At 70.2% G+C, this 55,738-nt stretch carries 47 protein-coding genes (1 of these 47 cut by a window edge); 22 read left to right on the top strand and 25 right to left on the bottom strand.

Annotated elements, in window-relative coordinates; all coding sequences use genetic code 11:
- Together AC3WQY_RS19685 and AC3WQY_RS19680 are read left to right on the top strand one after the other, a co-directional pair.
- Window positions 1-1,540: part of a DUF2339 domain-containing protein coding region (locus AC3WQY_RS19685; RefSeq protein WP_492710244.1), annotated on the top strand (this coding region is incomplete at its 5' end). Its footprint begins 939 nt before the window's first position; the window shows 1,540 of its 2,479 annotated nt.
- On the top strand, window positions 1,537-2,955 hold the full coding sequence (locus AC3WQY_RS19680; protein WP_492710243.1) for a DUF3999 family protein: 1,419 nt from the start codon (window positions 1,537-1,539) through the stop codon (window positions 2,953-2,955). The genes AC3WQY_RS19685 and AC3WQY_RS19680, both read left to right, overlap by 4 nt.
- A gap of 74 nt (window positions 2,956-3,029) precedes the next feature.
- Here AC3WQY_RS19680 and AC3WQY_RS19675 read toward each other — a convergent pair whose 3' ends face one another.
- The 3 genes from AC3WQY_RS19675 to AC3WQY_RS19665 form a co-directional block, all read right to left on the bottom strand.
- Complete coding sequence (locus AC3WQY_RS19675; protein WP_492710241.1) at window positions 3,030-3,329, bottom strand: type II toxin-antitoxin system RelE/ParE family toxin; 300 nt, start codon at window positions 3,327-3,329, stop codon at window positions 3,030-3,032.
- Window positions 3,326-3,559 (bottom strand): addiction module protein, encoded by a 234-nt coding sequence (locus AC3WQY_RS19670; protein WP_492710239.1) that lies wholly within the window; start codon window positions 3,557-3,559, stop codon window positions 3,326-3,328. The genes AC3WQY_RS19675 and AC3WQY_RS19670 overlap by 4 nt, the downstream gene beginning before the upstream one ends.
- A gap of 220 nt (window positions 3,560-3,779) precedes the next feature.
- Window positions 3,780-4,358, bottom strand: coding sequence for a GNAT family N-acetyltransferase (locus AC3WQY_RS19665; protein WP_285233411.1), 579 nt, complete (start codon window positions 4,356-4,358; stop codon window positions 3,780-3,782).
- Between the two features lie 190 nt (window positions 4,359-4,548).
- Here AC3WQY_RS19665 and AC3WQY_RS19660 point away from each other — a divergent pair, with 190 nt between their 5' ends.
- The 3 genes from AC3WQY_RS19660 to AC3WQY_RS19650 are packed head-to-tail and all read left to right on the top strand — an operon-like array spanning window position 4,549 to window position 9,912.
- Entirely contained in the window at window positions 4,549-5,406 is an 858-nt protein-coding gene (locus AC3WQY_RS19660; RefSeq protein ID WP_492710237.1) for a translesion DNA synthesis-associated protein ImuA, read from the top strand.
- Window positions 5,339-6,703, top strand: coding sequence for a Y-family DNA polymerase (locus tag AC3WQY_RS19655; RefSeq protein ID WP_492710235.1), 1,365 nt, complete (start codon window positions 5,339-5,341; stop codon window positions 6,701-6,703). The genes AC3WQY_RS19660 and AC3WQY_RS19655 overlap by 68 nt, the downstream gene beginning before the upstream one ends.
- Entirely contained in the window at window positions 6,700-9,912 is a 3,213-nt protein-coding gene (locus tag AC3WQY_RS19650) for an error-prone DNA polymerase (RefSeq protein ID WP_492710234.1), read from the top strand. Before AC3WQY_RS19655 ends, AC3WQY_RS19650 begins: the two co-directional genes overlap by 4 nt.
- Before the next feature lie 681 nt (window positions 9,913-10,593).
- On the opposite strand, the gene AC3WQY_RS19645 is transcribed toward AC3WQY_RS19650, so the two are convergent.
- A complete protein-coding gene (locus AC3WQY_RS19645; RefSeq protein ID WP_492710232.1) occupies window positions 10,594-11,262 on the bottom strand; it encodes a hypothetical protein in 669 nt (222 codons plus the stop codon).
- Window positions 11,263-11,348: 86 nt separating this feature from the next.
- Between AC3WQY_RS19645 and AC3WQY_RS19640 the strand changes: the two genes are divergently transcribed.
- The 5 genes from AC3WQY_RS19640 (at window position 11,349) to AC3WQY_RS19620 (ending at window position 16,924) form a co-directional block, all read left to right on the top strand.
- Window positions 11,349-12,644, top strand: a complete 1,296-nt coding sequence (locus AC3WQY_RS19640) for an acetyl-CoA hydrolase/transferase family protein (RefSeq protein WP_492710230.1) — start codon at window positions 11,349-11,351, stop codon at window positions 12,642-12,644.
- 208 nt (window positions 12,645-12,852) lie between these two features.
- Window positions 12,853-13,737: an EamA family transporter gene (locus tag AC3WQY_RS19635; protein ID WP_492710228.1), complete on the top strand. Its 885-nt coding sequence runs from the start codon at window positions 12,853-12,855 to the stop codon at window positions 13,735-13,737.
- A 150-nt stretch (window positions 13,738-13,887) separates the two neighbouring features.
- Complete coding sequence (locus AC3WQY_RS19630) at window positions 13,888-14,862, top strand: hypothetical protein (RefSeq protein WP_492710227.1); 975 nt, start codon at window positions 13,888-13,890, stop codon at window positions 14,860-14,862.
- 167 nt (window positions 14,863-15,029) lie between these two features.
- Window positions 15,030-15,761, top strand: a complete 732-nt coding sequence (locus tag AC3WQY_RS19625; protein WP_492710226.1) for a PEP-CTERM sorting domain-containing protein — start codon at window positions 15,030-15,032, stop codon at window positions 15,759-15,761.
- A 143-nt stretch (window positions 15,762-15,904) separates the two neighbouring features.
- Window positions 15,905-16,924, top strand: a complete 1,020-nt coding sequence (locus tag AC3WQY_RS19620; protein WP_492710224.1) for a helix-turn-helix transcriptional regulator — start codon at window positions 15,905-15,907, stop codon at window positions 16,922-16,924.
- 33 nt (window positions 16,925-16,957) lie between these two features.
- Here AC3WQY_RS19620 and AC3WQY_RS19615 read toward each other — a convergent pair whose 3' ends face one another.
- Complete coding sequence (locus AC3WQY_RS19615) at window positions 16,958-18,319, bottom strand: alpha/beta hydrolase family protein (RefSeq protein WP_492710222.1); 1,362 nt, start codon at window positions 18,317-18,319, stop codon at window positions 16,958-16,960.
- Window positions 18,320-18,378: 59 nt separating this feature from the next.
- Here AC3WQY_RS19615 and AC3WQY_RS19610 point away from each other — a divergent pair, with 59 nt between their 5' ends.
- The 3 genes from AC3WQY_RS19610 to AC3WQY_RS19600 all read left to right on the top strand — a co-directional run bounded on the left by AC3WQY_RS19610 (window position 18,379) and on the right by AC3WQY_RS19600 (window position 22,729).
- Complete coding sequence (locus AC3WQY_RS19610) at window positions 18,379-18,876, top strand: hypothetical protein (RefSeq protein WP_492710220.1); 498 nt, start codon at window positions 18,379-18,381, stop codon at window positions 18,874-18,876.
- A 64-nt stretch (window positions 18,877-18,940) separates the two neighbouring features.
- Entirely contained in the window at window positions 18,941-20,671 is a 1,731-nt protein-coding gene (locus tag AC3WQY_RS19605) for a PHA/PHB synthase family protein (protein ID WP_492710218.1), read from the top strand.
- A 33-nt stretch (window positions 20,672-20,704) separates the two neighbouring features.
- Window positions 20,705-22,729, top strand: a complete 2,025-nt coding sequence (locus AC3WQY_RS19600) for a S9 family peptidase (RefSeq protein ID WP_492710217.1) — start codon at window positions 20,705-20,707, stop codon at window positions 22,727-22,729.
- Here AC3WQY_RS19600 and AC3WQY_RS19595 read toward each other — a convergent pair.
- A complete protein-coding gene (locus tag AC3WQY_RS19595) occupies window positions 22,719-23,501 on the bottom strand; it encodes a methyltransferase domain-containing protein (protein WP_285233426.1) in 783 nt (260 codons plus the stop codon). The two genes, AC3WQY_RS19600 and AC3WQY_RS19595, sit on opposite strands and share 11 nt — an antisense overlap.
- A gap of 163 nt (window positions 23,502-23,664) precedes the next feature.
- Here AC3WQY_RS19595 and AC3WQY_RS19590 point away from each other — a divergent pair, with 163 nt between their 5' ends.
- The 3 genes from AC3WQY_RS19590 (at window position 23,665) to AC3WQY_RS19580 (ending at window position 25,681) form a co-directional block, all read left to right on the top strand.
- A complete protein-coding gene (locus AC3WQY_RS19590) occupies window positions 23,665-24,192 on the top strand; it encodes a TlpA family protein disulfide reductase (RefSeq protein ID WP_285233427.1) in 528 nt (175 codons plus the stop codon).
- An 81-nt stretch (window positions 24,193-24,273) separates the two neighbouring features.
- On the top strand, window positions 24,274-24,810 hold the full coding sequence (locus tag AC3WQY_RS19585) for a hemerythrin domain-containing protein (RefSeq protein ID WP_492710215.1): 537 nt from the start codon (window positions 24,274-24,276) through the stop codon (window positions 24,808-24,810).
- Between the two features lie 22 nt (window positions 24,811-24,832).
- Entirely contained in the window at window positions 24,833-25,681 is an 849-nt protein-coding gene (locus tag AC3WQY_RS19580; RefSeq protein WP_492710213.1) for a PA4780 family RIO1-like protein kinase, read from the top strand.
- Between the two features lie 702 nt (window positions 25,682-26,383).
- Here the strand turns inward: AC3WQY_RS19580 and gtfA are convergent.
- From gtfA to AC3WQY_RS19545, 7 genes are all read right to left on the bottom strand, one after another.
- Entirely contained in the window at window positions 26,384-27,853 is a 1,470-nt protein-coding gene (gtfA, locus tag AC3WQY_RS19575) for a sucrose phosphorylase (RefSeq protein ID WP_492710212.1), read from the bottom strand.
- Complete coding sequence (locus AC3WQY_RS19570) at window positions 27,850-29,157, bottom strand: MFS transporter (protein WP_492710210.1); 1,308 nt, start codon at window positions 29,155-29,157, stop codon at window positions 27,850-27,852. Before AC3WQY_RS19570 ends, gtfA begins: the two co-directional genes overlap by 4 nt.
- Entirely contained in the window at window positions 29,154-30,095 is a 942-nt protein-coding gene (locus AC3WQY_RS19565; RefSeq protein ID WP_492710208.1) for a PfkB family carbohydrate kinase, read from the bottom strand. The genes AC3WQY_RS19570 and AC3WQY_RS19565 overlap by 4 nt, the downstream gene beginning before the upstream one ends.
- Before the next feature lie 2 nt (window positions 30,096-30,097).
- Entirely contained in the window at window positions 30,098-32,371 is a 2,274-nt protein-coding gene (locus tag AC3WQY_RS19560) for a TonB-dependent receptor (protein WP_492710206.1), read from the bottom strand.
- Between the two features lie 266 nt (window positions 32,372-32,637).
- The gene (locus AC3WQY_RS19555) at window positions 32,638-33,681 is read right to left on the bottom strand and encodes a LacI family DNA-binding transcriptional regulator (protein ID WP_492710204.1); all 1,044 of its coding nucleotides are present in this window, start codon (window positions 33,679-33,681) and stop codon (window positions 32,638-32,640) included.
- A 34-nt stretch (window positions 33,682-33,715) separates the two neighbouring features.
- Window positions 33,716-34,714, bottom strand: a complete 999-nt coding sequence (locus AC3WQY_RS19550) for an MBL fold metallo-hydrolase (RefSeq protein WP_285233435.1) — start codon at window positions 34,712-34,714, stop codon at window positions 33,716-33,718.
- Window positions 34,715-34,759: 45 nt separating this feature from the next.
- Window positions 34,760-36,697, bottom strand: coding sequence for a sigma-54-dependent Fis family transcriptional regulator (locus AC3WQY_RS19545; RefSeq protein WP_492710203.1), 1,938 nt, complete (start codon window positions 36,695-36,697; stop codon window positions 34,760-34,762).
- 295 nt (window positions 36,698-36,992) lie between these two features.
- Between AC3WQY_RS19545 and adh the strand changes: the two genes are divergently transcribed.
- Window positions 36,993-38,513 carry an aldehyde dehydrogenase gene (gene adh, locus AC3WQY_RS19540; RefSeq protein WP_492710201.1) on the top strand — a complete coding sequence of 507 codons (1,521 nt, stop codon included), beginning with the start codon at window positions 36,993-36,995 and terminating at the stop codon, window positions 38,511-38,513.
- A gap of 685 nt (window positions 38,514-39,198) precedes the next feature.
- On the opposite strand, the gene AC3WQY_RS19535 is transcribed toward adh, so the two are convergent.
- The 4 genes from AC3WQY_RS19535 to AC3WQY_RS19520 are packed head-to-tail and all read right to left on the bottom strand — an operon-like array spanning window position 39,199 to window position 41,934.
- Window positions 39,199-39,705, bottom strand: a complete 507-nt coding sequence (locus AC3WQY_RS19535) for a hypothetical protein (RefSeq protein ID WP_492710200.1) — start codon at window positions 39,703-39,705, stop codon at window positions 39,199-39,201.
- Window positions 39,706-39,715: 10 nt separating this feature from the next.
- Window positions 39,716-40,939 carry a saccharopine dehydrogenase family protein gene (locus AC3WQY_RS19530; protein WP_492710199.1) on the bottom strand — a complete coding sequence of 408 codons (1,224 nt, stop codon included), beginning with the start codon at window positions 40,937-40,939 and terminating at the stop codon, window positions 39,716-39,718.
- Window positions 40,940-40,942: 3 nt separating this feature from the next.
- Window positions 40,943-41,473: a DUF1697 domain-containing protein gene (locus AC3WQY_RS19525; protein WP_492710197.1), complete on the bottom strand. Its 531-nt coding sequence runs from the start codon at window positions 41,471-41,473 to the stop codon at window positions 40,943-40,945.
- Complete coding sequence (locus tag AC3WQY_RS19520) at window positions 41,470-41,934, bottom strand: RDD family protein (RefSeq protein WP_285233443.1); 465 nt, start codon at window positions 41,932-41,934, stop codon at window positions 41,470-41,472. The genes AC3WQY_RS19525 and AC3WQY_RS19520 overlap by 4 nt, the downstream gene beginning before the upstream one ends.
- Before the next feature lie 76 nt (window positions 41,935-42,010).
- On the opposite strand from AC3WQY_RS19520, the gene blaOXA reads away from it, so the two are divergent.
- The gene (gene blaOXA / locus AC3WQY_RS19515) at window positions 42,011-42,835 is read left to right on the top strand and encodes a class D beta-lactamase (protein ID WP_492710196.1); all 825 of its coding nucleotides are present in this window, start codon (window positions 42,011-42,013) and stop codon (window positions 42,833-42,835) included.
- Here blaOXA and nudC read toward each other — a convergent pair.
- The gene (nudC, locus tag AC3WQY_RS19510; RefSeq protein WP_492710194.1) at window positions 42,810-43,646 is read right to left on the bottom strand and encodes an NAD(+) diphosphatase; all 837 of its coding nucleotides are present in this window, start codon (window positions 43,644-43,646) and stop codon (window positions 42,810-42,812) included. The two genes, blaOXA and nudC, sit on opposite strands and share 26 nt — an antisense overlap.
- A gap of 17 nt (window positions 43,647-43,663) precedes the next feature.
- Window positions 43,664-44,635 carry a LysR family transcriptional regulator gene (locus AC3WQY_RS19505; RefSeq protein WP_492710192.1) on the bottom strand — a complete coding sequence of 324 codons (972 nt, stop codon included), beginning with the start codon at window positions 44,633-44,635 and terminating at the stop codon, window positions 43,664-43,666.
- A gap of 99 nt (window positions 44,636-44,734) precedes the next feature.
- On the opposite strand from AC3WQY_RS19505, the gene AC3WQY_RS19500 reads away from it, so the two are divergent.
- Window positions 44,735-45,757 (top strand): zinc-binding alcohol dehydrogenase family protein, encoded by a 1,023-nt coding sequence (locus tag AC3WQY_RS19500; RefSeq protein ID WP_492710191.1) that lies wholly within the window; start codon window positions 44,735-44,737, stop codon window positions 45,755-45,757.
- Here AC3WQY_RS19500 and AC3WQY_RS19495 read toward each other — a convergent pair.
- From AC3WQY_RS19495 to AC3WQY_RS19480, 4 genes are all read right to left on the bottom strand, one after another.
- Complete coding sequence (locus AC3WQY_RS19495; protein WP_492710189.1) at window positions 45,754-46,605, bottom strand: DMT family transporter; 852 nt, start codon at window positions 46,603-46,605, stop codon at window positions 45,754-45,756. The two genes, AC3WQY_RS19500 and AC3WQY_RS19495, sit on opposite strands and share 4 nt — an antisense overlap.
- Before the next feature lie 7 nt (window positions 46,606-46,612).
- Window positions 46,613-47,401 carry a DUF2182 domain-containing protein gene (locus AC3WQY_RS19490; protein WP_492710188.1) on the bottom strand — a complete coding sequence of 263 codons (789 nt, stop codon included), beginning with the start codon at window positions 47,399-47,401 and terminating at the stop codon, window positions 46,613-46,615.
- Window positions 47,394-47,996: a DUF1326 domain-containing protein gene (locus AC3WQY_RS19485; RefSeq protein WP_492710186.1), complete on the bottom strand. Its 603-nt coding sequence runs from the start codon at window positions 47,994-47,996 to the stop codon at window positions 47,394-47,396. Before AC3WQY_RS19485 ends, AC3WQY_RS19490 begins: the two co-directional genes overlap by 8 nt.
- Before the next feature lie 122 nt (window positions 47,997-48,118).
- Complete coding sequence (locus AC3WQY_RS19480) at window positions 48,119-50,113, bottom strand: SDR family oxidoreductase (protein ID WP_285233451.1); 1,995 nt, start codon at window positions 50,111-50,113, stop codon at window positions 48,119-48,121.
- Window positions 50,114-50,330: 217 nt separating this feature from the next.
- Here AC3WQY_RS19480 and AC3WQY_RS19475 point away from each other — a divergent pair, with 217 nt between their 5' ends.
- Window positions 50,331-51,005 (top strand): phasin family protein, encoded by a 675-nt coding sequence (locus AC3WQY_RS19475; protein WP_492710184.1) that lies wholly within the window; start codon window positions 50,331-50,333, stop codon window positions 51,003-51,005.
- Between the two features lie 31 nt (window positions 51,006-51,036).
- Window positions 51,037-52,296, top strand: coding sequence for a patatin-like phospholipase family protein (locus AC3WQY_RS19470; protein WP_492710182.1), 1,260 nt, complete (start codon window positions 51,037-51,039; stop codon window positions 52,294-52,296).
- Window positions 52,297-52,497: 201 nt separating this feature from the next.
- On the opposite strand, the gene AC3WQY_RS19465 is transcribed toward AC3WQY_RS19470, so the two are convergent.
- The gene (locus tag AC3WQY_RS19465; protein ID WP_492710180.1) at window positions 52,498-53,985 is read right to left on the bottom strand and encodes a carboxypeptidase M32; all 1,488 of its coding nucleotides are present in this window, start codon (window positions 53,983-53,985) and stop codon (window positions 52,498-52,500) included.
- 80 nt (window positions 53,986-54,065) lie between these two features.
- Window positions 54,066-54,563 (bottom strand): YqaA family protein, encoded by a 498-nt coding sequence (locus tag AC3WQY_RS19460; protein ID WP_285233455.1) that lies wholly within the window; start codon window positions 54,561-54,563, stop codon window positions 54,066-54,068.
- Window positions 54,564-54,734: 171 nt separating this feature from the next.
- On the opposite strand from AC3WQY_RS19460, the gene AC3WQY_RS19455 reads away from it, so the two are divergent.
- Window positions 54,735-55,565 (top strand): substrate-binding periplasmic protein, encoded by an 831-nt coding sequence (locus AC3WQY_RS19455; RefSeq protein WP_285233456.1) that lies wholly within the window; start codon window positions 54,735-54,737, stop codon window positions 55,563-55,565.
- Window positions 55,566-55,738 lie beyond the last annotated feature (173 nt).

Below are 55,738 nucleotides of genomic sequence, written 5' to 3'. Positions count from 1 at the left end.
GCTGGGCCACTGGCTGTGGCGCCAGGCCGGCCAGCGCCTGCTGATCCTGGTGGAGGGCATGGCCGCGCTGGGCCTGGCCTTCCTGGCCCTGGTGATGCCGCTGGCCCTGGACGCACGCTGGACCAGCGCCGCCTGGGCCCTGCAAGGCCTGGGCGTGCTGTGGATCGCGCTGCGCCAGGGCCGCTGGTGGGCGGCGGTGCCCGGCATCCTGCTGCAGCTGGCGGCGGCCCTGAGCTACTGGAGTTCGCCCGGCGCGCAGGGTATGGAAGGCCGCTGGCTCTTCCTCAACAGCGCCTTCCTGGCCCTGGCGCTGCTGGTGGCGGCCGGCCTGGGCAGCGCGGCATTGTTGCGCCGGCCGCGGCCCCAGGCCCCGGCCTGGCTGCAGCCGCCCCTGCCCGAGGCCCTGATGCTGGGCCTGGCGCTGCTGCAGCTCTGGGTGGGTGGCCTGAACGAGTTGCAGGCCTGGGACCAGCGCTGGCTGGACGGCGCCGCGCTCGGCGCCGGCTGGGGCGCGCTGCTGGCACTGGCGGCCGAGCTGCGCCGCCCGGCCTGGCCCACGCTGCGCTGGCCGGCACGCATCTTCATGAGCTTGGCCCTGCTGAGTTCGACCCTGGGCCTGCTGGACGCGTCCAGCGCGGCCAGCCTCTGGTCGCGCTACAGCCAGGGCCCTGGCCTGCCCGAAGCCTTCGCCCTGCTGGCCCTGGGCCTGTGGCGCCTGCTGCGCCAGCGCCGCGCCCCGCTGCCCGAGCCCTGGGCGCAGGCGGCCGAGCATCTGCTGCTGGCCTGGTACGCCATGCTGCAGGGCGGGCTGTGGCTCTACACCGCCGGCGCCCATCTGGTGGCCCGCCACGAGGGCTGGACACCGGCCGCCGCCATCCTGCTGCCCAGCCTGCTGGGCCTCGCCCTGCTGGCGCGCCACCAATCGCAGCGCTGGCCCATGGATGTGCAGGGTCAGGTCTTGCGCCAAGGCCTGCTCAAACCCTGGATGGCGCTGCTGATGCTGTGGGTGTTGGCCGTCAATCTGTTCTGCGATGCATCGATGGCGCCGCTGCCCACCCTGCCCCTGCTCAACCCGCTGGACCTGGCCCATGGCCTGGTGCTGATCTATGCGCTGCGCCTGCGCCAGGCCGGCCCAGGCACCGGGCGCGCGGCACGCGTGGCGCTGCTGGCCGGCGCTGGCCTGGCCTTCTGGTGGCTCAACAGCCTGCTGGTGCGCAGCCTGCACCATGGCCTGGGCACGCCGATGTGGCTGGACGGCGCGCTCGGCAGCGCGGCGGTGCAGACCGGGCTTTCGCTGCTATGGACGCTGGCCGCCCTGGCCGCCATGCTGTGGGCCACACGGCGCGCCGCACCGGCGCTGGCGCGACCCTTGTGGATGGCCGGCGCGGTGCTGCTGGGCGCGGTGGTGCTGAAGCTGTTCCTGGTGGATCTCTCGCAGCTGGGCAGCCTGGCGCGCATCGTCTCCTTCCTGGCGGTGGGTGCGCTGATGCTGGTGATCGGCTATGTGGCCCCGCTGCCCCCCGAGGAGCGCACGACATGATGACAAAGAAAGCCCTCGTCACCGGACTGGCCTGCTCGCTGCTGCTGGGCAGCGCCCTGGCCGCGCCCGAAGCCGTTCGCGCCTACAGCCACCAGGCCGCCGTGCAGCCGGCGCCGCAAGAGGGCCTGCAAAGCCTGGCCCTGCCCTGGCCCGTGCTGCAGGCCTCGCGCAGCCCCGGCCTGGCCGATGTGCGCCTGTTCAATGGCCAGGGTCAGGTCTTGCCGATGGCCTGGGCGCGGGAGTTGCCGGCCCGCGAGCAGGAGCGCCGCGTCAGCGTGCCGCGCTTCGCCTGGCCCGAGCCCGCCAGCGCCGCGCCCGGCGCCGGCCTGCAGCTCCAGCTCGATGCCCAGGGCATGGTGCTGCAGCTGCAAACCTCGGACGGCCGCCAACCAGCCGTGCCCGGCGCAGCCCGGCGCTGGCTGCTGGACCTGAGTGCGCTGCCGGCGGACGTGGAGACGCTGCGCCAGATCCGCCTCGACTGGCCACATCGCCCCGCGGGCCTGAGCAGCTCGGTGCTGATCGAGACCAGCATGGATGGCCGGGCCTGGCAGGCGCTGCAGGACCAGCCAAGGGCCGCACAACGCTTGCTGCAGCTGCCCGCCAGCGAACCCACGGCCCCCAGCCTCAAGACGCTGGACTGGCCCGCCGGCATGGCGCTGCCGCGCTATCTGCGCCTGCAGTTCGAGCAGCCGCTGGCGCTGCAGGCCAGCGAGCTGCTGCTGGTGCGGCGTCAGGCCCCGGCCGATCTGCAGCAGGCCCTGCAGTTCCAGCCCGAGCCGGCCACCCAAACAACGGCGCCAGCGGCCTGGCAGCTCGACCTGCAAGCCCGCATCGCGCCGCGCGCGCTGGCCCTGCAGCTGCCCGCCGGCAACCATCTGCTGCCGCTGCGCCTGGAGCAGCGCGACGCGCCCGAGCAACCCTGGCGGACGGTGAGCCGCTTCGTGGCCTGGCGCATGCAGCGCGACGGCCTGGACGCGAGTTCGCCCACGCAAGCCCTGCCGCAAGCCCCCGCCGCACGCTACTGGCGCCTGGCCGCCGAGGGGCCGGCCGCGGCACTGCAGGGTCAGGTCTTGAACGTGCAATGGCATTGGCAGGCGCCAAGGCTGGTGTTCCTGGCACCAACGCAGCAGGACCAGCTGCAGCTGGCCGTCGGGCGCGCCAAGGCCCAAGCCGGCAGCCTGCCGCTGGCCAGCCTGATGCCGGGCTACCGCGAGGGCGACGAATTCAAGCTGGCACAGGCCCAGCTGGGCCCGCTGAGCGCGCAGCCCGAGCCCGGCTGGCAGGAACAGCTGCTGAGCGCGCCCGACCCCGAAACGCGCCAGCGCTGGCTGCTCTGGGCGGTGCTGATCGCGGCGGTGGCGGGGCTGGGGGTGCTGGCCTGGCGGCTGGTGAGGCAGCTGCCGGCGGCCGACTGAGTGCAAGCCCCGGGGCCTGCCCAGCAATCAGATCAGATCGCGGCGGGGCGTGATCCAACCTTACTCGTCAGCCCTCACTCGATGCGTGACGCCCAGTAGTAGGGGCGCTTACGGTGGGGGGCAATGGCGACCACCAAGACTTCGTGCGCCGCGGGCCGGTAGACAACGCTGAACGGGAAGCCCCTGACAAGGGCGCTGCGGGTTTCCTTGAACGATGGAGCACCGCCGAGAGGGTGTGAGGCTGCCCTGGCAACGGCAGCCTCAACTGCAGCCTGGAACCGCACACCGGCGCCTGAGCGAGCTTTGGAGTAGTAAGCCAGCTCTCGCAGCAACTCGATCTCGGCTGCGGGTAGAAAGCGGACTTGCTTGATCACTGCGCCAGGCGGCGTGCCTTCGCAAACACCTCTTCGGCATCGATGGCGACGACTTCGCCACGGTCGTACTCCGCGAGGCGCCGTTGAATTTCGGCCTCCCAGGCCGCGTCAAGCTGTGTCGCTGCGGGCTCGTTGAGAGACTCCAGCAGCTGATCAACGAGGCGCTCGCGATCCTGCGGGTTGAGCGCTCGACCGCGCTCTACGAGCTCAGCGACTTGATCATCAGGCATGCTTGACTCCCAAGGTGTAGCGGGGAGTTTACTTCGCTCACTCCCAGGATCAGGACGGCCCACCGCCGAGGCCTTTGACGACCAAGGTCAGCGTTTATCCGACGCCGCACGGTGTGAGCCCGGAGCGAACGGCCTCGGTCCGGCTCACGCTTGGGCGCTGGCAGGCGCCCAATCCGCTCGCCGGCGTCGGACAGCACGCAGGTGCTGTCCTCGGTCCGGCTCACGCCCCAAACGGTGTCGGTTCGGGCTTTTGGCGGGGGCTGCTGGCGTATTGCGCCGCCGTCAGCTCATAGAGCAGGCTGGGCGCCTGCCCCGGCACATCGGCGAGCGAGCCCTTGAGGCGCATGCCGATGCGCTCCAGGGTCTTGCGCGAGGGCGTGTTGGCCGGGCGCACCACCGCCAGCACGGCAGGGGCCTGCAGCTGCGTGAAGGCCAGGCCCAGGGCGGTGAGCGCCATCTCGGAGGCATAGCCCTGGCCCCAGGCCTGGGGGCGGAAGCGGAAGTAGAGGTTCAAGCCCTCCTGGCCATCGATGGGCTTGGCCATGATGCCGCCGAAGCCCAGCACCTGCTCGGGCAGTTCGCGCAGGGCAATCACCCAGTAGCCAAAGCCGCGCTGCTGCCAATGGGCCTGCCATTGCTGCAACAGCTCCTGCGCTTCCGCGCGCGCGTGCAGGGGCCCGTGCGGGCTGTGATGGTTGGTGACCGGGTCGGCATGCACCTCGAACAGCGTGTCCAGGTCGGCATCGGCGGGCGCGCGCAGCAGCAGGCGCTCGGTCTCCAGCAGCAGCGGTGCTGCCATGGGATGCGCGTTCGCAACGGGACCTATTTGCCAACTCATGCCTTGCCAAAGCCTTTGGGTTCGGGGTTTTCCCTGATTATGACGGCAGCCCGGGCGGGCCGAGCCCCCTGGGCTTGGGGGCCTGTGCGCGCAGCGGATTCCGCTGTGACATGCTGCCGATTTGCATATACTGTGTTTTTGTACAGCTATCATGCCAACCGCCGTTCTCGCCGCCGATCCCAGCCACGCCGCCCTGCTGGCCGATGCACGGCTGTGGCGCGCCACCAGCCTGGGCGCCAGCGCCAGCCCCTGCATCGCCAGCGGCTTCGGCGCCCTGGATGCCCAGCTGCCCGGTGGCGGCTGGCCCACGCGCATGCTCAGCGAGATCCTGCAGGCCCAGGCCGGGCTGTGCGAATGGCGTTTGCTGGGGCCGGCGCTGGGCCGGCTGCTGCAACAACAAGCCCCGCAGCCTCAGCCCATGCGCCGCAAGCCCGCCACGCCGGCGCCCGCAGCGCGCCCCCCGCTCTTGTTGGTGAACCCGCCGCAGCAACCCCATCTGCCGGGCTTGCGTGCGCATGGCATCGCGCCGCAGCAGCTGGTCTGGGTCGCGCCCGCCAATGCCTTGCAGGCGCTCTGGGCCACCGAGCAGGCCATCAAGGCGAATGCTGCCGGCGCCGTGCTGGCCTGGCTGCCCGAGGCAAGGCCGGCGCAGATACGCCGCCTGCAGGCCGCGGCCCTGGGCTCGGCGGCGCCGGTGTTCCTGTTCCGGCCGCTGGCGGTGCAAACCCAATCCTCGGCCGCGCCGCTGCGCCTGATCCTGAGCCCCGGCGCCGACTGGCAGCTGCAGGTGCACATCCTCAAGCGCCGCGGCCCCGCCCATGCCCAGGCGCTGCGGCTGGAGGCGCTGCCGGCCGAGCTGGCCGCGCTGCTGGCGCCGCGGCAGCTGCGCCCCGCCACGGTCATCGCGCCGAGCATCCCCGCCGTACCCAAGGAGCTCAGCCATGAGCCCAAACCCGCCCCATCCGCTGTATTGGCTCGCCCTGCTGCTCGCGCCACCAGCCTGCAGTGATCCGGCCGCGCGGCAGACCCTGGCCTGGTGGAGCCTGCAGTTCACGCCGCGCGTGGCCCTGCTGGAAGATGAGCAAGCAGAAAGCCCGGCCGTGCTGCTGGAGCTGGGCGCCAGCCTGCGCCTGTTCGGCGGCCTGCGCGCCCTGCACCGGCGCGTGCTGCGGGAGGGCCCGGCCTATGGCGTGCAGGGCCTGGCCTGGGCCCCCACCAGCCTGGGCGCCTTGGCTCTCGCCAGAGCGGGCATCGTGGATGGCCTCACGCAAGACCTGACCCCGCTGCTGGACAGCCTGACCCTGCACAGCCTCAGCGCGGTGGCCGCGCACGCGCCCATGCTGGCGCGGCTGGGCTGCCAGCGCCTGGGCCAGCTGCGCGCGCTGCCGCGCGGGCCCACGGCGCGGCGCTTTGGCCCGGCCCTGCTGCAGGCGCTGGACCAGGCCTATGGCCAGGCCCCCGAGGCCCATGCCTGGGTGGTGGCGCCCGAGCAGTTCCGGGCGCGCCTGGAGCTGCCCTACCGCATCGAGAACGCGCCGGCGCTGAGCCATTACGTCGAGCAGCTCCTGCGCCAGCTCTGCGCCTGGCTGGCGGCGCGGCATGCCGGCATCAAGCGGCTCACGCTCGCCTGGCAGCACGACGCGATGCGCGCGCGCGAGGCCGGCAGCGGCGGGCAGCTGAGCCTGGGCACGGCCGATACCACGCGCGATTTCGGCCATCTCGCACGCCTCATGCGCGAGCACCTGGCCCAGCTGACGCTGCAGGCGCCGGTGGGCGAGCTAAGCCTGTGCGCCGACGAGGTGCTGGCCCTGCAGGAACACAGCGCCTCGCTGCTGCCCCCAAATGGTGCAGGATCCCCCGAACAGCCCAGGGAGCCGCTCAACCAGCTGCTGGAGCGCATGGCGGTGCGCCTGGGCCCCGAGCGCGTGCGCCGCGCCCGCCTGCGCGAGGACCACCGGCCCGAATGCATGCAGGACTGGCTGGCCTGGGGCCAGGTCTTGCCCCCGGCCGGCATGCGCCCGGCCCTGCAGCCCCAGCCCAGCTGGCTGCTGGAGCCGCCGCTGGCGCTCAAGACGCGCCGCGACCAACCCGTTCACCAGGGCCAGGTCTTGCAGCTGCTGGCAGGGCCGCAGCGCATCGAGGGTGGTTGGTGGGGCGGCAAGGCCGTGGATCCGCAGGTGCAGCGCGACTATTTCCTCGCCCGCAGCAGCAGCGCCAGCAACGGCCTGAGCGGCCTGCTGTGGATCTACCAGGAGCGCCTCTCCACCGCGGAGCAGCGCTGGTTTCTGCATGGGGTGTTCGCATGAACAGCCCGACGCGCGGACCGGGGGGATACGCGGAACTCCACTGCTTGAGCAATTTCAGCTTTCTGCGTGGCGCCTCCGACCCCGAGGAGCTGGTGCGGCGCGCCCACGACCAGGGCTATGCGGCCCTGGCCATCACCGACGAATGCTCGCTGGCCGGGGTGGTGCGCGCGCATGTGGGCCTGAAGCGCCTGATGGGCGAGCGGCCCGAACTGGACCCCGAGCTGGAGCTGCCCCAGCTCATCATCGGCAGCGAGTTCCTGGTGCGCGCGGCGGAGGACGACGAGGCGCCGCTCTTCAAGCTGGTGCTGCTGGCGCCGCAGCGCGAGGCCTATGGCAATCTGAGCCAGTTCATTACCGATCTGCGCCGCGCCTCACCCACCAAGGGCCAGTACCGGCTCAGCTGGCCGCAGCTGCATACCGCCAGCCAACAGGCCCATTTGGACGGCCTGCTGCTGATCCTGCTGCCGCTGCGCATGAGCAGCGATGCGGCGCTGCTGGAACAGGCGCGCTGGCTGCTGGGCGCCTTCGCGGGCCGCGCCTGGATCGGCGTGGAGCTGCTCAGCGAACTCTCCGACGAGCTCTGGCTGCAGCGCCTGCGCGCGCTCTCGGAGGCCACGGAGATCCCGCTCGTAGCCTGTGGCGATGTGCACATGCATGTGCGCTCGCGCAAGCCCCTGCAGGACGTGATGACGGCCACCCGCCTCAACAAGCCCATCCATGCCTGCGGCCTGGACCTGCAGCCCAATGCCGAGCGCCATCTGCGCAGCCGCCTGCGCCTGGCCCAGGTCTACCCGCCCGAGTTGCTGGCCGAGACGCTGAAGATCGCCGAGCGCTGCCACTTCACGCTCGACGAGCTGCGCTACCAATACCCCAGCGAGGTCATCCCCGCCGGCGAGACCCCCTCCAGCTATCTGCGCCGCCTCACCTACGAGGGCATGGCCAGGCGCTGGCCCGCGGACGGCGGCGGCGCCTGGGTGGCGCGGGTCGAGCATGAGCTGGCGCTGATCGCCGAGCTGCGCTACGAGCATTACTTCCTCACCGTGGCCGACATCGTGCGCTTCGCGCGCTCGCAGGGCATCCTCTGCCAGGGGCGCGGCTCGGCCGCCAACTCGGTGGTCTGCTACTGCCTGGAAATCACCGCGGTGGACCCGGCCGAGAGCACCCTGCTGTTCGAGCGCTTCATCAGCAAGGAGCGCAACGAGCCGCCCGATATCGATGTGGACTTCGAGCACGAACGCCGCGAGCTGGTGATCCAGTACCTCTACCAGCGCTACGGCCGCCACCGTGCCGCCCTCACCGCGGTGGTGATCGCCTACCGTGCGCGCAGCGCGCTGCGCGACGTGGGCCGCGCGCTGGACTTCGACGCGGCCTTGCTGGAAAAGCTCGCCAAGGACCATTCGGGCTGGAGCGAGGACATCCTGCCCCCCGAGCGCTTCGCGCAGCTGCAGCAGGAGCTTGGCTTCGATGCCCAGGACACGAAGCTGCAGCAGCTCATCACGCTGGCGCGCCAGCTGATGGGCATGCCACGCCACCTCAGCCAGCATGTGGGCGGCTTCGTGCTCACCGAGGGGCCGCTGTCGCGCCTGGTGCCGATCGAGAACGCCAGCATGAAGGACCGCAGCGTGATCGAGTGGGACAAGGACGATCTCGACGCGCTCAATCTGCTCAAGGTCGACGTGCTGGCCCTGGGCATGCTCAGCGCCCTGCGGCGCTGCTACGCGATGGTGAACCGGCTGCGCGGCAGCACGCTGGATCTCGCCACCACGCCGCAGGGCGACGATCCCACCTACGACATGATCTGCGCCGCCGACACCATCGGCACCTTCCAGATCGAGAGCCGCGCGCAGATGTCGATGCTGCCGCGCCTCAAGCCGCGCAAGTTCTACGACCTGGTGATCGAGGTGGCGATCGTGCGCCCCGGCCCCATCGAGGGCGGCATGGTGCATCCCTATCTGGAGAACCGCGCCAAGCACCCGGACGATGTCGTCTACCCCAGCGAGGACCTGAAGGCGGCGCTCGCGCGCACCTGCGGCATCCCGATCTTCCAGGAGCAGGTGATGCAGGTGGCGATGATCGCGGCCGGCTTCACGCCCGGCGAGGCCGACCAGCTGCGCCGCGCCATGGCGGCCTGGAAGCGGCCCGGCGACCTGGGCAAGTTCCACGAAAAAATCCTCGACGGCATGCGCGCGCGCGGCTACCAGGACGCGTTTGCCGAATCCATCTTCAAGCAGATCAAGGGCTTTGCCTCCTACGGCTTCCCCGAATCGCATGCCGCCAGCTTTGCCCTGCTCACCTATGTGAGCTGCTGGCTCAAGAGGCACGAGCCGGCGGCCTTTCTGTGCGCGCTGCTGAACTCGCAGCCGCTGGGCTTCTACACCCCGGCCCAGCTGGTGCAGGACGCACGCCGCCATGGCGTCGAGGTGCTGCCCGCCGATGTGAGCTACAGCGATCTGGACAGCCGGCTCACCCCCGAGGTGCTGGGCGACGATGCCGCACTGGCCCAGCCCGCCGTGCGCCTGGGCCTGCGCCTGGTGCATGGGCTGGCGGATGCGGCGGCCGAGCGCATCGTGGCGGCGCGCAGCGCAGCCCTCTTCAGCGATGCGCAAGACCTGGCCCTGCGCGCCGCGCTGGACCAGCGCGAGATGCAGCTGCTGGCCGCCGCCGATGCCCTCGCCTCGCTCAGCGGGCATCGCCGCCAGCAGGTCTGGCAGGCCTCGGCGCTGCGCAGCCTGCCGCCGCTGTTGCGCGGCAGCATGCCGGCCGAGGATGAGCTGGCCTTGCCCGCCGCGCCCGAGGGCGAGGAGGTGCTGTGGGACTATGTCTCGCTGGGCCTGACCCTGCGCAGCCATCCGCTCGCGCTGCTGCGCGCACGCCTGGCCAGGCGCGGGCTGCAGAGCTCGGCCGAGCTGCGCGACTGGCCCAGCGGCCGCATGGCGCACAGCTGCGGCCTGGTGACGGTGCGCCAGCGCCCGCAGACCGCCAAGGGCACGCTCTTCATCAGCCTGGAAGACGAGGCCGGCAGCGTGCAGGTGATCGTCTGGCCCGACATCTACAAGGCGCACCGCTCCACCATCCTGGCCGCGCGCCTGCTGGTGGTGCACGGCCGCTGGCAGCACGAGAACGGCGTGCGCCATCTGCTCGGCCAGCGCTTCGAGGACCTGACGCCCTGGCTGGGGCGGCTGGGGGTGGGGAGCCGGGATTTCCGCTGAGGCTTTCCTTTCTTAAGGTTCTTCGCCGATGTGCGGGGAAGCTTCCAGAAGTACTGGCAGCGAGTGAGTTCGCGCCGCTGCCCAGGCCGGCAGGCACTCGGCCCCAGAGGCGGAGGCCTTCACTGCGTTCAGGCTCCCCTCGCTGCTCACCAAACCGGGACTCGCGCAGAACTCGCCCTCGCACCCCTGCGGGCCGTTGTCCGCCTGCGGCGGCCAACTGTGCTCGGTGCTCAGACAGGCTGCGCTCGACGCATCGCCTGGAGCGATGCGCAACCCGGTTTGGCTGCGCGGCTCGGCACCACCAATGGGGCCTCGCACCTGCCGGCCTGGGCCGCTCGGAGCACGCCCGTGGCAAGAGGGGCGCGTACGAACAGCGGTGTTGGCAAAGCCCTGGGCGGGTGGTTGCGAAGGCCCTTTGCGCTGCCGAGCAGCGCAGCGCCTTGTGGCCGCGCGCGTATTCGCGCGCTTCAAGCTCTGGATTGGCGCAGCCTGTCTGAGCGCAATGAGCGCAGCGAATGCAGCGAGTTCTGCGCCAGGCCGCAAGGCGCGAGCAGCGCAGGGGAGCCCGAGCGTAGCGAGGGCCTGCGCAGCCGGGCCGCAGCGGCCACACGCCCAGGGCTTTGCCGTCCGCCCCACCTTGATAGAGGCTTCCCCGCGCATCGGCGAAGAAGCTTTCCTTTCTTAAGGCCGCGGCCCCGCATTTGCCGCGCGGCAGCGCTGCACATCGCAGGCGGTGGGCAGCAGCGCCCGGTACTCCACCCCCTTGGCCAGGCGCGAGCCATCGCGGATGCTGCAGACCTCGCCCTTGGCGCCGGTGTAATAGGACATCACGTCCACGCAGCGTTTCGAATGCGCCATCACGCCGAACAGATGGCCCATCTCGTGCGAGATCACCATCTGCAGGGTCTGCTCGGCCGGGTGGCCGGGGTTGCGCTCGTGCAGCAGCTCGAAGGCCGCCGGCCCCAGCGAGAGCGTGCGCCGGCCCAGATCGGCCAGGCCGAAGTTGCGCGCCGCCCCCTGCTCGTTCCACTGCACCAACACCGCGCCCTGGCGCCAGGCGTTCTGCGCATGCTCGCCCCGCAGCAGGCGCGCCGGCACGCCGCAGCCGGCCCAGCCCTGCAAGGCCTTGTCGAGCGCCTGCTCCACCTGCGCCGCGCCGAACCAGTAGGGCGCGCCGCGGTGGCTGTAGACGAACAGCAGCGGCGCGGCGATGGCGGGGCGGTCCCGGCCATCGCCCCAGGTGCTGGTCTCGCCGGGGCGGCATTCGGCGATTTCCTGCTCGCGCAGGCTGGCCGGCGCGGCCCAAAGCAAGAGCGGGCACAGCAGGGCAAGGCAGAGCATCAGGCGCATGACCGCATTGGAGCAGAGCCGGGTCAAGCCCTTGTCAGCTGCAGCCCGCAGACTGGGGTTCAATTTTCATCAGCAGTACCCAGCCCATGACCGTTCAGGACCTCTACCGCAGCAAGCGCCTCGGCGCCAACGACGCCCTCGGCCACTTGCGCGACGGCGATTTCATCATCGTGCCCACCGGCGTCGGCGAGCCCCCCGCGCTGCTGACGGCGCTCTCCGAACAGCGCCGGCGCTTCCGCGACATCAAGGTGGGCCAGATCCTGGCGGTGCGCAAGTTCGGCTATTTCGACCCCGAGACCGTCGAGCATGTGCGCCACGTGTCCTTCTTCTACGGCGCCGCCTCGCGCCCCGGCGGCCAGGCCGGCTGGGTGGACTTCATTCCCAGCTATTTCTCCGAGATGCCGGCCCTGATCGCACGCGGCCAGATGGCCGCCGACGTGGTGTTCGCGCTCGCCTCGCCGATGGACGCGCATGGCTATTTCTCGCTCAGCCTGGGCGCCGACTACACCATGGCCGCGGTGGCCAAGGCGCGCGCCGTGGTGCTCGAGGTCAACCCCCATGTGCCCTATGCCTATGGCAACTGCCGCGTGCACATCTCGCAGGTGGCGGCCCTGGTGGAGGACGAGACCCCGGTGATGGAGGTGGGCCTGCCCAGCATCGGCCCGGTGCAGCAGGCGATCGGCAAATACGTGGCCGACATGATCGACGACGGCTCCACCCTGCAGATCGGCTATGGCGGCATTCCCGACGCGGTGGTGATGCAGCTCACCGCCAAGCGCGACCTGGGCGTGCACACCGAGATGATCGGCGACGGCATCCTCACCCTCATCGAGGCCGGCGCCGTCACCAACCGGCGCAAGACCCACCACGCGGGCAAGAGCATCGCCACCTTCGCGCTCGGCTCCAAAAAGCTCTACCAGTACATGGAGCGCAACCCGGCGCTGGAAATGCATCCGGTGGATGTGACCAACGACCCCTACGAGGCGGCGAAGAACGACAAGCTCTGCGCCATCAACGCCACCCTGCAGATCGACCTGCTGGGCCAATGCGGTTCGGAGAGCCTGGGGCCCCTGCCCTACTCCGGCACCGGCGGCCAGAGCGACTTCGTGCGCGCCGCGAATCGCTCGCGCGAGGGCAAGGCCTTCATCGTGCTGCCCTCCACCGCCAAGGGCGACAGCATCAGCCGCATCGTGCCCACGCTCACGCCCGGCACGCACATGAGCACCAGCAAGAACGACATCAACTACGTCGTCACCGAGTTCGGCGTGGCCCAGCTGCGCGGCAAGTCGGCCAAGCAGCGCGCCCAGGAGCTGATCGCCATCGCGCATCCGGACTTCCGCGGCGAGCTGCGCGAGCAGGCGAAACGGCTGCAGCTGCTCTAAGAGCGTATTTACGATCCCCTCATGGCGTCCGTTGCCCCGCAAAGGCAGGGGATGCAAGGCGCAAACCGCAGCCGGGTTGGACACCCGGCGAGGATTTGCAACGCCGCAGACGCTGTCTTTGCGGGGCAACCCGAAGGGCAAGGCAGCCCAGGGCACCATGATGGGATCGTAAACACGCTCTAAGACCCAGCGGCGAGAATGCGCGGCCATGAGCCCGCTCGCCCTCGCCCTCGTCCTCGTCGCCGCGCTCTGCCACGCCGCCTGGAACCTGATCGCCAAGCAAGCCGGCGGCGGCCAGGCCCTCGTGCTGCTGATCGCCCTGCTGGTGCTGCTGGTCTGGGCGCCGCTGCTGCCCTGGCTGGGGCTGGAACAGGTCTTGCACTGGGGCTGGAAGGAGCTGCTGGTGTTGGCCGGCAGCGCCGGGCTGCACGTCGTCTACTACCACTGCCTGATGCAGGGCTACGCGGTGGCCGACCTCAGCGTGGTCTATCCGGTGGCGCGCGGCAGCGGCCCGCTGCTGAGCTCGGCCGGCGCTTTGCTGCTGCTCGCCGAGCCGCTCAGCCTGCTGGGCGCCCTGGGCGCGCTGGGCGTGGTGGGCGGGGTGTTCCTGATCGCCGGCGGGCCGGGCCTGTTCAAGCGGGCACAGCAGCCCGAGCAGCGCCAGCGCGTGCACCGGGGCCTGCTGTGGGGCGGGCTCACCGGCGCCTGCATCGCCGGCTACACCCTGGTGGATGGCTATGCGGTCAAGGTGCTGGCGATCGCGCCGGCGCTGGCCTACTACGCCAACAACCTGCTGCGCGTGCCGCTGCAACTGCCCCTGCTGGCCGGCCACCGGCGCGCCGCCACGCTCGAGGTCTGGCGCACGCGCTGGAAGGCGGCGCTGGCGATCGCGCTGCTCAGCCCCATCAGCTATGTGCTGGTGCTCCACGCCATGCGCCTGGCGCCGCTGAGCCATGTGGCGCCGGCGCGCGAGGTCTCGATGCTGTTCGCGGCGCTGGCCGGCGGCAGCCTGCTGGGCGAGGGCGACCGCCTGCTGCGCCTGCTGGGCGCCCTGTGCATCGGCCTGGGCGTGGCCGCCCTTGCGCTGGGATGAACGTGGCGGATTCGTGACACCTTACCGCCGCGCGCGCACTCAAACCCCAGCTCCAGGGTAAACGGCGATTGCCGCTGGCCGAAGTCCGGGCGATACACCCGCTCGGGCGACATCCGCACCGCCCGCCGATCGACCGAGGAGCACGAGACGATGACGGAATTCAAGCGCGCAGCCCTGTTCAGCCTCGGCCTGCTGGCCATGGCCTCGTCCATGAGCGCCCAGGCCAGCGGCGGCAGCATCGGTGTCATCCTGCCCGAGAGCTGGCCCAGCAAGGCGCAGGCCGAGGAGATCCGCAACGGCATGCAGCTGGCCCTCAAGACCTGGCCCTCGCAGCCCGTGCCCACCCTGATCGTGAAGGACAGCGGCTGCGACCCCAAGAAGGCCGAGGCCGCCACCAAGGCGCTGATCGAGGCCAGGGTGGACGTGGTGCTGGGCAACTGGTGCGAGATCGGCGGCGGCGCCGAGCTGCTCAGGAATGCCGGCATCGGCTTCGTCTCCAGCAATGCCGAACGCGTCAAGGGCCTGGAAGGCAGCCAGCTGCAGCTGGGCCGGGTGGAGCTCTACGCGGGCGAGAAGCTGGCGGCCAAGCTGCGCAGCGAGACCGGCTTGCGCGTCAGCGCCCGCACCAGCTGCTGGATGGATTTCGAGCCCAGCATCTCCGACAAATACGACGCCGTGCTGTGCCCGGTGCTGGCGATCGACAAGGCGCGCTGGGACCAGGTGGCCGCCACCTACAGCGCCGGCTTCCTCAAGCCCTTCACCGTCTCGGTGGCGCGCGGCTATGCGGCCATGGAAGTGGCGCTGTCCTATGTGCGGCGCCTGCGCGGCGGCGCCAAGTCCGGCGCGGCGCTGAAGGACACGCAGAGCATCAACACCTTGTTCGGCCCCCTGCCCGCGCCCGACGGCGCCACGCCGGCCGAGGCCATGCAGCTGGTGTTCGCCGCCAAGCTGCCCAAGCTGGCGCCCAAGCAGGCCGCCGCGGTGGACGAGATCGTCAAGAGCAAGGGCTGCGGCGGCAAGGCGGCCGGCGCCCACAGCGGCCCCTGGGCCGAGCAGCCCTTCGTGGTGCGCGGCACCGGCGCCGCGGCCGACTGCGCCGCCCCCATCGTCACGGCGCAGCGCTGATTTGCCCCCACGCGTGGGGCTGGAAAGCCCCCACGCCCCTTTCTAGCATGGCGGTTCGCCGGCGCTGGCCAGGCCAGCCATCCCGCCGGGACGGCGGGCGCGGCCGCGCCCGTCTCTCCGCGCCCAGCCGTTCGGCCCCGGGCGCTCAACCACGCTGGATCAAGGGAATGAGAACAAGCAATCTATGGGCCTCCATCGGCCTCGTGGCCGCCATAAGCGGCCTCATGGGCGGCCAGGCACGGGCCGCCGTGTTGGTGCACGACTACCAGTTCGACGGCAATCTGCAGGACGCGCTGGGCGGCCCCGCGCTCCAGTCCATGGGCGGCGAACTGGCCAGCCAGCCCGGGCGTTATCACTTCGGCGCCAACCAGGGCCTGCAGCTCAACCAGGGCCTGGTCGACACGCGCGTCTGGTCGCTGGAGTTCCGCGCCAGCTACGACTCGCTGGTGGGCACCTGGAAGAAGCTGATCGACTTCCAGGACCTCAGCGTCGACGAGGGCCTGTACTTCGAGACCGCGCGCCTGCAGTACTACCCCGCCAAGTCGGGCACCGACAACGCCGCGGCGGGCAGCGACTTCACCGTGGTGCTGACGCGCGACGAGCACGACGTGCTGCGCGGCTACCTGAACGGCGTCAAGCAATGGACCCTCAGCGATGCCGCCGGCCACAACGCCGACAGCGTCAGCGCCAACAACCGGCTGTACTTCTTCGTCGACGACTACCAGCGCGCCCAGCGCGAGGCGCAGGCCGGCTCGGTCGACTATCTGCGCGTCTACGACGGCGTGCTGACGGATGCCCAGATCGCCGGCGTACCCACCAGCCCGGTGCCCGAACCCGGCAGCTTTGCGCTGCTGGGCGCCGGCCTGCTGGCCCTGGCGATCGCACGACGGCGCGCCTGACGTCTTGGCGACGTGGCCCGCGGCTGGCTAAACTCCTGGCGCCCGCATCGCCCGCCCCCAGCCCACGCGTGTCCTCGTCAAGCCGAAAGAACAGCCGCCTCTGGGCCCAGCTGCGCATCCTGTGCTGCTGCGGCCTGGATCTGATGAGCATCGCCCCGGATGCCTTCGCGATCGCGCACGAGCTGCTGCCCCATGCCGCCACGGCGCTGTTCCTGACCGGGCCGGACGGCACCCTGCATGCCGCCATCCACGAGGACTGCCCGGACGCAGTGCGCGCGCTGTGCCTGAGCGAAAGCACGCTGTTCGACGGCCCCGGCGAGTTCAACACCAGGCAGCTGGTGAGCGCGCCAGGCCAGCCCAAACTGGGCCAGCTGCTGGCGCCGCCGGCGGCCTATTACGCCAGCAACACCTACCAGCTGCTGATACGCGGCTGCGGCCATCACCACACGCTGGATGCCCGCCTCGAGGCCGACGGGCGGCCCTTCGGCGTGCTGGCCCTGATGCGCGAGCCGGGCCGGGGCTATGCCGACGGCGACCTGCCCTGCCTGGCGCGCATCGCCCAGCACCTCGAGCATGCACAGCGCGGCGCCACCGAGGCACCCGCCACCGAGGCCGCCAGCCTCGCCGAGCCGGCCATGCTGGTGGCGCGCGCCAGCGGCGAGCTGCTGTTCGCCAGCCCGGCGGCGCTGGCCCTGCTGGACGAGATCCCCTTCGCCGCCGCGCTCTGGCCCGACCGGCGCGTGCTGCCGCCGGCCGGCCTGCGCCTGCTGCAGGCGCTGCAGGGCGAGGGCAAGCCGCCCTGGGAAATGCCGGCCTGCAGCCTCGCCATACCGGGCGGCGCGCTGGAGCTGCGCGCGCAATGGCTGGGCGCCGCCACGGGCGGCCTGGAGGCCGCCCGTGCGGCCGCCGACGCCGGCCTGGTGGGCATCAGCCTGGCGCGCCGCACGCCCCTGCCCCTGCAGGTCTGGCGCCGGCTCGCCGAGGTGCAGCTCTCGCCCCGCCAGCGCGAGGTGGCGTTCTGGATGGCGCTGGGCGGCGGCCGCGAGGCCGCGCGCCAGCGCCTGCACATCAGCGAGGCCGTGCTGCGCGACTGCGTCAAGGCGGTGTACGAGCGGCTCGGCTGCGGCTCGCAGGCCGAGCTGACGGCGTTGTTGCGCGGCTAGGCGTGCGGGCCGCTTAGGGTCGCCTAAGGCCGCCTAGGGCCGCGCCGCCGCCAGCCGCTCGGCGAAGAAGGCCGCGATGTCGGCCTGCATCTGCGGCGTGACGCTGTGCGCCGCGCCCGGATAGAGCACGAAGCGCGCATCCAGGCCCTGCTCGGCATAGAGGCGCTGGCTCAGCTGCCAGCGCGCCAGCGGCGTGCTGCCGAAGCGGGCGAAGATCAGCCGCTCGTCGGCGGCCGAGAAGCTGTCGCGGTGCACCACCGCGTCGTTGGCGTCCTGGTCGCCCATATAGATGAAGGCGGCCACCGCCTTCAGCGCGGCCGGGCGCCAGGCCTCGCCGCTCAGCGCGGCCAGGTCGGCCACGCCCACCGGGTAGTTGAGCGCCACGCCACCCTCCAGCACCGCCTGCGGCGCCAGCGGCCAGCCGCCCGGCGAGCCGCTGGCCAGGGCCAGCACGCGCTCTGGATGCAGGAAGGCAAAGCGGTTGACGAAGGAGCCCGAGGCCGAGAAGCCCGACATCAGCAGCCGCGCCGACAAGACCTGACCCTGCTGCGCCAGGCGCTGGCGGGCATCGTCCACCATCGCCAGCAGCTGGCGGTCGACGCGCTGCCAGGCCGGCTGCGTGGCCAGCAGGGCGGCGCGGCTGAGCGCATGCAGATAGAGGTCATCGGCCTGCGGATCGGCCGGGCGCGGAAACATCGGCACCAGCAGTGGCACGCCCAGGCCCTCGGCCAGCGCCGCCTGGCGATTCAGCTCGCCGGCGGCGGCGGCGCGCAGCAGCTCCAGCTCGGTGCTCACGAAACCGCTGTTGTTGGGCACCACCAGCAGATGCGGCGACTTGATCTGCTGGGGCAGGTAGAGGAAATAGGGCCAGTGGAAGCCGCGCTCGGGGGCCGCGGCGCGCTCCTGCACCCGCGCTGCGTCGAGCTGCGGCAACACCAGCGCCGGCCCCTTCACCCCCAGCAGGGCGAAGCCGCCCTCGCTGGCGCCGGCGTCGAACTCCAGCTCGTAGCGGCCCGGCGGCAGGCGCCGCTGCAAGCTGGTCTCGCCCTGGCGCGCCGCCCAGCTCAGCAGCGGCGCCTGGCCGGCCGGCCCGCGCAGCGTCAGCTGCGCCTCGCCGCCCTGCACCGCCAGCCACAGGTGCAGGCGGTGGTCTTCGTCGGAGGGCGGCAGCACCAGGCTGATGCGCGCGGGCGTGCCGCCGCGCCCCTGCAACCGCAGGCCGTGGGTCAGGTTGAAGCCCTGCTGCACCAGGGCCGCATTGCGCTCGTTGACCTCCTTGCGCAAGGCCTCCAGGGCCGGCGGCGGCGCGGCCGCGGGCGTGGTTTCGGCCGCCCTTGCGTTGCCCAGCGCCAGCCCGGCACAGGCCAGCAAGACCCTGCAGATGGTTGTTCGCATCCTCTCCCCTTCGTCTTGGTGTGCAGGCGCGCATGCTAGGGCCTGCCTACACTCTAGGCATGAGTGAATCCGATACCCAGCAAGATCCCGACGCCGCCATCAACGAGCCCCGCCTCTGGCGCGACCGCGGCTGGACCGCCCAGGTCATCAAGAACGAGGACGACGAGGGCTGGGCCGTGGCCATGTACAAGGCCGGCGAGGCCGAGCCGGCCCTGGTGGGCCCCTGGACCATGGGCCGCGACAAGAAGAACCCCAAGCCCCTGGACGTGAATGCCTTCAACACCCTGGTGAAGACCGCCAGCGAGGTGATACGCCGCCACGAGCAGGCCCTGCATGCCCAGCTGCACCGCGAGCTCAAGCTGGACAGCGAGGCAGGCCGCCTGCTCGTCACCCTGGACATCGTGCCCGACGAGGAGGCGCCGCATGCGCTGCTGGCGGCCTTCGACGCCGCCGGCGAGCGCCTCGCCCAGGTGCGCGTGGCGCCGGGCTTCAAGCTCAGCCAGGCGAGTGCCGCGGCCTGGGTGGAGGGCGGCTTCGAGCGCCCGCGCTCGTCTTGATGGAACTCAAGCCCGGCTGAGGCGCGGCGTTCCAGAATGGGTCGTTGTCACTTGGTGAACATCCATGACCGAGACCCCCACCCAACGCCTGGACCGCGTGCTGCATGCGGCCGCCGCCCCGCTCACCGGCGGGCTTTCGCCGGTCTCGTTGGCGCTGGCCATGGCGGACTGGGGCTGGCATCTGGGCGTCTCGCCGGGCCGCCAGCTGGAGCTGGCCGCGCTGGCCGCGCAGCTGGGCGCCGACACCCTGCGCCAGCACGATGGCGCGGCCGAGGGCGGCGCCGGCGCGCGTGACGACGACCCGCGCTTTCGCCACGAGGCCTGGGCCGCCTGGCCCTACAGCCAGCTGCGCGCCGGCTTTCGCAATGCCGAGGCCTTCTGGCGCGAGGCCGCCCGCGTGCCGGGCATGAGCGCCCACCATGCCGAGATGACGCAGTTCTTCGCCAAGCAATGGCTCGCCATGCTGGCGCCGGCCAACTGGCTGCTCAGCAACCCGGTGGTGCTGAACGATGCGGTGGCGTCGCAGGGCGCGCACTTGGCCCAGGGCCTGCGGCATTGGCTGGCGGATGCCAGCGGCACGGCCGTGCCGCCGCCCAGCGTCCGGGTCGGCCAGGACGTGGCCGTCACGCCCGGCAAGGTGGTGCACCGCAACCGGCTGATCGAGCTGATCCGCTACGAGGCGCAGAGCGACAAGGTGCATGCCGCGCCGCTCTTCATCCTGCCCTCGTGGATCATGAAGTACTACATCCTCGACCTCTCGCCGCACAACTCGCTGGTGCGCTACCTGGTCGAGCAGGGCCACACCGTGTACATGGTGTCCTGGCGCAATCCGGACGCCAGCGACCACGAACTCGGCATGGACGACTACCTGAGCCTGGGCGTGCTGGACGCGCTGCGGGCGATCGGCACGCTCAGCCCCAAGGGCGTCGGCGTGCAGGCGATGGGCTATTGCCTGGGCGGCACCCTGCTGGCGATCGCCGCGGCGGCGCTGGCGCGCGCCGGCAGCGCGCCCCTGCTCGGCTATCAAGACCTGCCCCCGCTCAAGACCCTCAGCCTGCTGGCGGCGCAGACCGATTTCTCCGAGCCCGGCGAGCTGGGCCTCTTCATCGACGAGAGCCAGATCGGCCTGCTGGACAACCTGACGCGCGGCAAGGGCTATCTGAGCGGCAAGCAGATGGCGGGCTCCTTCCAGTTCCTGCATTCGCGCGACCTGGTCTGGACGCGGCGCATGCGCGAGTACCTGATGGGCGAGCGCGAACAGCAGAGCGATCTGATGGCCTGGAACGCCGATGCCACCCGCATGCCGGCGCGCATGCACCACGAGTACCTCACCTCGCTCTACCTGCACAACGCACTGGCCGCCAGCAGCTACCGCGTCAACAGCCATGCGGTCTCGCTGAGCGAGCTGCGCATGCCCGTCTTCATGGTGGGCACCGAGCGCGACCATGTCTCGCCCTGGCGCTCGGTCTACAAGCTGCACCACCTCTGCGAGGCCGAGATCACCTTCGCGCTCGCCAGCGGCGGCCACAACGCCGGCATCGTCTCTCCGCCCGGCCCGCACGACCAACATCCGCACCGCGGCTACCGCATCGCCAGCCGGCCCGCCCATGGCGCCTGGCTGGATGCCGACGACTGGCTGGCGCAGGCGCACCCGCACGAGGGCTCCTGGTGGCCCGCCTGGGCGCAATGGCTGGGCCGGCATGGCGGGCGCAAGCAGGCCGCCACGCCCATCCCGGCGCGCGCGGTGCTGGCCGACGCGCCCGGCAGCTATGTGATGCAGCGCTACAGCGACTGAGAGGCACATCACCGGCTGGCTTAGCATGCGGGCATGATCCAACGCCTGCTCCTCGCCGCCTGCCTCCTGCTCCCCCAGCTGCCCGCCCGGGCCGAGCCCCACGCCCTGGGGCCGGCCGACATCGCGCAGCTGCGCGAGATCGGCGATGCCCAGATCTCGCCCGACGGCGCCTGGGTGGCCTACACGCTGCGCCGGCAGGACCTCGACAAGGACCAGCAGCTCACCGATCTGTGGATCAGCCGCAGCGACGGCAGCCGCAGCCTGCAGCTGACGCAGGGCGGCGATGTCGAGGGCAAGCCGCGCTGGAGCCCGGACGCGCGCCGCATCGCCTTCCTGGCCAAGCGCGGCGCCGACGAGGCGGCACGCAAGCATGCCCAGCTCTGGCAGATCGCGCTGGAGGGCGGCGAGGCGCAGCCGCTCACCAGCCTGAAGACCGGGGTGGCCGATTTCCAGTGGGCGCCCGACGGCCAGCGCCTGCTGCTGGTGCTCGACGATGCCGACCCGGCCGACGAGCCCGAGCTGCTGGAGGGCTGGAAGCGCAAGACCCGCCCGCCCATCGTGATCGACCGCTTCCACTTCAAGCAGGACCGCGAGGGCTATCTGGGGCCGCAGCGCCAGCACCTCTATCTGTTCGAGCCGGCCGGCGCCAAGCTCACGCCGCTGACGCGCGGCGAGTTCGGCGAGTCCAAACCGGCCTGGTCGCCCGACGGCCGGCAGATCGCCTTCCTCAGCCCGCGCATGGCCGAGCGCGAGCGCAGCGAGGCCACCGGCCTCTACGTGATGGAGGCCCGGGCCAACGCGCCGGCGCGCGAGCTGCTCGCCAACTTCAGCACCGACGAGGACGCCTACCCGGCCTGGAGCCCGGATGGCCGCCAGCTCGCCGTGCTGATGGGCGACGAGGGGCGCTGGTCGGCCTACCAGCGCTGGCGCCTTGCCACCGTGGCGGCCGCGGGCGGCGCGCCGCGCATCCTGACGCAGGCGCTGGACCGCGGCCTGCAGGCGCGCTTTGCCTGGGCGCCCGATGGCGCCAGCCTCTACGCCAGCGTGGACGACGACGGCGCCGCCTGGCTGGCGCGCATCGGCCTGGACGGCAAGGTCGAGAAACTCAGCGACGGGCGCCGCAGCGTGAGCGGCCTGAGCGTCGCCGCCAAGGGCCAGATCGCCCTGCTCGCCAGCACGGCCAAGCAGCCGCCCGAGCTGCAGCTGCTGCAGCCGGCGGCGCCGGCCAGGCTGCTGCCCCTCACCCGGCACAACGCCTGGGCGGCCGAGGTGCGCTGGGGGCGCAGCGAGGACTTCGCCTCACGCAGCGCCGATGGCACCGAGGTGCACGGCCTCATCAGCTACCCGCCCGAGTACCAGCCCGGGCGGCGCTACCCCACCCTGCTGCTGATCCATGGCGGGCCCAACGGCCAGGACGGCCACAGCTTGGCGGGGCGCGACCTCTTGCGCGAGGAACTCTGCGCCGCCGGCTATGTGGTGCTGCAGGTCAACTACCGCGGCAGCAGCGGCCGTGGCGACGCCTACCAGCGCGCCATCTATGCCGACTGGGTCAACAAGGAGGTGCTGGACCTGCAGGGCGCGGTGGACTGGGCCGTCGGCCAGGGCATCGCCGACCCGGCGCGCCTGGGCGTGGGCGGCTGGAGCTATGGCGGCATCCTCACCAATGCACTGATCGCCGCCGACACGCGCTTCAAGGCCGCGGTGGCCGGCGCCGGCAGCGCCAACCAGCTGGCCATGTTCGGCACCGACCAGTACGCCGTGCAGTACGAGCGCGAGCTGGGTGCGCCCTGGCGCAACCCGGCGCTGTGGCTGAAGGTGTCGGCGCCCTTCTTCAATGCCGAGCGCATCAAGACCCCCACCCTCTTCATGGGCGGGGAGCTCGACTTCAACGTGCCGATCTCGGGCAGCGAGCAGATGTACCTGGCGCTCAAGACCCTCGGCGTGGAGACCCAGCTGGTGATCTACCCCGGCGAGTTCCACGGCATCAGCAAGCCCAGCTACGAGCGCGACGTGTCGGCGCGCTTCCGGGCCTGGTTCGACCGCTACCTCAAGCCCTGAGCTTGGTGGCGGTGATGACCTGGAAGTTGCCGAAGAACAGGGTGCGGCGCTCGCAGTGCAGGCCGCCCATGGCCTCCAGCTGGCGCAGCGGGTCATGGGTGCTCCACAGCGCCAGGCCGAGCGGCTCGAAGACCTTGAAGTAGGCCCAGCTGAGGGTGCGCAGCACCCAGGGATCGGGCTTGTGGAACTCGGCCAGGTAGAGCGTGCCGCCGGGCGCCAGCACGCGCACCGCCTCCTTCAGCACCTGGCCCTTGAGCTCGTGCGGCAGCTCGTGCAGCAGGAAGAACAGCACATTGGCCGCCACCGAGGCGTCCGGCAGCTGCAGCGTGTTGGCGTCCTGCTGGTGGAAGGCCAGCCGGCCCGCATAGGGCTGCAGCTTGCGCTGCGCATTGAGCAGCTCGTTCTCGATGATGTCGATGATCTGCACCTCGCTGGCGCCCGCGCCCAGCGCCGCCTTGACGACGCGCGGCATCACATTGCCGAAGGCGCAGGAGGTGATCAGCACCGGCTGGCCGCGCAGCTCGCTGCGGCGCAGGCGCTGGGTGATGGTGGAGACCAGGCGGTCGTACTGGAACAGCAGGATGGCCGCGATGATGGGCTGGAAGTCCACCAGCCGTATCAGCCGCATGTTCGAGTAGATCGGATAGACATGGCCGTCGGCGCGCGGCAGCACGCCGAAGAACACCTTGCCGACGCCGCGCGCAATCAGCGCGCCGCGCGTCACCGTGAAGAAGAACAGCGCCACGCTGCCAAGCACCAGGGCCGCCGACATGGCGGTGGGAAGAATCCAGTTGCTCACAATGCCCCCGAATGGCCGGGGTCGCGCGCCACAGGGCGCCGCTCACAAAGCCCCGACCTGGTTTGATTGGCGCACCGCAGCATCCGGCTGTCCTTGCTCAAGATCAACCGGCACGCCGCACCGCTACCATGCGCGCATGTTCATCAGCAACACCCTGCTGCCGGCGCTCCTCGCCACGCTCACCACGCTCGCATCGATGGCCCCGGCGCGGGCCACGCCGGGCGAGGTGCCGGTGGGCCAGCCGCTGCGCGAGGCCCGGCTGCAAGGCCTCAACGGCCCGCCGCGCGCGCTCTCGGCCTACCGCGGCAAGCCGCTCATCATCAACGTCTGGGCCAGCTGGTGCGGCCCCTGCCGGCAGGAAATGGCCTCGCTGGAGCGCCTGGCCTGGCGCGAGGACCTGGGCCCCTTCGCGGTGATCGGCATCTCCACCGACGACGAGCGCGACAAGGCGCTGGCCTTTCTGAAGCAGAGCAATGCCAGCTTCAACCATTACCTCGACCGGCAGCTGGAGATGGAGCACATGCTGGGCGCCACGCGCCTGCCGCTGACGGTGCTGGTCGATGCCCGCGGCAAGGTGCTGCACAAGATCTATGGCGCGCGCGCCTGGGACGAGGCCGAGGCGCTGGCGCTGATACGCCGCAGCTTCGGCACGGGCATGCGCTGATGCGCTGACTTGACGCAGCGCAAACCGCGCCGGCCGGGCAAGCGAAGAATCGAGCCCAGATCAACCCGCTGGAGTACGGTCATGGCTGCATTGGTGAAGGGCAAGTCGCGCCCCGCTCGCGATCGCGTCGAACTGGTGGACCCGTTTGCGGTGCTCGACCAGACCCACCGCGAGGTGCTGACCCAGCTGCAGGCCCTGCAGGGGCTGATGCCGCGGCTGGAGAACTACAACGTCGACGATGCCGCGCGCGCGATCGCCCGCGGCGCGGTGGACTTCTTCGGCCACCACGCGCGCCAGCACCATGCCGACGAGGAGAAGCGCGTCTTCCCCGATCTGCTCAACAGCGGCGACGAGGCCCTGTGCCAGCAGGTGCTGCGCCTGCAGCAGGACCATGGCTGGCTGGAGGAGGACTGGCTGGAGCTGGGCCCGATGCTGGCCGAGATCGCCGATGGCCAGGTGGGCGTGGACCTGGAGAGCCTGCGCCACGCGCTGGAGGTGTTCGGCGCGCTCTACCACGAACATATTTCGCTCGAGGAAGGCTTCATCTATCCGGAGGCCAAGCGCCGCGCCGCCGCCGCGCAGACCGCTCGCGAACAACGGCTGGCGACGGGGGGCTGAGCCCGCAGCGCAGAATGGGGGGATGAAAACACCCCCCAGGCTGCAAGCCTTGATGGAAGAAGGCCTGATCGACGGCGTGCTGCGCCAGCTGATGAGCGGCAAGGAAGCGCAGGTCTATGTGGTGCGCTGTGGCGAGGAAACGCGCTGCGCCAAGGTCTACAAGGAGGCCACGCAGCGCAGCTTTCGCCAGGCGGTGGACTACACCGAGAACCGCCGCGTGAAGAACAGCCGCCAGGCGCGCGCCATGGCCAAGGGCACGCGCTTCGGCCGCGCCATGCAGGAGGAGGCTTGGCAGAGCGCCGAGGTGGACGCGCTCTACCGCCTGGCCGCCGCCGGCGTGCGCGTGCCCCAGCCCTACAACTTCCACGAGGGCGTGCTGCTGATGGAGCTGGTGGCCGATGCCGAGGGCGCCGCCGCGCCGCGCCTCAACGACGCCCAGTTCACGCCCGAGCAGGCGCGCCGCCACCATGCGGCCCTGATCGCCGAGGTGGTGCGCATGCTGTGCGCCGGCATCGTGCACGGCGACCTCTCCGAGTTCAACATCCTCTTGGCCGAGGACGGCCCGGTCATCATCGACCTGCCGCAGGCGGTGGACGCCGCCGGCAACAACCACGCCAAGCGCATGCTGTTGCGCGATGTCGAGAACCTGCGCCTGTTCTTCGGCGCCAGCGCGCCCGAGCTGCTGGCCAGCGACTATGGCCACGAGATCTGGGCCCTGTTCGAGCGCGGCCTGCTCAAGCCCGACAGCCCGCTGAGCGGCCGCTTCGAGCACAGCCGCAAGGCCGTCAATGTGGGCGAGGTGCTGCGCGAGATCGAGGATGTAAAGGCCGAGGAGGCGATGCGGCAGCTGATGCGCAGCGGCGCGGGCTAGGCATGCACTGCTACGCCAAGCTGTTTCGGCCCGCCTCGCGGAGCAGGCAGGTGGCCCCGTCGGCCCGGATGCGGCGGCCTTCGCTGCGCTCAGGCTCCCCTGCGCTGCTCCCTGCCCCGGGCTTCGCGCACAACTCGCCCTCCGACCCCCTGCGGGGCCGGCACCTGCCTCGCGGCAGTCGCCTGTCGTCGGTGCTCACACAAGGTGCGCTCGACGCATCGCCTGGAGCGACGCGCACCCCGTTGCAGCTGCGCTGCTCGGCACCGCAAACGTGCCGCCAGGGCCACCTGCCTGCTCCGCTACCACCAGTTGTCGAGCGCACAGGAAACAGGCGTTTCCCCGGCTCAGGAGACCGCCGCGCTATGCCCGCCTGATCACCTCGGGTCAAAGCCTCGCCGCACGCCATGGCGGTGGCATGCGGGCCAGGCCGGTAGGTGCGAGGCCCCATTGGCGGTGCCGAGCCGCGCAGCCAAACCGGGTTGCGCATCGCTCCAGGCGATGCGTCGAGCGCGCCTTGTTTGAGCTCAAGCACAGTTGGCCGCCGCAGGCGGACAACGGCCCACAGGGGTGCGAGGGCGAGTTGCGCGCGAGTGCCGGTTTGGCGAGCAGCGAGGGGAGCCTGAACGCAGTGAAGGCCTCCGCCTCTGGGGCCGAGTGCCTGCCGGCCTGGGCTGCTCAGCCCATATCCACAAAGGCGTGAAATTAGAACTGCAGCGGCGCGCTGCCACTGAAGCTCAGCGTGTGGCCGAGATCGCGGAAGTCGATGCGCAGCAGGGCTTCGTGCTCATCAAGCTGCCAGCGCATCGCCAGCACCTCGGGCTCGCTCTCCAGCAGCTCGAAGCGGCCCTGGAAGGCCGGATGCTCGTTGCGCAGCCGGATCAGCTGCAGCAGGCGCTGCACCACCGGGCGCTGCAGCTCGGCGGCGATCTCGGCCTGGTCGTAATGGTGGCGGTTGATGTCGCGCCCCACCCCGCTGCGGGCCAGCAGCGCCATGTCGTTGTGGCCGGCCAGCAGGCCGACGTAATAGACCTGGGGCACGCCGGGCAGGAAGAACTGCAGCGCGCGCGCCAGCAGATAGCTGCGCTCGTCGCCACCCAGCGCATCGAAGAACGTGCAGTTGACCTGGTAGAGATCGAGGTTGGAGGCCGCCGCCCCGGTAGCCTGGCGGCTCTGGCCCTGGCTGGCGGCGTGGATGCGCTCCACCAGCGCGTCCAGCTCGGCGGGCGGCACCAGGCCGGGTGAGCCGGCGCGGTCGGCGCTGTCGGCGCCGATATCGATGATGCCGATGCCGTCGTGCGTATCGAGCACCGTCAGCGCATTGCGCGGCCGCAGCGCGATCCAGCGCTTCAGCGGCGCGGCGGTCTTGAAGAAGAAGGCATGCAGGGCCAGCGGCGGCAGCGCGAAGTCATAGACCCAGTCCACCTGTTGCGCGATCTCGATCTGGCGCCGGTAGTAGGAATGGATCTCCACCAGCACCTCGATGCCCAGCGCCTTGGCGCGCGCCGCGAACTCGGCGATGAAGGCAAAGGTCTCCGGCATCATGAAGCAGGAGGCGCCGGCCTTCTTGATCGCATAACCGGCCGCATCCAGGCGCACCATGCGGATGCCGCTGTCGGCAAAGCGCTGCAGGATGCCGTCCAGGTAGGCGCGCCCCTCCGCGTGCTGCACATCGATGTCCAGCTGCTTGGGCGTGAAGGTGGTCCAGAGCAGCTTCTTCTGGCCGTTCTTCAGCGTGGCCACGGTGAGCGGCAGGCCCGGGCGCGGGCGGTACACGGCCAGCAGCTGCTGCTCGTTCGTGCCCTGCGGGAACACCGCATCCAGCGTGAGAAACAGGCCGGCATAGCGCGAGGCCTCGCCCCGCTCCGAATAGTCCTGGAACTGCGGCGAATCGGCCGAGATGTGATTCACGATCACATCGGCCATCACCTCGCACTGCGCGCTCAGGGCGCGCACATCGGCCCAGGCGCCCAGGCGCGGATCGACCTGGGTATGGTCGATCGGGTCGAAGCCGGCGTCGGCGCCGTCGATGGGATAGAAAAACGGCAGCAGGTGCACGCCGCCGAACAGGCCTTGCAACAAGCCCTGCGGGCCCTGCAAGAGCGCCTGCAATTGCGCGATGCCGCCGCCACCGAGGCGGTCCACATAGGTGATGAGTTGGACTTGGTTCTTCATGATGGCTTGTACGACTTCACGCGCAGCACCGCCGCGGCCGCCAGCATCAGCAGCGCGCCGGCCAGGCGGATGACGTTCTCGGGCTGGCCGCCCAGCAGGGCGTGGTAGATCAGCGGCAGGGTCAGCATCTGGATCAGCATCGGGATCACGATGAACATATTGAAGATGCCCATATAGACCCCGGCGCGTTCCGGCGGGATGCTGCCGGCCAGCAGCACATAGGGGTTGCCCATGATGCTGGCCCAGGCCAGGCCCACGCCCAGCATGGGCAGGAACAGCAGCCAGCGGTTGTGCAGCTCGGGGATGGCCCACAGCCCCAGGCCCGCCAGCGTGAGGCACAGCGCGTGCACGCGTTGCGCGCCGAAGCGCCGCGTGTAGGGCAGCATGGCGAGCGCCGCGATGAAGGCGACGAAGTTGTAGAAGCCGCCCAGCTGGCCGTTCAGCAGGCCGGCATCGCGAAAGCCCTGCGAGCTGGCATCGCTGGTGCCGAACATGGTCTGGGCCAGCGCCGGCACGATGTAGATCCAGTAGCACATCATCGCGTACCACTGGAACAGCTTCATCCACCAGAGCCGGCGCATGGTCTCGGGCATCTCGCGGAAGGCGCTGAGGATCTCGTCCCAGGTGGCCCGGAGGCCCTGCGGGCGCTGCGAGAGCTCCTGTGCCTCGGCGGCCGAGAGCGGCAGCTCGGGCACGCGGCGCACCGACCACCACACCGTGGTGAAGGAGAACAGCGCGCCGATGCCGAAGGCCACCAGGGTGATCTGCGGGATGTGGTTGGCGCCCAGCGCGTCCTTGTCCATGCCCAGCCAGACCATGATGGAGGGCGCCAGATAGGCCAGGGTCTGGGCCAGGCCGGTGTAGGCGCTCTGGGTCAGAAAGCCCTGGGCATGCTGGGCCTCGTCGAGCCGGTCGCTCACATAGGCGCGGTAGGGCTCCATGGTGACGTTGTTGGCGGCGTCCAGTATCCACAGCAGGCCGGCGGCGAACCACAGCGTCGGGCTCATCGGCATCAGCAGCAGGCCCAGGCTGCACAGCAGCGCGCCGATCAGGAAATAAGGCGTGCGGCGGCCCCAGCGCGTCACCGTGCGGTCGCTCAGCGCGCCGACGATGGGCTGCACCAGCAGGCCGGTGAGCGGCCCGGCCAGCCACAGCAACGGCAGGCTGGCCTCGTCGGCACCCAGGTACTGGTAGATCGGGCTCATATTGCTCTGCTGCAGCCCGAAGCTGAACTGGATGCCGAAGAAGCCCAGGTTCATGTTCAGGATCTGCCAGAGGCTCAGCCTCGGCTTGTTGGCGCTCATGCCGAATGCCTTTCGAGGGTCAGGTCTTGCTGCCAACGCTCGTAGAAGCGGTCGCTCGCGGCCACCGGGCCCCGCTCGCCACACATGGCGGCGGCAAATTCCACCGCCAGCGCCAGCGCACGCGGGACCGACTGGCCAGCTAGCCAGGCGGCCAGCAGCATGGCGCTGAAGGCGTCGCCAGCGCCGACGGTGTCGACCAGGCATTTCAGGCGCGGCGCCGTCGCCAGGGTCTCGACGCGGCCCTCCACATCGAAGCTCGCCGCCCCCAGCGCACCACGCGTGAGCAGCAGGCGCTGCAGGCCATGGCGCCGCATCAGGGCGCGCACGCCCAGACCCCAGTATTCGGGCGGTGCATCCAGCGCCGGGCTGGGCAGGCTCTGCCATTGCAGCAGTTGGGCCAGCTCATGCTCATTGACCTTGAGCCAGTCGGCATGCCGCAGGCAGGCTTCGGCCAGCTCCGGTGCGGCACTGCCGGCGCGCAGATTCAGGTCCAAATAACGCAGCGCACCCTGCCGGCCAAACTGCTCCAGCAGGCGCTGTATGCCGGCGCGCGCCACCGCATGGCGCTGTCCCAGGCTGCCAAAGTAGACCACCCGGGGCGTGGCCGCGGACGCCAGCAGAGGCTCGGCCTCCAAATGGTCCCAGGCCGCATCCCCATGGATCTCGAAGCCGTGCCCGCCCTCGCTTTCGATCACGCTGACACGGCCGGTGCCGCGCTCAGCATCGAATTGCAGCGCCGCCTCGCTGAGGCCGAAGCGGCGCATGTTTTGCAGCACCAGCGCCGCGCCGGCATCGCCCTGCCCCAGGCGCGTGGCCAGCAGGGCCGGCTGGCCCAGCGCCTGCAGCGAGCGCGCCACATTCAGCGGCGCGCCGCCGGCCACCGGCCCGCTGGCGAACTCGTCCACCAGGGCTTCACCCAGCAGCAGCACGGGTGCCATGCTCAGAACTCGAACTTCACGGACGCGCGCAGGGTGCGGCCGGTGAGCGCGCGCGCCGCATGGCCATCGCCCTCGATCTCGGTATAGGCCAGCGCATTGAACAGATTGTTGGCCGAGAGCGAGAGCTGGGTCTTGGCATTGAGCTGGTAATTCACGAAGGCATTCACCACCGTGTAGGCCGGCATGGTGATGCTGTTGCCATCGTCGCCATAGGACTTTCCCGAGCCGATCAGCGCCGCGCCCAGCTCCACATCGCCCAGGCTGTAGGCGGGGCTGAGCTGGTAGACGAAGTCGGCCTGGCGGCGCGGCTTCTTGCCCACCACGCTGGCGTCGTTGGAGGCCTGGATGCGCGCATGCGTGAAGGTGGCGCCGGCGTTCAGGCGGAAGTTGCCGATCGCGTAGGCGGCTTCCAGCTCCAGGCCGCTGGCCTCGTACTTGTTGGCGGTGAACTTCTGCGTCGTGACCTCGTAATTGCTTTCCTTGGTGCGCGCATTGAAGAGCGTGGCGAACAGGCTCAGCCCCTGGCCGCGCCATTTGGCGCCGGCCTCGACCTGATCGATCTCGTTCACCGCGATCGGCACCGAGCCGTCCAGCGGATTGCCGTAGAGCAGGCGGTCGGCGCTGAAGGCCACGCCGTTGCTGGCGCGGCCGAACAGGGCCAGATCCTTGCTCAGCGCGAAGTTGGCGCCCAGCGAGTAGGAGGTGTGCGCCACCTTGTAGTCCACGCGTTGCTGGCTGGCGGCATCCCAGCGCTGTGCGGCGTTGTCGCCGGCCAGGGTGTAGCCATGGGCCTTCTGCTCGTCGCGGCGCAGGCTCAGGTCCAGATTGAGCGGGCCGCGCTCCCAGGCCAGCGCCGCATAGGGCGAGGTCTGGGTGTACTGCACGTCCCAAGTGCGCGTGCAGCAGCCGCCCCAGGTGCTCCAGCCCTGCGCCACCGCTGCGCTGGTGGGCTTGCCGCTGGCATCGACCACCTGGGCGTTGTTGCCGCTCAGCGTCAGGTTGTACTGGTTCCAGAACCAGGTCTGGGCCACGTTCTGCTGGCCATAGAACAGGCCGCCCACCAGGGTGGCCTTGCCGCCATCGCCGGCGGCGAAGGTCTTGCTCAGCTTCAGGTCGTTGAAGACGTTGTCCAGATTGTCCAGCGAGGTGTTGAACAGCGTGCCGGTGAAGAAGGCGGCACGGCCGTTGTTGGCATTGTCGGCCGGGAACAGCGCAATGAAGCGGCCCGAGTTGCTGCTCTTGCGGAATTTCTCTTCCAGGCTCAGCCCCATGCCCAGCTCCAGGCCGGACTCGAAGCCGATCGCCGTGCTCTTCACGTGCAGGCCGTCGCGGGTGTTGCTGGTGGTATAGGCGCCGTCCTTGTTGAAGCTCACGTCACGCGCCAGGCTGGGCGTGATGAAGAAGGCGCTGCGCGGGTCGATGCCGGCGATGGTGTTGATCTTGCCGTTCGAGACCGTCACCGGCACGGGCATCAGCGAGGGGGTCTTGTCGTCCAGGGCCTTGAGGCTCAGGCGCACATAACCAGAGACATCCGTGCCCTGGAATTTCTGCGTGATATTGGCCTTGAGCTGGCCACCGCTCTCAAGATTCTGGCCGGTCGGCCGGCCGCCCTCGCCGATGCGCTGGAAGCCGCCGAGGTGGAAGCTACCGCCCTTGCCCAGCGAAGCACCATAGTCGGCATCGATGCGCCAGAGACGCCGATCCAGCCCGGCCGTCAGGCCCAGGCTGCCGCCCTGCTCGCTGCCGGTCTTGCTGATGAAGTTGACGAGGCCGCCCGGCGAGTTGCTGGCCAGGGTGGAGGCCGAGCCGCCGCGCAGCACTTCGAGGCGCTCGGTATTCGCATCGGCGCGCAGGAACTGGTCGGCGGTGCCGAAGGCGATGTCACCGAACAGCAGCAGCGGCAGGCCGTCTTCCTGGATCTGCACATAGCGCGAACCGCCGGCCGAGAGCGGCACGCCGCGCACCGTGATGTTGGCATTGCCCTCGCCGCCGGAGGATTCCGAACGCACGCCCGGCACCGCGCGCAGCAGCTCGGCCGCGCTGGTGGCGCCGCTCTTGCTGAGCTGCTCGCCGTCCATCGAGCTGACCGAGAGGCTCTGTTTCATCTTGGTGGAGCGGGTGGAGCTGCCGGTGACCACCACCTGGTCGAGCTGCAGGCCGTCGGCGGCCTCCTGGGCCTGGCCCGGCCGGGGCGCGAAGGCCAGGGCCATGGCCAGCGTCAAGGGAGCCAGGGCCAGGGCGGCCGCGGCGGTAGGGCGTACTGCTTGTCGTTGCATCTTGCTTGTCTCCGAATCAGGACCGGCGCACACGCTGCATGGCGTGATGCGTCCGGCAAGGCTTGGCTATCGTGCTGGGCTGACGCCGGGCCGCGGACGGCACCTTGCGTTGCCCGCATTGTGCGGCGCCTGCATTTTCTTTGCAATCGATTGCAATTCAGTAGAAACGCTTATGTGCGCCGATGAATACGGCAGCCTGTCTCACTTTTGATGAATTTCTCTGATCGACTTGCAATCAATTGCAGGCCGCTCTATGGCGCCCGGACTCAGGCCGGCGCGCTCTCGCGCACCACCAGGTGCACCGGCAGCATGCTGGGCGGCACCGCCTGCCCCTCCAGCATCTGCATCAGCTTGTGCACCAGCTGCACGCCGGCGGCGGCCACGGGCTGGTGCACGCTGGTGAGCGGCGGGTCACAGAAGGCGGCCAGGGGCATATCGTCATAGCCCACCACGCTAACCTCGCGCGGCACCGCCCGGCCCTGCGCGCGCAGCACCTGGATGGCCTGCAGGGCCAGCAGATCGCTGCAGGCCACCACACCGTCCACCTCGGGATGGGCGGCAAAGAAGGCCTCGATGGCGGCGCGCGCCGCGCCCACCTCGAAGGGCACGGCCAGCTCCAGCGCGGGGTCAGGTCTGAACCCCCGCAGGGCCAGCGCCGCCCAGAAGCCCTCGCGTCGGTGCATCACCTCGGGCAGGGCCGCATCGCCGAGAAAGGCCAGCCGGTGCCGGCCCGCGGCGAGCAGGTGCTCGGTGGCCAGGCGCCCGCCCAGCACGTTGTCGCCGCCGACGCTGCAGTAGAGCTGCTGCGGCAGCTGGGCGCCCCACACCACCACCGGCAGCTTGCGCGCCGCCAGCTCGTTGAGCTGGTCGTGGTGGCGCCACTGGCCGATGATGAGCAGGCCCACCGCCTTGCCCGAGTCCACCGCCTGGGCGGCCAGGTCGAGGCGCTCGGCATCGACGCGCGAGAGCAGCATGTCCCAGCCCTGGTCGGTCAGGGCGTCGGCGATGGCGCCGACGATGGAGAGGAAGAAGGGGTCGGAGATGTGCTGGCGCGAGCCCGCGTCATAGGGCACCACCACCGCCACCGTGCGGTTCTTCTGTAGCCGCAGGTTCTGCGCGCCGAGGTTGATCGAGTAGTTGAGCGAGCGCGCCAGCTCGCTGACGCGCTTGCGGGTCTCCTCGTTCACCAGGCTGCTGCCGCTGAGCGCACGCGAGACGGTGGACACCGACACCCCCGCCAGGCGGGCGATATCGGCCATTTGCAGGCGCCGCTGCTCGGCGCGGCTGGAGGGAGGCTTGGCTTCGGACATGTGCCGCCATTTTGCAGCAGCGGCCACAGCCAACTCAGCGGCGCAAGCCCGCGAAGGGATCCACCGCCTGCCAGGGCAGCGCCAGCCGCAGCTCCACCCCCTCGGCCGCGGCGCGGCGCTGCAGAAAGGCCATCGAGGCCTCCATGTCGTCGAACAGCAGGCGGCCGGGCCGCAGCGGCTGGTCCAGCGGCAGGGTGAAGTCGTCCCAATGGATCGGGATGACGCGCTTGGCCTGGGTCAGCTGCACGGTCTCGCGCCAGTAGTCGGCGCGGTAGGCCTCGTCCTTGCCGCCCAGGCCGCCAATGCCCAGGTAGACCACCTCGGCCTGCAGGCCGCGCAGGCGCTCGGGCACGAAGCCGGCGCTGCCCGCGATCAGCAGGCTGCGCCCCTCATGCTTCACCAGCAGCTGGTAGCTGCCGCCCTCGCGGTAGGCATCGGCGCGCACCGGCGGGCGCAGCGGCTCGGTGATCTCGCCCATCGCCAGCGGGTGCGGGAAATGGCGCGAGCGCAGCACCGTGATCTCGAAGCGGCCATAGCGCAAGACCTGGCCATCCTGCAGCAGCTGCATGCGCTCGGGGGCCAGACCCCAACCGCGTGCGATCTGGGCGGTGGATGCCGAGCCCAGCAGCATCGCGCCGGTGCGCTGCGCCACCTCGGGCGAGTCCATCGCATGGTCGTAGTGCGAGTGCAGGGCGATCACCGCGTCCAGCTTGGCGATGCCGGCGCGCTGCAGGCTGCGCGCGATCAGGGCGCGGTCCGGCGCGATCTTGCCGAGCAGCACCTCGCGGCCGGCCGGGCGGGTGAAGAAGCCATCGGTCAGCAGCGCCGTCTCGCCATCGCTGAGCAGCAGGCTGGACACCCCCAGGAAGGTGACGCGAAGCTCACCCGCGGGCTGGGGCGCCGCCGCCGCCGGCAGGGCCAGCGGCAGATAGGGTTCGAGGCTGGGGCGCGCCTGGAAGCGCCAGACCAGCCAGGCCAGGCCCAGCAGCAGGGCCAGCAAGAGCAGCAGCGCGACGCGCTTGACGATGGACATGCAGGCTCCTCGTGCGCCCCGAAGCGGGCGGACGCGAGCCTAGCACTAACTCCCCGTCTGCTGCTCCCTGAGCTTGCGATACAAGGTGTTGCGGCTGATGCCCAGGCGCCGCGCGGCCTCGGACAGATTGCCCTCGCAGGCCTCCACGGTCTGCCGCACGCTCAGGCGCGCCTGCTCGCGCAGCCCGCCGGGCGCCTCGCCCGCCCGGGGGTCAGGGCTTGCCTGGCGCAGCGCGCGGGCCAGATCGTCGGGCAGATGGGGCCAGTCGATGTGCTGCTCATGCTCGTCCAGCAGCGCGCAGGCGGTGCGCAGCGCGTTGTGCAGCTGGCGCAGATTGCCGGGCCAGCGGTAGGCGCGCAGCGCCGCCAGCAGCTCGGGCTGCACGGCCAGCGCGCGCCCGGGCTGCAGCTCGGCCAGCATGGCCGCGATCAGGGCCGGCAGGTCCTGGCGCTCGCGCAGCGGCGGCAGCTGCAGGGCTAGGCCGTTGAGGCGGTAATAGAGGTCGGCGCGGAAGCGGCCCTGCGCCACCTCCTCGGCCAGCTCGCGGTGGGTGGCGCAGACCAGGCGGAAGTCCACCGCCACCGGCGCGCCCCCGCCCAGCGGCAGCACCTCATGCTCCTGCAGCACGCGCAGCAGCCGGCCCTGCAGGGCCAGCGGCATGTCGCCGATCTCGTCCAGGAACAGGGTGCCGCCGGCGGCCTCGCGGATGCGCCCGGGCGCGCCCTCGCGCGCCGCGCCGGTGTAGGCGCCGGGCCGGTAGCCGAACAGCTCGGCCTCGATCAGCGCCTCGGGCAGGGCCGCGCAGTTCAGCGCCACCAGCGGTTTCGCGGCGCGCGCCGAGCTGGCATGCAGGGCGCGCACGAACAGCTCCTTGCCGACGCCGGACTCGCCCTGCAGCAGCAGGGCGATGGGCTTGTCCATCACGCGGCGCGCGCGCTCCAGCGCGCTGCGCAGGGCCGGGTCGCCGCTGTCCAGGCGGGCCAGCGCGTCCTGCGGCGCCGCGTGTGACGACGCGTGTGGCGCGCAGATCCGCGTGGCCGCCACCAGGCTGCGCCCCGGCTCCAGGCGCAGCCACAGGGGGCTGCCATCGTGGCGGCGCACCGGGCGCGCGGCGGCGCTGGGGCGGCGGCACCAGTCGGCCAGGGTGGCGATGTCCAGCTGCAGCAGCTGCTCGATGCGGCAGGCGGAGATCGCCGTCCAGTCCAGGCCCAGCATCTGCAGGCCCGCGGCATTGGCGCCGCACAGCCAGCCGTCTTCCGAGAGCGCCAGCAGGCCCTCGGCGCAGGAGCCTATGCCCTCGGGCTGGGCATGCAGGCGCAGGCGCAGGCCGGCGCCATGGCGATGCTCGAACAGGCGCTGCTCGATCATGCCGGCCGCCGTGCGCACCAGCGCCAGGGTGTGGTGGTGCACGCTGCGCTGCTCGCCGGAGATGTCCAGCGCACCCAGCACGCGGCCCGAAGGGTCGAGGATGGGGGCGGCGGTGCAGGTGAGGAAGCCGTTGCGCTCCAGGTAATGCTCGGCGCCATGCACCACCACCGGCGCGGCGTCGGCCAGGGCGGTGCCGATCGCATTCGTGCCGCGCCATTGCTCGTGCCAGCTGGCGCCGGGGCGCAGGGCCACGCGCTGGGCGCGGTCCAGGAAGGTGGCATCGCCCAGGGCCTGCAAGAGCATGCCCTCGGCATCGGCCAGTATCACCATGCTGTCGGTGTCCATCGTCTGCTTGACGAGGAACTCCATCACCGGCCGCGCATGCGCCACCAGCTCGCGCTGCTGCTCCAGCGCCCGCGTCAGCTGGGCCGCCGACGCATGCGGTGCGCCCGGCATGCGGCCCTCGGGCCTGAGTCCGAAGGCGCGGCTGCGCTGCCAGCTGTTCAGCAGCGCCGGGGCGATCAGCCCCTCGGCCACGCTGCCGGCATCCAGCAGCGTGCGCCGCGCCTGGCGCAAGCGCGCCGGCGCATGGTGCTTGTTGGGTAATGCCTGCATCTCGATTGTCTCCATCGGGCCTCTGACGGACCTCGCCCGCGAGCCTAGCGGGACGCGCCGCGCTGGCAAGCGTTTCAGCAGATCCGCGCCGCCGGCTGTTCCGTTTCGTGACAGTTGTTCAGTCCCGCCGGCGCATTCGACACAGTCTGCGCGCCCCAACTGACCCCGGACTTGCGCCGAACAAGGCCGTTGCGGCGCAAACGCGGCCTGGCACGCGGCGTGCAATGAGGACCCCGAGCCCCCCAAAACAAGACGGCTCGCACACCCACCATCATCATCAAGCAGGAGACAAGCCATGCTGTACGCCAACCCCAACACCGCCGGCGCCAAGGTCGAGTTCAAGCCCCGCTACGACAACTTCATCGGCGGCAAGTTCGTGCCCCCGGTGAAGGGCCAGTACTTCGAGGTCATCACCCCCATCACCGGCAAGCCCTACACCCAGGCCGCACGCTCGGGCGCCGAGGACATCGAGCTGGCGCTGGACGCCGCCCATGCCGCCGCCGACGCCTGGGGCCGCACGCCCGCCGGCGAGCGCGCCAACATCCTGCTGAAGATCGCCGACCGCCTGGAGCTCAACCTCGAGAAGCTGGCCTATGCCGAGACGGTGGACAACGGCAAGCCGATGCGCGAGACGCTGAATGCCGACATCCCGCTGACGATCGACCATTTCCGCTACTTCGCCGGCTGCCTGCGCGCGCAGGAAGGCGCGCTGAGCGAGATCGACGAGCACACCATCGCCTATCACTTCCACGAGCCGCTGGGCGTGGTGGGCCAGATCATCCCCTGGAACTTCCCCATCCTGATGGCGGCCTGGAAGCTCGCGCCGGCCATCGGCGCTGGCAACTGCGTGGTGCTCAAGCCAGCGGAATCGACGCCCATCAGCATCATGGTGATGGCCGAGCTGATCGCCGACCTGCTGCCGCCGGGCGTGCTCAACATCGTCAACGGCTTCGGCCGCGAGGCCGGCATGCCGCTGGCCGAGAGCAAGCGCATCGCCAAGATCGCCTTCACCGGCAGCACCGCCACCGGCCGCGTGATCGCCCAGGCGGCCGCCGGCAACCTGATCCCGGCCACGCTGGAGCTGGGCGGCAAGAGCCCCAACATCTTCTTCGAGGACATCGCCGACGCCGACGACGCCTTCTTCGACAAGGCCATCGAGGGCCTGGTGCTGTTCGCCTTCAACCAGGGCGAGGTCTGCACCTGCCCCTCGCGTGCGCTGATCCAGGAATCGATCTACGACAAGTTCATGGCGCGCGCGCTGGCGCGCATCAAGGCCATCAAGCAGGGCAGCCCGCTGGACACCGACACCATGATGGGCGCGCAGGCCTCGGCCATGCAGATGGACAAGATCATGTCCTACCTCGAGCTCGGCAAGCAGGAGGGCGCGGAGTGCCTGATCGGCGGCGGCCGGGCCGAACTCGGCGGTGAGCTGGCCGGTGGCTATTACATCCAGCCCACGCTGTTCAGGGGCCACAACCAGATGCGCATCTTCCGCGAGGAAATCTTCGGCCCGGTGCTGGCGGTGACCACCTTCAAGTCCGAGGCCGAGGCACTGCAGATCGCCAACGACACGCCCTACGGCCTGGGCGCCGGCGTGTGGAGCCGCGACGGCAGCCGCGCCTACCGCATGGGCCGCGCCATCAAGGCCGGCCGCGTCTGGACCAACTGCTACCACGCCTACCCGGCCCATGCCACCTTCGGCGGCTACAAGGAATCCGGCATCGGCCGCGAGACCCACAAGATGATGCTGGACCATTACCAGCAGACCAAGAACCTGCTGGTGAGCTATTCGCCGAACGCCTTGGGCTTCTTCTAGGTTCATCCCCGACCAACGGGGAGCCTCCATCCGGGGTGGTCGGACGGCAAAGCCCAGGGCGGGTGGCCGCTGCGGCCCGGATGCGCAGGCCCTCGCTGCGCTCGGGCTCCCCTGCGGTGCTCGGCCCTTGCGGCCTGGCGCACAACTCACTGCGCTCGCCTGCGGCTCGCTGCGTTCAGACAAAGTGCGCCATTCCAGTGCTTGAGGCGCGCGGGTACGCGCGCGGCCGCAAGCCCCTGCGCGCCTCGGCAGCGCAAAGGGCCTTCGCAGCCACCCGCCCCGTGCTTTGCCAACACCGCTACTTGTGCGCGCCCCTCGTGCCACGGGCGTGATTCGAGCGGCACGGGCCGGCAGGTGCGAGGCCCCATTGGCGGTGCCGAGCCGCGCAGCCAAACCGGGTTGCGCATCGCTCCAGGCGATGTGCCGAGCGCACCTTGTTTGAGCTGGAGCACAGGCGGGTGCCACTGGCACACGCCGGCCCGCAGGGGTGCGACGGCGAGTTGTGCGCGAGTCCCGGTTTGGTGAGCAGCGAGGGAAGCCTGAGCGCTTGCGCAAAGGCCTCCGCCTCTGGGGCCGAGTGCCTGCCGGCCTGGGCCGCGGCGCCAGCGCACCTTCTTGGCAACACATCTGGTGGCTTCCCTGCACGTCGGCGAAGAACTCGTTCTAGGCCTATCCCGGGTGGCGCTCAGTGCCGGCGGCGCGCGCGTTGCTGCGCCGCCGGGAACACCACCTCCTGCGCCAGCCAATGCTTGAACTTCAGCGTGTCCGTGTCCTGGGCCTTGGCCAGTAGTTCGAGCAGGGCCTCGGCCTGGATGCGGGCGGGCTGGCTTTTCTTTTCGCCCAGGTGCACGCCGTCGGGACGCAGCTGTTGCAGCGTCTGATCGGCGGGCAGGCCGTGGATGAGCTTGCGCACATCGCTGATGCGCAGCCAGCGGAACTGCGCCGCGTCATCGGCAATGTCCAGCATCTGGCCGCGGTGCACGAAATGGCGGCCGCTCACATCGCGATAGACCACCTCGGTGGTCTTGTGGCGCGCCATGCCCAGCAGGTCCAGGATCGGCCTGGCCAGCGCCACGCCCAGCAGCGGCGCGCCCAGCACCAGGCCGACGGCGCCCAGCCAGCGCCATTGCAGATAGATCACGGCCGCGCAGGCCAAGAGGCGCAGCGCGATAGTGAGCAGGAGTTGCCGCATTGCTTGAAGATCAATCTTCGATGGCAAAGCTCAGCTCGGCGCGCTCCTGCAGGCGCCGCACCAGGGCCATGCCCATGGCGGCGCCGGGCGTCCACACGCCACCGGGTGTCATGCCACGCGTGATGTCCTGCAACAGGCACAGGGCCGCCTCGCTGATGAGCTTGCAGGTCGATCCATAGCCCGGGTCGCCCTGCCCCTTGACGCGCGCGGCCAGGCGCCGGCCGTCGGCCGTCTCGCCATGGAAGACGATCTCGTAGCGGCCCTTGCGCTGCTGTTCGGGGCTGGGGCCCTCGCCCGGCTTGGGCAGCACGAAGCGGCGCAGCAGGGCGCGCGTGGGCGCAAAGCCCAGCAGCCGCTCCTGCAGCCAGGCCGAGCGCGCCAGCAGGCGTGCGCGGCGCTCGCCCTGGCGGCCCTTGCCGGTGAGCAGGCGCTCGTCGTAGCGGAAGTCCCGCCCCCAGGGATGGCCGCGCAAGGCATTCGTGCGGTGCACATTCTTGGTGTTGATGACGGCCATCACGAAGGGGCCCGACCAGGCCTGGGCCTGCTCGTCGAACGCGGCATGCTCGCCATCGGGCTGGGCCGGGCCGCGAAAGCCCGGCGTCACCGCGGTGAGCGCAAACGGATCGGCCATCAGGCGCGCCTGCTCGGGGTCGCGCCCCATCGCCTCGTAGCTGGCCAGGGCGCTGGCAATGGTGCCGCCCGAGGCGCCGCCCTTCAGCACCAGCACGCGGCCGCCCACGCGCGTGAGCGGCTCGCCGTAGCGGCGCAGCGCCTCGTCCTGCAGGAACAGCACGCCCAGATCGAAGGGGATGGAGTCGAAGCCGCAGGAAAAGGTGATGCGCGCGCCGCTGCGCTCGGCCGGCCCCTGCAGCTGCGGGATCATGGTGGCCATCCAGCCGGGCTCGCCGCACAGGTCCACATAGTCGGTGCCCACCTCGGCGCAGGCGCGCACCAGGGTCTCGCCATGGCGCTGGTAGGGGCCCACGGTGGTGATCACGACCCGGGCCCGCGCCACCAGTTGCTTGAGGGCCTGCGGGTCCGCCGCGTCGGCCACCAGCAGCGGCAGGGTGGCGGGCGCGCCGATCTGCGCGCGCACCTCGGCCAGCTTGGCGGCGCTGCGCCCGGCCATCGCCCAGCTCAGTTCGCCACCCACGCCGTAGCGCCGGTTCAGGTAGTCCGCCACCAACCGGCCGGTGAAGCCGCTGGCACCGAAGACGATCAGGTCGTAATGCATCGCCTATGCTCGCACAAGGTTCTGCAGCTTTTGCAAGGTGGCCCAGTTGCGCGAGGTGCTGAGCGTGCCGGCCTCGCGCGTGAAGGCCTTGAGCATGGGGCTTTCCAGGATGCCGCTGCCGCAGCACAGATAGGCCCGCTTGTCCTGCACGGCCAGGCGATCCACGCCCCAATCCTGCTGCGCCAGGGGCAAGGCCGGTGTGAGCGCCTGCTCGGCAAATGCGATCAGGAAGCGCGAGGGTTCGTCCACCGCATCGGGCCAGGGGTTGCCGGCCAGGGCGGCGTCCAGCTCCGCGGCGGTGATCACCACCACGGCGCAGTCCACGCCGAGCTGCGCGGCGATGGCCTGCTGCAGCTCTTTGCGCAGCGTCAGTGCGTCGCGGCGCGCCGACTCAAACACCAGATTGCCACTGTTCAGCAGGGTCGCCACCCGGCCATGGCCCAGGCCCTCGGCCAGGGCGCGCAGCTCGGCCATGGCGATGCGCTTGGCGCGGCCGACATTGATGCCGCGCAGCAGGGCGATGTAGCGGCTCATGCCTTCTCGAACCGCACTGAGGGCTTGTTGCGCACCACCACCGTGCCGGCCAGCTTGTCGTGCCAGCCCTGCTTGCGCGGGTCCAGGCCGACCCAGATCAGGCCCATGAACAGCGGAATGGCGGCGAGGTAATAGCCCAGGTAGCGCAGCAGCAGCTGGCCGGTGCTGGGCTTGCCGCCGCTGCGGGCATCAACGATGCGCGCGCCGATCGCCAGCTTGCCGGGCGTGGCCTGGCGCGCCAGCCAGAACAGGATCACCGCCACCGCCGGCAGCACGAAGGAGAGCAGGAAGTCCGCCGGCCCCTGGACCAGGCTGGTGCCGCTCCAATAGGCCTTGCCATAGATGAGCTGCAAGGCCGGGTAGATCAGGGCGGCGATGATGGCGGTGTCGATCAGCGAGGCCCAGAGCCGCAGCCAGAAGCCAACGTATTCGAGTTCGGGCTGCTGAGCTTGGTTTTGCATGGATGACAAGGGCGCTGCGTGGCTGAGAAGCGCATTGTGGCCGCATGGTGGTGGCAGCAGGCAAAATCGATGCACCATGCAGCGCCGCCAATTGCTCACCCTCGCCAGCCTGCTGGCCACCGCCCTGCCCACCCGGGCCCAGACCGCACCGGAGCCCGCCGAGCCCTGGCAGGAGCGGCCCGAGCTGCAGGCGCTGTTCGGCCAGCACAACACCGTGGGCACGCTGGTGGTGTTCGACACCGCCACGCGCCGCTGGCAGGTGGTGAACGCCGCGCGCGCCTACGAGCGCTTCATCCCGGCCTCCACCTTCAAGATCCCCAACACCCTGATCGCCCTGGACACCGGCGAGGCCATCGACGACCGCCACCCCTATGCCTGGGACGGCCAGCGCCGCTGGCTGGACGACTGGAACCGCGACCAGACGCTCACCAGCGCCTTCCGAGTCTCGGCCGTGTGGGTCTACCAGGACATCGCGCGCCATGTGGGCGCGGCACGCATGCAGCGCTATCTGCAGGCCATGCGCTACGGCAATGCGCGCATCGGCCCCCGGCTCGACAGTTTCTGGTTGGACGGCGATCTGCGCATCTCGGCGGTGGAGCAGGTGGAGTTCCTGCGCCGCCTCAACGAGGGCCGCCTGCCGCTTGCGGCGCGCACGCTGGAGCTGGGCAAGCGCGTGATGCTGCGCGAGCAGGCCAAGGATGGCGCCTGGCGGCTCTACGCCAAGACCGGCTGGGCCAATGACGTGAAGCCGGCGGTGGGCTGGTATGTGGGCTGGCTGGAGCGCGCGGACGGCACGGCCTGCAGCTTCGCGCTCAACCTCGAGATGCGCCGCGACGCGCTGGCCCCGCAGCGCGAGGCCATCGCCAGGGCCATGCTCAGGGAGCTGGGTCTGTTGGACTGAGCCCGCTCAGCCAGCGCACCGTGTCCTCGATCAGATGGCCCGAGATGCTGAAGCGCGGCGGCACGCCGGGCAGGGCATCGATGGGGAACCAGGCCGCCTCCTCGATCTCGCCCGGCTGCGGCACGATCTCGCCGCCCGCCCACTCGGCCGTGTAGGCCACCATCAGGCTGTGCGGGAAGGGCCAGCTCTGGCTGCCGTAGTAGCGCAGGTCCTTGACCTGCACGCCCACCTCCTCGGCCACCTCGCGGTGCAGGCATTGCTCCAGCGATTCGCCCGCCTCGACGAAACCGGCCAGCGCGCTGAAGTAACCGGGCTTGAACTGCGGGCCGCGCGCCAGCAGCAGCTCGGGCACGCGCCCGGCCGGGCGCCGCCACAGCAGCGCCATCATCGCGGGGCTGAGGCGCGGATAGGCCACCTGCGCGCAGGCCGGGCAGCGGCGCGCGCGCTCATGCGCCAGCCGCTCGGTGGGCGTGCCGCAGACGCCGCAGAAGGCGTGCGCGCGGTCCCACTCCAGCACCTGGGCGGCGCGGCCGGCCACCGCCATCAGGGGCTCTGGCAGGGCCATCATGGCGGCGCGCAGCGGCATGGGCTGGCGGTCTGCGGGCAGCGCCGCGAGGCGCAGGGTCCAGCAGTCCAGCCCATCCAGCCGGCCCAGGTAATGGCGTTGCGCCGCAGCTTCCTCTGGCGCGACGCGCAGCCCGGCCTCCAGGGGCAGGTCCGCCGGCAGCAAGACCTGACCCTCGAAAAAAACGAAATGCCAGGCCTGGGCGCTGGCGGGCTCGTCGGGCTGAACGGCAGGGATGAAGTGCATGGATGAATGGAAAAGGGCTATCGATGCGGGCGGCTGGCGGCCACTGTATCGGAAGGCCGCGCCTGCAGGCCCTGGGCCAGGTGCTCGACCAGCGCCCGCACGCGCTGCGGCATGAAGCGCTGGCTGGGCATCACCGCATGCAGGGGCAGGCGGTCGCCGATCCAGTCGGGGAAGAGGTTCACCAGCAGGCCCTGGGCGAGGCTGGCGCGCACGTCCAGCTCGCTCTTGTAGACCACGCCCAGGCCCGCCAGCGCCCAGCCATGGGCGATCTCGCCATCGTCGGTGCTGCGCCGCCCCTGCACCGGCACCGCCAGTACCGGCCCCTCGTCGCTCTGGCGGAAGCGCCATTGGCGCTCATGGCGGTTGCGGATCTTGAAGGTCAGGCATTCGCAGGCGCTCAGCTCGCTCGGATGCACCGGCCGGCCATGGCGCTGCAGAAAGGCCGGGCTGGCGACGGCCAGCCGGTTCACCTCGGTGAGCCTGCGCGCCACCAGGCCGGAATCGGCCAGCAGGCCGTAGCGAATCGCCACGTCGACCTCGTCCTTGTAGATGTCCAGCAGCGAATCGCCGACGCTGAGGTGCAGCTCCACGCCGGGGTGCTGCTGCATGAAGGCATCGAGCAGGGGCAGCAGCTGGCGGCGCGTCAGGTCGCTGGAGGCGCTCATGCGGATGCGGCCGCGCAGGCGTGCGTCGGTGGCACGGCCCTTGGCCCGGCCGCCTTGCTGCTCCTCGCTCACCAGGGCCACCCCCTCGTCCAGCAGCTCCAGCGCGCGCTGGCCATAGTCGCGCAGCTGCTCGCCCGCGGCGCTCAGGCGCAGCGCGCGCGTGCTGCGCTCCACCAGGCGCACGCCCAGGCGCGCCTCCAGCTTCTTGAGCATGGCGCTGGCGGCCGCCGGCGTGATCTGCATGACCCGGGAGGCGGCCGTCAGGCTGCCGCCGCGGGCGCATTCCACGAGCAGCCTCAGCTCATCGGTATTTTCAATTTTCATTTGAAACTGATTGTCGATCCAGCCTGTTTTTCGGAAAGCATTGAAGCACCAAGATAGCGGCCATCGCAACTTGTTTTTCTTTCCTTGAGGAGCTGATCCATGAAAGCCGTTGGCTATTACCAGAACCTGCCGCTGCAGGCCGCCGAGTCCCTGCTGAACCTGGAACTGCCCGCCCCCACCCCCGGCCCGCGCGATCTGCTGGTGGAAGTGAGCGCCATCGCCGTCAACCCGGTGGACGTGAAGGTGCGCATGAGCCGCCCCGCCCCCGATGCCGGCAGCCCGGTGCTGCTGGGCTGGGACGCGGTGGGCGTGGTGCGCGCCATCGGCGCCGAGGTGAGCGGTTTTGCGCCGGGCGACCGGGTCTGGTATGCCGGCGAGATCAACCGCCCCGGCAGCTATGCCCAGCTGCAATGCGTGGATCACCGCATCGCCGCGCTCGCGCCCAAGACCCTGAGCGATGCCGAGGCCGCCGCCCTGCCGCTCACCGCCATCACCGCCTGGGAGCTGCTGTTCGAGCGCCTGCAGGTGCAAGCCAGGCCCGAGCGGCCGGTGAGCCTGCTGGTGACGGGTGCGGGCGGCGGCGTGGGTTCCATCCTGGTGCAGCTGGCACGCCGGCTGGCGCCGCAGCTGACCGTGATCGCCACGGCCTCGCGTCCGGAATCGGCCGCCTGGCTGCGTGAACTGGGCGCCCATCATGTGATCGACCACACGCAGGCCCTCGCTCCGCAGATTGCAGCGCTGGGCGCGCCCCCGCTGCGTTATGCCGCCAGCCTGACCCACACGCCACTGCATTTCAACGACATCGTCGCCGCGCTGGAGCCGCAGGGCCGCATCGGCATGATCGACGACTTCGCGCCCGATGCGCTGAACGTGATGGCGCTGAAGGGCAAGAGCCTCTCGCTGCACTGGGAGATGATGTTTGTGCGCCCCTTGCATGCCACGCACGACCTCGCCGAGGTCGGCCAGTTGCTGGCCGAGGTGGCGCGCCTGGCCGATGCCGGCGCGCTGCGCAGCACCCTCAGCGAGGTGCTGGGCCCCATCAATGCCGCGACGCTGAAGCGCGCCCATGCGCTGCTGGAGGGCCAGCACACGCGCGGCAAGCTGGTGCTGCAGGGCTTCTAGCGGCCTCTTGCGCGGCTCAGCAGCACCAGGGCCACGCCGCCCAGGATGGCCAGCGAGGCCAGGGTCAGGCGCAGCGTGGGCAGCTCGGCCAGCAGCAGCGCGCCGCCCAGCGCCGCCAGCGGCGGCACCAGCAGCTGCACGCTGGCGGCGCGCAGGGCGCCCAGCCCCGGCAGGGCCGCGTACCAGAGCACATAGCCCAGCCCAGAGCTGAGCGCCCCCGAGGCCATGCCCAGCAGCAGGCCCTGGGTCTGCAGCTGCAGCTGGCCCTGCATCAGCAAGCTCATCAGGAGCGCCAGCGGCGTGGCGCACAGGAAGTTGCGCGCCGTGCTGGCCAGCGGGTTGCCGCCGGCACGCCGGCCGCGCAAGGAATAGACGCCCCAGGCCGCCCCGGCCACCCCCATCAGCAGTGCCCCCAGCGGTGCCGGCGCGGCCACCCCGGGCGCCACCAGATAGAGCAGGCCCGCCAGGGCCAGGCCCAGGCCGACCCAGGCCTGCGGCGCGAAGCGCTCGCCGGCCCGCAGGCCGGCGCCGAACATGGTGAGCTGCACCGCGCCGAACAGGATCAGCGCGCCCGTGCCGGCGCTGAGCGTCAGGTAGGCGAAGGAGAAGCCCGCCACATAGAGCCACAGCATCAGCACCGCCAGCCAGTCGGTGGCCAGCGCCGCGGCCTCGGCGGTGCGCCAGCGCATCAGCACCGCCAGCATGGCCGCGCCCGAGGCCAGGCGCACGCTGGCAAAGCTGGCCGGGTCGATGCTGGCCTGCTGCAGCGCGGCCCGGCACAACAGCGAATTGGCGGCAAAGGCCAGCATGGCCAGGGCGGTGAGCAGCAGGGTGCGGCGCGCGATCATGGGGGCATCACAGATGCGCCAGCAAGATCCACAGCGCCCCGCCCAGCAGGGCCAGGCCCAGCGGCGCGCTGATGCGGCGCCCCCAGGGCAGGTTTTTCTCGATCGCCATCAGCAGGGCCAGCAGCAGCATCCAGCCCAGATTGCCCATGCCCACCACGAACATCAGCAGCATCAGGGCCCAGCAGCAGCCGACGCAGAACAGGCCATGGTGGGCGCCCAGCGCAAAGGCCTGGCGCGCCGGGTGGCGGCCGCGCCAATGCTCGATCACGAAACTCAGCGGCGTGCGGCATTTGTCCAGGCAACGGTGCTTGAGCGCGCTGAACTGGAAGGCGCCGGCCAGGGCAAAGCTCAAGGCGCCGACGGCCCAGGCATTCCAGGCCAGCCAGGGCAGGCGGTCCACGCCGGCCAGCAGCAACTCCTGCAGGCCATGGGCGGCGAGGCCGAACAGGCCCCAGACCGCCAGATAGCCCAGGCCCAGCAGCGCCAGCAGGCGCGGCCGGTCGGCGCGCCCGTCGCTGACGCGCGCGAAGGCGTTGAACAGCGGCAAGGTGGTGGGCAGCATCATCGCCGTGATCATCAGCGCCCAGGCCAGGCCATGCAGCAGCCAGGTGGCGCCGGGCACGGCGCGGCACAGTTGCGCCAGCGGCCCCTCGCCGCCCCACCCGCCATGCTCGAGATAGCGGCCATAGGGGCTGGCCGCCCAGGCCCACAGCGCCGCCCAGGCCAGCGCGGCCAGGGCCAGCAGCAGGGGCACGAGGACGCGCCGATGGCGCGCGGCCCGAACGTCGTCAGGCATCGAACACGAAGGTGCTCTGCAGGGCGTTGTGGTTCTTCAGGTTCAGGTCTATGCCCAGGGCCGCGTTCTTGGAGCGGTAGCTGGGCGCCTTGCCCACATAGACCGGGGCACCGGGCACGGTGGAAAACACCGTCTCGGCCAGGGTGGTCTTGGCGCCGCTGGCGCCCACATAGGGCTCGAGCTCGGCGTAGTAGTCGCTGCCGATCTCCAGCTTGCCGCTGCCGCCCTGCACGGTGAACTTGATGTCGGCACGCTCCACCGACACCACCTTGCCGATCAGCTTGGCCAGATCGGCCACCGGCCCGCCGGCCTGGCCGGTGTAGACCTTCAGCAAGGCATCTTCCTGGGCCTTGCTGGCGTTCTGGTCGACGAAGATGGCCGCCGTCCAGTTGCCCTGCAGGATGTTGCCGGGCACATGGGCCACGGCGGCGATGGTGAGGCCGCTGACATCCACGCCCTCGATGAGCCCCTTGTCGACACGCCAGGCGACGATGGTGTCGCAGGTCCCGAAATCGGGGTCTTCGCCGATCCAGCAAGGGCACAGCACCTTGCAGTTGCAGACCTCCAGCAAACGCCCTTCGAGGTGGTAGCCCATGGAAACCCCCTTACCTTACCTTGCCTTGCTTCGCACGCCGCGCCGCGACCGCGACAGGGCCTGGCGATGCTACGCCCGGGCCGGCGCAGCAACCAGTGCCGCGCCCCTGCACTCTAGGGGTCTTAGAAGTGGATGCCGCGCATCATCTGCTGCAACGCGATCGCCTCGGCCGAGAGCTGCGGCTTGCCACCCTTCTCGCCCTTGGCGGCATCGCTGTCGGGGAACATGCGGAAGCTGGTGTTCATGACGATCTGGGCCACGCGCGGTACCAGCGCGTGCATCAGCTCGCCGGTGATGCCCAGCCGGGTGGCGATGCGCACCGGCTTGCTGATGCAGGCCTGGGCGATCATGTCGGCCGCTTCCTCGGGCGCGAGCGTCGGCACGTTGTTGTAGATCTTGGTGGGCGCGATCATGGGCGTGCGCACCAGCGGCATGTTGATGGTGGTGAAGGTGATGCCCAGATCCGCGTACTCGCTGGAGGCGCAACGCGTCCAGGCATCCAGCGCCGCCTTGGAAGCCACATAGGCAGAGAAGCGCGGCGCGTTGGTCAGCACGCCGATGCTGGAGATATTCACCACATGACCCTTGCGCTTGGCCACCATGCCGGGCAAGAGGCCCATGGTGACACGCAGGCAACCAAAATAGTTCAGCTGCATGGTGCGTTCGAAGTCGTGAAAACGGTCGTAGCTGCTCTCGATGGCGCGGCGGATCGAGCGGCCGGCGTTGTTGATGAGGAAGTCGATGCCGCCGAAGTTCTCGTTGATCCAGGCCACCATGGCGGCGCAGCTCTCCTCGTTGGCGATGTCGGCCGAGAAGCTGTGCACCTGCGCCTCCTTGCCGGCGGCGGCCTTGATCTCCTTCACCGCCTCGGCCAGCTTGACCTCGTCGCGCGCGCAGATCAGGGTGATGGCGCCGGCCTCGGCAAACTTGATCGCCGCGGCCAGGCCGATGCCCGAGGAGCCGCCCGTCACCAGCACCACCTTGCCGGCTACCGTGCCCTTGAGGCTGCGGTCGATCAGCACGTCCGGGTCGAGATGGCGCTCCCAGTAGTCCCACAGGCGCCAAGCGTAATCCTTCAGGTTCGGGCAGGCCACACCCGAGCCCTTGAGGGCCGCCTCGGTCTCGCGGCAGTCGAAGCGGGTCGGGTAGTTGATGAAGGTGAGCATGTCCTCGGGCAGGCCCAGGTCCTTCATCACCGCGTTGCGGATGCGCCGCACCGGCGCCAGCGCCATCAGGCCCTTCTTCACGCTCTTGGGGATGAAGCCCAGCAGCGCGGCGTTGACGAACAGATTCATCTTCGGCGCATGCGCGGCCTTGGAGAAGATGTCCAGCACGTCGCCGACGCGGTAGCCCACCGGGTCTACCAGGTGGAAGCAGCCGCCGCTCTTCTTCTGCTGGTGGCTGATGTGGTCCAGCGCATCCACCACGAAGTCCACCGGCACGATGTTGACGCGCCCGCCCTCCAGGCCGATCGAGGGCATCCAGGGCGGCAGGATCTGGCGCAGGCGCTGGATCGGCTTGAAGAAGTAATAGGGGCCGTCGATCTTGTCCATCTGGCCGGTCGTGGAGTCGCCCACCACCATGGCCGGGCGGTACACCGTCCAGGGCTTCTTGCACTCCTTGCGCACGATCTTCTCGCTCTCGTGCTTGGTGCTGAAGTAGGGGTGATCGAGGTTCTCGGCCTCGTCGAACATGTCCTCGCGGAACACGCCCTCGTAGAGGCCGGCAGCGGCGATCGAGCTCACATGGTGGACATGGCCGGCATCGATGGCCTGGGCAAACTCCACCATGCTGCGGGTGCCGTCGATATTGGCCCGGATCTGGCTTTCCTCGTCGGCCTTGAGGTCGTAGACCGCGGCGAGGTGGTAGACATGGTCGATGCTGCCCTTCAGCGCCTTGATCTGCTCGGCGCTCACGCCCAGCTTCTTGGCGGTGAGATCGCCATAGACCGGAATCGCGCGGGTCTTGGCCACGCCCCAGTACTCCAGCAGTTCGGGCAGCTTCTCGGCGCTCTCCTGGCGCAGCAGGAAGTACACCGTGCTGCCGCGGCGTGTGAGCAATTTCTTGACCAAACGCTTGCCGATGAAGCCGGTGGCACCCGTGACGAAGTACTGCATGCTGTCTCCTGATCTGTTGGACTGTCTTACCCTGGATGATCGCTCTGATTCTTGTCGATTCCGCGGGCGCGCCTGCTGCGCGCTTTCCCCAAGCCGCCGCTGGATAGAGGCCACGCACTAGCTTTGCGCGCCCAATCCGCGAGCGCCGGCCCTATAGTGAAGCCTGCACACCGCGCATCAAGCGCCCGGTGGCGCCACCCCATCAAAGGACTCACTCATGGTCAAGAAGCTGCAAAAACTCGCCGCCAAGAAGAAGCCTGCCGCCGGCAATGGCTTCGCCGATGCCTTGGGCGGTGCCCTGCCCGCCGGCCTGCTGGACAACCACCTCGCGCAGGCGGTGAAGGACTCGGCGCAACAGATCTGGGCCGCCGGCCTGGGCGCGTTCTCCAAGGCGCAGGGTGAAGGCGGCAAGGTGTTCGAAGCGCTCGTCAAGGAGGGCCTGAACTTGCAGAAGAAAACCCAATCCGCCGCTGAGACCAAGCTCAGCGCCGTGGCCAGCAAGGTCACCGGCATGGCCGGCGATGTCGGCGCCAAGGCCGGCCAGCACTGGGACAAGCTGGAGTCCATCTTCGAGGAGCGCGTGGCGCGCGCGCTGAACCGCCTGGGCGTGCCCAGCGCCAAGGACATCGACTCGCTGATCGCCCGCATCGACGCGCTCAGCGTGGCGGTCGGCGTGGCACCGGCCAAGAAGGCCGCCGCGCCGAAGAAGGCCGCTGCCAAGCCCGCCGCCAAGAAGGTGGCCGCCAAGGCGCCTGCCAAAAAGGCCGCCGCTAAAACGCCGACGAAGGCTCCGGTGAAGGCGCCGGCGAAAGCGGCCGTGAAGGCCGCCGCCAAGAAGGCCGTCGCGAAGAAGACCGCGCCCGCCGCCGAGGCCGCCAGCCCGCAAGCCTGAAGCAGCAGCCCCTCGAGTCCCGTAGTACCGCATGCCCAGCCGCCGCTCCGCCCGCCCGCCTCGCGTTGACAACAAGACGAAGGAAACAAAGGCGCGCATCGGTCTGGCATTGGCGGGTGGCGGGCCGTTGGGGGCGATCTACGAGATCGGCGCGCTCTGCGCCATCGAGGAGGCGGTCGAAGGCCTGGACTTCACCGCCTGCGACAGCTACATCGGCGTCAGCGCCGGCGGCTTCATCGCGGCCGGCCTGATCAATGGCCTGACCCCGCACCAGCTCTGCGCGGCCTTCATCGAGAACAGCCTGGAGCCGCCCGACAGCTTCGACCCCACGGTGCTGCTGCACCCGGCCTGGGACGAATACCTGGCGCGCCTGCGCAAGCTGCCGCGCCTGGTGGGCGGCGCGATCTGGCAGACCGCCGTGCAGGGCCGCTCGCTGCTGGGCGCCTTCGAGCGCCTCGGCCGCGCCCTGCCCACCGGCCTGCTCTCGGGCGACGCGCTGGCCGCGCAACTGCACAAGCAGTTCAGCCTGCCCGGCCGCAGCGACGATTTCCGCGCCCTGAAGCACCGCCTCGTGCTGGTGGCCACCGATCTGGACAGCGGCGAGTCGATTCCGTTCGGCATGCCGGGTTTCGACCATGTGCCGATCTCGCGCGCGGTGCAGGCCAGCGCCGCCCTGCCGGGGCTGTTCCCGCCGGTGGAGATTGGCGGCCGCCATTACGTGGACGGCGCGCTGAAGAAGACCATCCACGCCTCGGTGCTGCTGGAGGAGGGGCTGGATCTGCTGATCTGCCTGAATCCGCTCGTGCCCTACGAATCCAACCCCCAGGCCGCGGGGTCAGGTTTTGCCAAGAGGGCGAGGATTCCGCGCCTGGTGGACGGCGGCCTGCCGGTGGTGCTGAGCCAGACCCTGCGCTCACTGATCCACTCGCGCCTGGAGCTGGGCATGAAGGGCTATGCGCGCAGCCACCCGGAGACAGACATCCTGCTGTTCGAGCCCGACCACCGCGACGCCGAGCTGTTCCTGGCCAATACCTTCAGCTATGCGCAGCGCCGCCATCTGGCCGAGCATGCCTACCAGACCACGCGCGCCAAGCTGCTGGAACGCGCGCCCGAGCTGGGCGAGACCCTGGCCGGCCATGGCCTGCGCCTGCGCACCGCCATGCTGCTGGACAACGAACGCCGCCTGCTGCCACCCGAACTGCCCGGCGCCGGCCGCACCGCGCGCGCGCTGGTGCGGCTGGACCGCGCCCTCAGCAGCCTGGAAGCGCGCTACCTGCCTCAGCCAGCGTGATGCAGATCACGAACGCCCGCCGAAGCCCCAGCACATGAGGGGCTGCCGAGCGCGGCGCCGCACAGCAGAATTCAAACCAAGGCAGCCGAACAAGCAAGGCCGTCGTTGAGGAAGAAGGCACTCGAGGAGTAGAGACCAAGAGCGCTGCACAAGGCACCAGGGCGAGAGCCCTCGGTGCCTTGTTTGCTTTTACTCAGCCCCTCAGAGATAGCGGCTCTGCAGATGGGCCTTGAAGTGCGCCGGGTTGAGCGTCTCGCCACTGGCGCGCTGCACCAGCTCGGGGGTCTCGTAGCGGCTGCCCTGGCTCCAGATCTTGGCGTTCAGCCAGTCGAACACGGCGCTCAGCTCGCCGCGCGCGATGCGCGCGTCCAGGTCCGGCATCTCGCGGCGCATCGCCGCGAACCATTGCGCCGCATACATGGCGCCCAGGGTGTAGCAGGGGAAGTAGCCGAACAGGCCGCCGCCCCAGTGCACGTCCTGCATGCAGCCGTCCTTGTAGTTGCCGCGCGTGTCCAGGCCCAGCAGCTCCATCATCTTGGCGTCCCACAGCGCGGGGATGTCGTCCACCTCGATCAGGCCCTCGATGAGCGGGCGCTCGATCTCGTAGCGCAGGATCACATGCGCCGGGTAGGTCACCTCGTCGGCGTCCACGCGGATATAGCCCGGGTGCACGCGCGTCAGCAGGCGGTGCAGATTGCCCTCCTCGAAGGCCGGCTGGTCGCCCAGATGCTTCACCAGCAGGGGGCGCAGCAGGCTTGCAAAGGCCGGGTGGCTGCCCAGCTGCATCTCGAAGGACAGGCTCTGGCTCTCGTGCAGGCCCATCGAGCGCGCGTTGGCGATCGGCTGGCCCAGCCAGTCGCGGCGCAGGTTCTGCTCGTAGCGGCCATGGCCGGTCTCGTGGATGGTGCCCATCAGGCTCTGCATGAAGCTGTCTTCACGGTAGCGCGTGGTCATGCGCACATCCTCGGGCACGCCGCCGCAGAAGGGATGGGCGCTCTCGTCCAGGCGGCCGGCCTCGAAGTCGAAGCCCATCAGCTGCATCGCGTCATGGCCCAGCGCGCGCTGCGCCGCCTTGGAGAAGGGGCCTACCGGCTGGAGCGTGGTTTCCCGGGCCTGCTTGGCCTGCACGTCCCTGATCAGGCCGGGCAGCCAGCTGCGCAGGTCGCCGAACACGCGGTCCACCTCGGCGGCGCGCATGCCGGGCTCGTACTGGTCCATCAGCGCGTCGTACAGGCCCAGGCCGCTGCTGTCGGCCAGGAACTTGGCCTCCTCGCGGTGCAGGCGCACCACCTCGCGCAGGTTTTCCACATAGCCGGCCCAGTCGTTGGCGGGGCGCTGGCTGCGCCAGGCATGCTCGCAGCGCGAGTTGGCCAGCGACTTGGCCTCCACCAGAGCCTGCGGCAGCGCGTTGGAGGCACGCCAGGCGCGCTGCATCTCGCGCAGATTGGCGCGCTGCACCTCGTCCAGCGCCTCGCCCTCGGCGCGCGCCAGCAACTCCTTGAGGGCGCCATCGGTGGCCAGCTGGTGCAGCAGGCCGCCCATCTCGGCCAGCGCCAGCGAACGCGCCTCGTTGCCCTTGGCGGGCATGTTGGCGGACTGGTCCCAGGAGGCGATGGACTGCAGATGGGCGAGGCGGTGCTGGCGCTCGTGGCGGCGGCAGAGGTCGTCGTAAGCGGTGGTCGTGCTCATGATGGTGAGGGCGTTGAAGGTGACGGCATTGTGTCGCCTGGCGCCGGGGGCGGACAAAGGCCACCCAAGCGGGGGAGCTCTCAGGCGTGAATTTGCCCGGGGAAAAACCACAGCAGGCCCACCGTCATCACCACATAGCGCAGCAACTTGCCCAGCGCCATATAGGCCAGGCTGGGCCAGAAGGGCATGCGCAGCCAGCCCGCCACCGCACACAGCGGGTCGCCCACCAGGGGCAGCCAGCTGAGCAGACAGGCCTTGGGGCCGAAGCGCTCCAGCCAGCGCAGCGCGCGGGCATGCGGCGGCGCATGGTGGGCGCGGTGCTCGTAGGCGCGCTCGGCGCCATAGCCCATTGCCCAGGTGACGGCGCCGCCCAGGGTGTTGCCCAGCGTGGCCACCGCGATGGCCGGCCACAACAGGCTAGGGTTGAGCTTGACCAGGCCGAACACCGCCGGCTCCGAGCCCAGCGGCAGCAGGGTGGCGGAGATGAAGGACACGATGAAGATCGCCGCCAGCCCCAGGCGCGGCAGCGCCAGCGCTGTCAACATCGCGAAAACCAGCTGTTCCAACCAAGCTTCCATCCCTAAGATTATGGGTGGCAGCCATGCCATGCCTGTAAGACCTTGCACTTGTGCCCTGCCCGCGCGGCGGCCAGAGTCGGGAGCCTGGGGCAAGGGGAGTCAAAGCAGTGCGCCAGGGCTGCCGCAGCAAGCGGCGGCACCACAAGAGCGACGTTGACTGTGAGGTCGGGTATGTTGGGGTCCAAAGTGTCGGGCGCAGGCTGGCTGTCGAGGCTGGCCCTGGCCGCGGCTGCCGCGCTGGCGCAAGCACCGGCGGCGGCGCAAGCCATCGAAAACTGCAAGGTCTTGCAGGCCTCGGGCAATCCGCAGTACCCGCCCTATCTGTGGCGCGACCCGGAAGACGAGAGCCGCCTGATCGGCGCCAATACCGAGCTGATGCAGTGGCTGGCCAAAGAAATCGCCATCCCCATCGAGGTGCGCTATGTCGGCCCCTGGGGCCGTGTGCAGGAAGAGACCCGCGCCGGCAAGCTGGACCTGATCGCCGGGGCCTTCTTCACCCAGCCGCGCACCGAGTACATGGACTACTTCCACCCGGCCTTCCGCGAGACCCGCTCGGTGATCTGGGCCCGCAAGGGCGCCAAGTTCAATTACCGCCGCTGGGGCGATCTGGTCGGCCTGCAGGGCGTGACGGTGATCAACAACAGCTTCGGCGAGGAGTTCGACCGCTACGCCAAGGAGACGCTCAAGATCACCCAGGTGGCCAGCCTGGAGCAGGCGATCCAGATCCTGCAGCGCGGCCGCGCCGACTACCTGGTCTATGAGGACAGCCCCGGCGAGGCCTTTCTGGCCAAGATGGGCATTGCCGACATCAAGCAGCTCGCGCCCCCGGTGGCGAACGAGAACCTCTACCTGACGCTCTCGCACCGATCGGCCTGCAACACGCCCGAGCTGCGCGGCCGGCTGGCGCGTGCGCTCTACAAGCTCGCGCGCGATCCCAAGCTGATGAACGGCCTGATCGACAAGAGCATCCAGCTCTGGCGCAAGCAGAACCAGGCGCCGTAGTGCCGCGCAGCGGGTGCGCGGCGAGCGGGCCGCGAGGGGCCACGGGGAAGGTATACTCCTGCCTCATTTTTGAGCAATCGCATCGATTGCCACGCCCGGCCCTCCCCCATGTCCTCATAGACCAGGTAGTCGGCGCGGCCGCGCTGCAGGATCTGGATCGCCTGCTCCAGGCT

This window comes from Roseateles sp. FW301-B2 (genome assembly GCF_058788955.1).
This window is presented reverse-complemented; position numbering and strand designations above follow the sequence as displayed.

Coding starts and splice junctions, on each gene's coding strand:
- AC3WQY_RS19595 (WP_285233426.1), bottom strand. CDS start 23,501: ATGTCGGCGGCCCTGGTGCTTGGCAGCGTGGCGCTGTTCTTCTTCACG.
- AC3WQY_RS19590 (WP_285233427.1), top strand. CDS start 23,665: ATGTTCATCAGCAACACCCTGCTGCCGGCGCTCCTCGCCACGCTCACC.
- AC3WQY_RS19455 (WP_285233456.1), top strand. CDS start 54,735: ATGTTGGGGTCCAAAGTGTCGGGCGCAGGCTGGCTGTCGAGGCTGGCC.
- AC3WQY_RS19465 (WP_492710180.1), bottom strand. CDS start 53,985: ATGAGCACGACCACCGCTTACGACGACCTCTGCCGCCGCCACGAGCGC.
- AC3WQY_RS19625 (WP_492710226.1), top strand. CDS start 15,030: ATGAGAACAAGCAATCTATGGGCCTCCATCGGCCTCGTGGCCGCCATA.
- AC3WQY_RS19665 (WP_285233411.1), bottom strand. CDS start 4,358: ATGGCAGCACCGCTGCTGCTGGAGACCGAGCGCCTGCTGCTGCGCGCG.
- AC3WQY_RS19635 (WP_492710228.1), top strand. CDS start 12,853: ATGAGCCCGCTCGCCCTCGCCCTCGTCCTCGTCGCCGCGCTCTGCCAC.
- AC3WQY_RS19630 (WP_492710227.1), top strand. CDS start 13,888: ATGACGGAATTCAAGCGCGCAGCCCTGTTCAGCCTCGGCCTGCTGGCC.
- AC3WQY_RS19680 (WP_492710243.1), top strand. CDS start 1,537: ATGATGACAAAGAAAGCCCTCGTCACCGGACTGGCCTGCTCGCTGCTG.
- AC3WQY_RS19660 (WP_492710237.1), top strand. CDS start 4,549: ATGCCAACCGCCGTTCTCGCCGCCGATCCCAGCCACGCCGCCCTGCTG.
- AC3WQY_RS19565 (WP_492710208.1), bottom strand. CDS start 30,095: ATGGCACCCGTGCTGCTGCTGGGTGAAGCCCTGGTGGACGAGTTCGCC.
- AC3WQY_RS19620 (WP_492710224.1), top strand. CDS start 15,905: ATGAGCATCGCCCCGGATGCCTTCGCGATCGCGCACGAGCTGCTGCCC.
- AC3WQY_RS19655 (WP_492710235.1), top strand. CDS start 5,339: ATGAGCCCAAACCCGCCCCATCCGCTGTATTGGCTCGCCCTGCTGCTC.
- AC3WQY_RS19555 (WP_492710204.1), bottom strand. CDS start 33,681: ATGTCCGAAGCCAAGCCTCCCTCCAGCCGCGCCGAGCAGCGGCGCCTG.
- AC3WQY_RS19535 (WP_492710200.1), bottom strand. CDS start 39,705: ATGCGGCAACTCCTGCTCACTATCGCGCTGCGCCTCTTGGCCTGCGCG.
- AC3WQY_RS19560 (WP_492710206.1), bottom strand. CDS start 32,371: ATGCAACGACAAGCAGTACGCCCTACCGCCGCGGCCGCCCTGGCCCTG.
- AC3WQY_RS19580 (WP_492710213.1), top strand. CDS start 24,833: ATGAAAACACCCCCCAGGCTGCAAGCCTTGATGGAAGAAGGCCTGATC.
- nudC (WP_492710194.1), bottom strand. CDS start 43,646: ATGCACTTCATCCCTGCCGTTCAGCCCGACGAGCCCGCCAGCGCCCAG.
- AC3WQY_RS19505 (WP_492710192.1), bottom strand. CDS start 44,635: ATGAAAATTGAAAATACCGATGAGCTGAGGCTGCTCGTGGAATGCGCC.
- AC3WQY_RS19460 (WP_285233455.1), bottom strand. CDS start 54,563: ATGGAAGCTTGGTTGGAACAGCTGGTTTTCGCGATGTTGACAGCGCTG.
- AC3WQY_RS19520 (WP_285233443.1), bottom strand. CDS start 41,934: ATGCAAAACCAAGCTCAGCAGCCCGAACTCGAATACGTTGGCTTCTGG.
- AC3WQY_RS19640 (WP_492710230.1), top strand. CDS start 11,349: ATGACCGTTCAGGACCTCTACCGCAGCAAGCGCCTCGGCGCCAACGAC.
- blaOXA (WP_492710196.1), top strand. CDS start 42,011: ATGCAGCGCCGCCAATTGCTCACCCTCGCCAGCCTGCTGGCCACCGCC.
- AC3WQY_RS19615 (WP_492710222.1), bottom strand. CDS start 18,319: ATGCGAACAACCATCTGCAGGGTCTTGCTGGCCTGTGCCGGGCTGGCG.
- AC3WQY_RS19605 (WP_492710218.1), top strand. CDS start 18,941: ATGACCGAGACCCCCACCCAACGCCTGGACCGCGTGCTGCATGCGGCC.
- AC3WQY_RS19585 (WP_492710215.1), top strand. CDS start 24,274: ATGGCTGCATTGGTGAAGGGCAAGTCGCGCCCCGCTCGCGATCGCGTC.
- AC3WQY_RS19600 (WP_492710217.1), top strand. CDS start 20,705: ATGATCCAACGCCTGCTCCTCGCCGCCTGCCTCCTGCTCCCCCAGCTG.
- AC3WQY_RS19650 (WP_492710234.1), top strand. CDS start 6,700: ATGAACAGCCCGACGCGCGGACCGGGGGGATACGCGGAACTCCACTGC.
- gtfA (WP_492710212.1), bottom strand. CDS start 27,853: ATGAAGAACCAAGTCCAACTCATCACCTATGTGGACCGCCTCGGTGGC.
- AC3WQY_RS19495 (WP_492710189.1), bottom strand. CDS start 46,605: ATGATCGCGCGCCGCACCCTGCTGCTCACCGCCCTGGCCATGCTGGCC.
- AC3WQY_RS19570 (WP_492710210.1), bottom strand. CDS start 29,157: ATGAGCGCCAACAAGCCGAGGCTGAGCCTCTGGCAGATCCTGAACATG.
- AC3WQY_RS19610 (WP_492710220.1), top strand. CDS start 18,379: ATGAGTGAATCCGATACCCAGCAAGATCCCGACGCCGCCATCAACGAG.
- AC3WQY_RS19470 (WP_492710182.1), top strand. CDS start 51,037: ATGCCCAGCCGCCGCTCCGCCCGCCCGCCTCGCGTTGACAACAAGACG.
- AC3WQY_RS19550 (WP_285233435.1), bottom strand. CDS start 34,714: ATGTCCATCGTCAAGCGCGTCGCGCTGCTGCTCTTGCTGGCCCTGCTG.
- adh (WP_492710201.1), top strand. CDS start 36,993: ATGCTGTACGCCAACCCCAACACCGCCGGCGCCAAGGTCGAGTTCAAG.
- AC3WQY_RS19475 (WP_492710184.1), top strand. CDS start 50,331: ATGGTCAAGAAGCTGCAAAAACTCGCCGCCAAGAAGAAGCCTGCCGCC.
- AC3WQY_RS19485 (WP_492710186.1), bottom strand. CDS start 47,996: ATGGGCTACCACCTCGAAGGGCGTTTGCTGGAGGTCTGCAACTGCAAG.
- AC3WQY_RS19480 (WP_285233451.1), bottom strand. CDS start 50,113: ATGCAGTACTTCGTCACGGGTGCCACCGGCTTCATCGGCAAGCGTTTG.
- AC3WQY_RS19525 (WP_492710197.1), bottom strand. CDS start 41,473: ATGAGCCGCTACATCGCCCTGCTGCGCGGCATCAATGTCGGCCGCGCC.
- AC3WQY_RS19490 (WP_492710188.1), bottom strand. CDS start 47,401: ATGCCTGACGACGTTCGGGCCGCGCGCCATCGGCGCGTCCTCGTGCCC.
- AC3WQY_RS19530 (WP_492710199.1), bottom strand. CDS start 40,939: ATGCATTACGACCTGATCGTCTTCGGTGCCAGCGGCTTCACCGGCCGG.
- AC3WQY_RS19645 (WP_492710232.1), bottom strand. CDS start 11,262: ATGCGCCTGATGCTCTGCCTTGCCCTGCTGTGCCCGCTCTTGCTTTGG.
- AC3WQY_RS19670 (WP_492710239.1), bottom strand. CDS start 3,559: ATGCCTGATGATCAAGTCGCTGAGCTCGTAGAGCGCGGTCGAGCGCTC.
- AC3WQY_RS19500 (WP_492710191.1), top strand. CDS start 44,735: ATGAAAGCCGTTGGCTATTACCAGAACCTGCCGCTGCAGGCCGCCGAG.
- AC3WQY_RS19545 (WP_492710203.1), bottom strand. CDS start 36,697: ATGCAGGCATTACCCAACAAGCACCATGCGCCGGCGCGCTTGCGCCAG.